The sequence below is a fragment of the Leclercia sp. UBA7405 genome (genome assembly GCF_037152215.1).
GTDB lineage: Bacteria > Pseudomonadota > Gammaproteobacteria > Enterobacterales > Enterobacteriaceae > Enterobacter > Enterobacter pneumoniae.
The window spans coordinates 1,993,323-2,048,989 of sequence record NZ_JBBCMR010000001.1; the positions used below are offsets into that span (position 1 = coordinate 1,993,323).

Sequence of the window (55,667 nt, forward strand, 5' to 3'; positions counted from 1 at the left end):
CTCGTCATAGAGCATCCCGGGCTGAATCATCAGCTCGCGGTCATCGCTGCTGGAATCAGACTCGAAGCTCTGTCCGTCGCCTTTTTTGATATACATGCCGAGTGCAGCAGCAATTCTTGCTGCAGTCAGCTCAGAGTCCTCGTACTCTTTCAGCGCGCTCAGCCGCATCAGGACACCTGACAAAAGAGATGTCCCACGGGTCTGGTGCAGGCGTCGGGTGAATTTGAGATGAAGCATGTTCTCTGCATCTATCTCTTTGGTATCGAACTGACGCCCGGACACCGGCAGGCTTTTATAGACCTGATATTTTTTAGGCCGTCCCCAGCTATCGACAAAAACACCCTGATTGAGCTGGGTGGCGGCATCGCTGTTCATTGGCACGAAGTCCGGCTCCAGCGCTTCCAGCCAGAACGGTACGCCAGCAACGGGCTGAAGACCATTTCCGGTACCACGAACCAGCTGAGCAAATACCTCACCGTCCCGGAGCCACGTTCGCAGCATCAACCGCTCCAGCATGGGGCGGGTAAACTGGGTTGTAACATCGGGTCTTACGGACCATTCGCCCCACTTTCTGCGGATATCAGTGGCCAGTTTTTTAGCGATCTTCCCGTTACTCAGCATCGGATGCGGTTCAACTATGATGCCCTTCGCACCCACCACCCTTTCTTCCAGCTTGTCGAAAACGCCGATCACCAGATCATGGTTGTTGTCCAGCCAGCGCGCCTGCTGCCTCAGTGAAACCGCCCCCATCTGGCTGAGCTGATCGGCAGAGCGATTTTCTTTCTGGGCTTTGTGGGTACGCGTTTGCTTAACCGCCTCATACGCCTTAATTACCGCACGGGCACGCAGGCGTGAGGCTTTCCAGCCTGGCGAAAAGACGCCAATCGCATCATCTAAAAAACTCATCCAAACCTCGCCAGCCTGTAGCCGGGTCGCCCGCGGCGTTTATTATTGAGCGTTGCCAGTCGGCGCTCCCATTCCTGACGGCCTTTTCTGATTTCCGACAGGTTTTCGAGCGTCATCTGCTGCCCGTTGAAAGTGATTGATTTACCCTCCAGAACAGACAGCTCGGCTGCGGCGTAGCGGTCGATCATGTTTTGAATATCTGCTGGATTCACACCCAACCTCCTGACGAAGACCACGGATTAGCCTGCTCGGTTACGGGCTTCTCGCGTTTTGGTTTTGATTTTGATTTCGGCGCAGGCGACGGGGATGGCACTTCGCCAGTTTCCGTCTGCGTGTCCTCGATCCACGTTTCCCGCCGTGCCCACTCAGGAGCTGACGGCCATTTGATTTTTTCGTAACCACTAAGGATGGCGAGCGCGTCGGCATAAACGAGCAGGTCGAATGCTTCGTTTGCGCCCCGCCCGGGCTTACTCCACTTCCCTTCATTCGAACGTTCCTCATACGTCAGTTCGTCATAGAACCAGCTGCCCAGCCAGGCGGGAAAATGCACATAACCAGGGCCAGGTGAATCCCGCCACAGCGCATTATTCACCCGGTCTTTGAGGGCATCAGTCTGGAGAAGATAAAGAGGCACATCACCCGTCGCCTGTGCGCGACGCGTTGATCTGCCCGTATTATCAGGAAATGTTCGCTGGATAAGTTTGCTACGCCTGACGCTGTCACCCTTGAAGAGATAGATACGCTTACCCAGCCCCTCGCGGCGACATCTTCGCCAGAACTTGTAGGCATTATCCGTCACGCCGTCCTCGCCCCCGGAGTCCACAGCCATCGACATAAGCCGCATGCCCTTTGACGGGTCAGACGCGAGCGGCCACGTTTTATCAAAGACATCGGTGAGTAAAAGATCCCAGTCCTCAGGGTAGCTTGCCGGATCCACCTGAATGCTCTCCCCGTTGCCGTCGCAGCGCAGCGAATACCGGATGTTGTAACGGTCAACTATCCAGCGCTCCCCCATACTTCCATAACCCGTGACCTGCACAACAAAGCGCCTGTTGCGCCCGGCCTGTACGTCAACGGTCGCGGTGAGAAATTGCACGCCATCCGGTACCGAACGTTTAGGGACATCTTCGGCACGCTGCTCGAGCAATTCACTTTTGCGCTGCTCCATGCTGGCCCGAGGCAAATAGGGCCTGCCGAAATCGGTGTTGATAACCGTCTTCAGGGTTTCTTCACTGCGGGTGGATTCATATTCCTGCTCGGCGGTCAGGAATTTATAGATAAGCTGCGACCAGGTCTGGTAAGCCGCTGCCGGACCTTCCATCCAGAAGGAGGCAATACGGGAACGTCGGCCATCACCGCTTACCTGCCCTTTACTGTCGATACTCTGCCCGTCGCGGAGCCACACACATTTCATGTTGAGCGCACGCTTCATATCCGGTGTGATCCTGCCCTTACAGGCCGGGCACTGTAGAATCGCCGCTTCGCTGGCAAGCACAGGATCGCTGCTGTCGCGATACCCGGTCATATTGTCCATTTCCGGCTGGAAATATTCGCCGCAATGCGGACACGGCCAGTACAGACGGCGACGGTCGCCACGGTTATAGAGCGATAATATTCCGGTAGTTGGAGGGGCTTCATGGGGCGTGGAACGCCGCCATTTTGTGTCTCTGATATCCCGCCCGGGCGAGCTCTCAACCAGCGTCATCCCAGAGGACATGAATGTCGTGGTACGCTTCGACGCCAGTGAAAAAGCGTCGCCTTCTCCGTCGATATCTTCCGGAAAGCGGTCGTAATCCGTCAGCGCCACACTTTTATAGTCAGAGGACGACATGATGTTGACGGATGGCCAGCCCAGTTTCAGATAATAACCGGCGCGGAAAGTACGATCGTAAACGTTATTATCGTTACGCCTTGGGCTCAACCGGGTTTTCACTTCAGGGCTACAGCGAAAAGTTCGGTCCAGACGCTTTTTCGAATGTTCACGCGCCTTTTCCTCTGAAACCTGAATAACGAGCATATCTGCCGGGTCGCAAACGACGTTATAAACAATCCAGCCATCAATAAGCCCGATGGTTTTACCCGTTCGCGCGGGGCCAACAAAGACCACGGCATCATATTGGCGTGATGCCAGGCAGTTCATCGGCTCAATAACATAGGGCGCCAGATCGGGGTCCCACGGTACAGAGTTCCCCGCTCCCATTGGCACACGCATATATGCGCTGACCGCATCGGCCACATCCATGCGACGCGGCGCGCGAAGGATGCCGGAAACATCCCGGCGAATACCGCATGCCGATGCACGCTTTGCCATCACTCCTCCTCGGTATCGGCCTCCTCTTGTTCTGCGTCCTGGACTTTCTGAGCCATCTGATCACGTAAGTCGTCAATCACACTTTGGACCCGCGACACCGCCGCTGGTGGCAGCGCGCAGTCGCGCTCAAGAATGTCAGGTAGGGTCTCAAGCACCATGACGACTGCTTTAGCCATCAGTGAAAATTCTCGCGCCACTTCATCAGCGGGTATCAACTGCCCGGTATCCTGTTCGAACTTAAGGCGTTCATTCTCTGCCTTCCAGTGCGCCAGCCTGTCGGACGGTTGCATGTCTTCAAGGCTGGAAGAAACTGTTGGGATCATCAGTTCGGTCAAAATGTCGGTGATGAGGTAAAGCTTGAGTTTGCTATTACTGCCCGCTGCAGGTTCGATATTTTTAAGCCTGGCGGCTACTGTTTGGCGATGCACATCAGTGATGGCAGCAAGCTGGTTGATATTGAGTTTAAGAGAAGCTATTTCCTGGTCCATGATGGTGAACACTTTTTAAACAAATCGACATCTTTAAAAAATGGTCCTCAGATAAAACAAAGACCTACCTGCATGATGATGATGCCCCTGGATCCGAAAAACTAGCCGTTTCCCGCGAGCGCGCCGCCCCGTGGTAGGCCACCCCGCCGGGAGGACCCATCAAAAGCTAATGAAAGTCATTTTCATTTGATGCGGGGTGTGGTCCACGCGAGATGAAAGCCATAACAGCCCTTCGAACAATCCCAGCTTTCTATCCCCATAAGGGGATAGGGGATGGGCTGGATTCTTCACGGAGTTATAGATGCGCTCACAAGTCATTCCTGCTCCGTAGATTTCTTCAGCTCGTCAAGCATGGTATTTAGCTTCTTCTGCAAGGCTTCCAAGCACGCCGTCGAGCACTGCCGCTGCAGGTTTTGAACCATCATCAATAACAACCACCAGCGCACCGGCTGGCAGGTGCTTCATGTGCTGTTCAAGCGCTCGCTTCAGAGCTTCAGTACGCTGGTGGGTTGAGATAGCAATGCCAATCCGTGATGAAATGACGCTGGCGGGGACGTATGGGACACCATCAATAATGACCTGCATACAACCTCCTATCAGCGGCCACGCAGATTCCAGATTAGACCGCCAGGCTGACATTCTTCCTGAATGGCTTTTCGAACATCCAGCCTGTCGATTGCCTGTTCTATGGCAGAGGTATCAATCTCAACGCGAAGCATCATCGAAGAGCAATATTGCTGCTTTCCAAATCGCGTATTGACCAGATGTTCAACGGCAAATTTCTGCCCTTCAGGGGTCAGGAAGGTGAAGTGTTTTTCTTTCTGGTATTCCGTAGCTGTATGCCTTGTTTCTGCAAAGCCCAGTTCGCGAAGTTCGGCAGTACCGGATTTAGATGGCAGATCACCAGACACAAGAGCACCACGATAAAAAAGCGCGTAAAGCACATCAGAAGCAGCACCAGAGAGCGTAATGATTTTGTTACTCATTGAATGTTTCCTTTTAGGCGTGAGCCTGTCGCACGGCAAAGCCGCCGAAAGTTAACGGTTTGCCCAGGCTCACAACTGAAAGACTTTCTTTGATGTGCGCGTGCGATGCGCATAAAAAAAGCCACCAGCAGATGCCAGTGGCTTGGGCGTGGTAATCAGGAATGGATTCGAACCATTGAGCCAGAAGATATTGGTCGTCTGCACCACCCTCCAGCTTATAGCAGCGTCACGCTTCGTCCGGATCGGTATTACCCGACATCTCGCGCACCTGATTAATGTGTTTCGACATTATCACAGGCACTAAGTGAATGCCTGCTGTAATGCCTATCTCTTATTGAGGATATTTGGTTGATTATCCGCTGAATGGGATAAAGCAATTATGATGAGACTGCCCATGTTGATGGCAATAAAAAAGCCACCAGCGAAAGCAAGTGGCTTATCAAGTTTAACGAGAGGTGTCGTTATTGGCGTGGCGGACCAGCAAACAAACTATTTACTCAAAGTATGAATCGCATCCTTAAGGTTCGAATCGATTTGATCCTTTGCTGAATTCACGCTGGTTTCAAACCATCTAATTCCATCGATACCAAACTCATGTCCGGGGCAAATGTCATTTAGCATGCTCATTTTAACCTGCAGAGTATCTTTTCCATTCAATCCTTTGAGCATGCCATGCGCAAGGACAGGCGTAAGCTGCATTTCTTCCAGACTTAATCCGTATGAATTCATTACATGATCAGAGAGAGCGGTCATTAGTCTGGGTGAGCTGACGCCTCGCTCCATAATCGCCGCAACGATGATGCTTGTGCAAACTATATGCAGCGTAGTCTCATCAAAGCGCTCTCCAGCCGTTAATTTACGGAAGGAGGCCCTCATGGCAGCCATCAAGTCTGTGACATGATTTTTAACTTTAACTGCAGCGGGACCACGTTTCAAAATTCCAATCACCGTTTTGCCTCATTAGCCGTTGAACTTGGCAACAGCTTATCAGGGATATCATCCGAGGATATTCTTTTCCTGTAAATGAGGAAGCGAACTGATTGCTTAACGTCAGCGCTTTTGGCCTTTAGCTTTGACCTCTTCTACTGACTTTTTAACGATGCCACATACTTCTTCAGCACCATCTGGACAGTAATGGTTGTACTTTCCGCCCTTACTCATTTCCCGGCGTACGTCATTCACAACCCCATCCAGGCTCAGACCTGAGTCCTCATTAAGAGACAGGACTACCAGTAACGCCTGCTTAAGGTATTCCTCTTTATCGCTTTGCATAATTCAGCCTCGCTCATAGTTGTAAGCCTTAAACGTAGACTAAAAACCCCAGCCATTTACTCCTAATGCAAACCTGCAGCTAGAGGCATTATCAATGTCCACCGGTAGATGAGCGTTGTAATGGCAATAATAAACCGCCCGTAGGCGGCGATTACTGTTCAAAGAGTTGAGTTCTTAGTTCTGAATATTGTGTTTGCTTCTTCACACTTTGATTGTAACTGCACTAGCCTTTCAGCTATGTCACTGCTTGGGCAGTTCGTTACTATGCAATACCCCTCAACCCACGCCTTATCAACACTTTTTGTGAACAGGCTTTCGAATATCTTTACCCAGTCACTGCTTGGTACACGCTCCAGCTCAAAGAACTTTAATGCACCACTCCCACGTTTTGTTCTGTGCTCATCAAATCCCAGGATTTTCATTCTTCATCTCATCGTTGTTTACTGGGAAAATTTTTAGCACTTATCTGAGGTTTTTTCTAATTACCAAAACTTATAGGCATCACTGTTTTCCCATTATCAAGCCCACCAGCAGATGAGCTTTGTAATGACTTAACCCAGCTTAGCGCGTACCAATGCGTCTTTGGCCTCTAGCAGTTTGCGCAGGCCTGCTGCCTTTTCTGCGCCGTCCGGCAAGGTTTCATCCATCAGCGTCGCAAGATCGCCAATAGGCTTACTCACTTCTTGCAGGTGTGCCGGAAGATGCTGGTACGCAAAATACTTCATGATCGGAGATGACATTCTTAACCCTCAGTTAGTAAAAATCCCCGTGTTAAGCGAGGCCGTGAGAATTTGCTACGTTTAAAGTCCAGAGGAGAGACTGTGTCTGAACCTCAGGGATGAGGCTCTATTTCAGGCACTGCGTACGGACATATTCCTGCAGACCTGTCAGTTGCTTGGTTGCGGTTTCGATTCGCTGTCTGAGGGTGAAATAATCCCGTTCAGCGGAGTCAGTAAGTCTGGCGCTGGTTGCATCATCCATGCCGGAGGTTCCGGTGGAGTTAATCTTGCAGGTTGCGTTGAGTTGCAGCCGCTTACGCCCAGCAATGACATCGCTATGCAAACGCTCAATGGTTTCTTTCGCATCTACGAGTTCCTGTGTGTATTTGGCATCCAGCGCGGCCACATCACGCTGGCGCACCTTCATGTCATCAATGGTGTCATTAGCCTGACTCAGCTTGTCAGTCGCTTTGTCGCGCTGGTCTTTATAGGTGATGGCGTTGTCGCGATAGTGATTAACAGCCCATACCAATGAACCCAGCAGCACTATGACCACAATCGGCAGCCATAACTTCCTGATAACGGCGCCGATCATGCCTTTGGCTCCGCTATAAAACCACCAGCCTCTTTGAATTTCTTCAGGAGGTTTTCAACCTTGTGCTCATGCTGGCCATAACCTGCGCCGGGCAACGACGCCCAGATGTTGCTGCAGCGGTCAATGGCCTGACGGATATAGCCTTCGTCGATGAGCTGCAGGGCGCGGCGTTCTTTAATCTGCTGCAATGCCACCGCGTCCTGGCTGGCCGGGGAGAAATCCCTGAGGCCAAGCTGCGACCGATAAGCATCCCAGTAGCGAGAAAGCAGCTGGTAGCGGCCGGCAGCAGTAGATTTCAATCGGGGGTTAAGGGTGATCAGTTTGCGAGGGTGATCTGCGTAGCTCGTAAAGAGTGAGCCGCCCACAATCACGTCATAGCCATGGTTCTTTGTTGGCTGACCTGGCTTATCGGTTCCCTCTGACCATGCGAGCATGTCCAGGAAGGCTTTACGCTGTGCGTTGAGAGCTTGCATGATTTACTCCGAGATAACGACCTTAGCCAGATTCCCACGCGCCAGCCATACCGCCATGCAGATGACGGAGTTCAGCAGCAGATCGCCGAGATTAACCTGTACGTAATGGCCGAAAAGAATGCTGAAGGCGTTGAATCCGGCGGCAAGGATGATCAGGTAGGCCAGCACCGCGACACTCAGGCGATAACGCTTCCCCTCTTTCCGGAAAAACATCAGCCTGACCATGATTAACAGGCAAACTATGGCGTTTGCATTCATCAGAAGAAGTTGCCATGTCATTTATCTTCCTCCCCCAGCCCTGGCATCTTCCCGCTTTTGGACTTGCGAAGAATGCGCAGCAGGACTGCCACGGAAATGGAAGCGGTAACGATGGCGCCGACAGCTGGGGATACCTCGATGCTGGCCGGTGGCTTCATCAGGCTTAATGGCGTGTTTATGATTCCGGCCATGATTTTTGCCATGGGCACGGAGAAGAACACGCCACTGATAAATGATATCAGCGCAAAGATAGCCTGCTTCCAGAGTTGATGGGGGTCTGAGGTCAGAACGTATAACGCGGTTCCGGCAAGCGATCCGAGCATCACTGCAGGAGTCGCCTCCGGAAACAGCGTGGCAAAGGTTACACCGACAGAAGACGATGTAAGACCAACGCCTACGATAGTTGAGGTCTCAGGCATAATTATTCCGTGTGTATAGGATCAGGCCCTCGGGCTGCATTTAACAACGAAGCCATCTGATGTTGATTCCCAGGACCTGAAAATGAAAAAGGCCGCCTAAAGGCAGCCTTAAAATACGTGTATATATTTAACATGGCGGAGCAATGGGACCTTGAAGAATCTCAGCTTCGCCGTCATCGCAAATATCATAACCTTGAGTCAGTTGCCATATACCCCTGATAATCCGTCCTGTTCGGAGATCTTCCGTTTCGCCATCTGCGTAAAAGGCTACCTGAACCCTGCCATTGTGTTTTATCCAGTAAAAACCTTCTTTCATACCTTACCCTCCCTCACTAACGATAGAGTGTAGCCATTCTGTTTACGGGCTTGTGTGAGGGATACTTAATTATGAATAAAGCGATGCACTGATCCGCGCTCAGTAATGATCAGCCCACAGAGACAGTCACACCGACCGTTCCCTATGGCTCACCCCTGAAAGGCTCTGTGGTTGAATTGCGCCGAGCGTGGCGCGGAGAATTGCAGGCATAAAAAAAACCGCTCGGTGGCGGGTTTCTTAACTCTGAACATACAATGCCCATCGTTAACGTCAAATTTACACAAAAACGGCAACTTTGCAAGTAACGTGACGCTAAATAGTGATATTTATATCGTATTATGCGCTCTTGTTACTTTCTTCAGTTCAGCATCAGCATTGCTTTCTTCCTGAAAACATTTCGTCACCAGGCTTTCATAGAACGGTTTCCAGCTGTAGCGCCAGGTGCGATCTGGAAGGCTATCCAGCTCAGCCAGAACGCCGCGATACGCCACCGATGATTTCGGCCTGCTGTACCCTCTTCCCTCACACCGTTTGCACTCCTTATAAACGGGTACGCCCTGGAAATCAGTTTCTTTACGGTCGAGGGTTTTTCCCGTTCCTCCACACTGGCAGCGCTTACTCAGTTGGCCCGTGCCGTTGCAGTTGCCGCACAGCTGGTGGTCCACATCCTTAACCTGACGGGTGACCTCAAAGTCAGATGGAGACTGGCCCAGATCCTTAGCAAACTGAGGCAGGCGCATCGTGTAATGGCTTTTGGTAATCACGCTGATTTTGGTGATGATGCTTTTGCCCTGGCATTTTGGACAATCGACACTGTCAGCAGCTGATGAGGCGTAGTCTTTGAAGGCGAACCGGGCGAGAATCCGCATGCACAGCGGGAATTTTTTACCAGCAGCTTTACGTACCGCCATAGGAGCATGCGCTTTAGCGTATTCCGATAACCAGGATATCGCGGCCTCCTTATCTTGTGGACTTATTCCTGCCTTTCCCAGATACATGGCAAGGCCAATGCCGGCGTCTGCCTGAGTCATGCCCAATGCCGCCATGATATCGGTTACAGTTAACTGATCGCCAGCTGTTGCGCGGACGCTGTCCGAAATGTGCATTCCTTTAGGTGCAAAAAACTTTAATACGCTGTCGAGATTCATCGTATTCTCCAATCCGTCTACGCCAGAACGCCGAGCGCATATGCCCGGTCCAGCAAATTAATAATCAGTACCGGTTGCGCGCCATACTTGCGCTCAAATTCAGTTGGGTCGTTATGCAGTTCGGTGTGATGGATACGGCAGAGCGGGATCACAAAAATGTCGTGCGCTTTCGTTGCCATACCACCCTGCCCCCAGCCGATTAAGTGATGGGGGTCATCAGCCTGCTGACCACAACAGGCGCAAGGTTGGGTTTTAACCCAAGCAAGATAATTACTGTTCTCCCAGCGGATGCGCTTGGGGCGCTTCATGAAGGTCAACGGCGATTCAGGTTCAACAACTGTGACAACTACGGGTTGAGGAATAGGCATTTCAGCCACTTTGTCAGCGATAATGCTGGTGGCCGACACGCTCGGGACGATGTCACTTTCCCGATTACTCATCTTCTCCTGAGGTAATCGAAGGACCTTACGTGCGACGGACTCTGGCAGCTCTCCGAAAACGCCCTTAATGACAGCCCACCAGCACAACTCAGACAGGGAGATCTGGCGTGTCTTGTCCAGCAGAAGCGTGTAGCGGATAGTGTCCAGAATCCAGTCGATGAGGTTTTGACGAGCCAGCTCTGCCAGCGCTTCTGTATACTGCCCTCTCAATAAGTTGTCACAGTAGCCGCACAACCGCAGCGCGCTTGGTTCCTGTCGCAGGATGGTCATTTCGTGATAGTGATAATCGCTATGTTCGTTCTGGCAATGCCCAGAGCTACTCCTGAGTAACCAGTTCTCAAGACTTGGCAGCCCACCAGCTGCGTAAATCACTTTCTCCGAATGGAAGAATTGGATCAGATCCTGCTCGAAAGCCAACGGCTGCAGAGCATCGGGAACCCGGCCAGCTGGGTAGCTTTTCATGCTTTCAGGCTGGCGCTCCACCAGAACCCTGCCACCGCTGAAAAGGCTCATTAGTTCACTGCCCGGCTTAAGCAGAACCACACCAAGTTCCCGGGCAATAACTGGCTTTAATAACCCTCGCATCAGTTAATCTCCCGAATAATGATTTGCCCTACTTCTCCCCAAAGTTTCGTTACGCGTGAATCCCAGATATGGGCATCATCCTCGAATAGAGCATCCAGCAACGCCTTTTCCAGATTGTCCTTATCGGGCTTGCTCTGGTGAGGCTTACCGTTCATTTCAGCGCGTTTCTTCTTGCTCCAGCTCTTGGGCATGGGGAGGATGAACGTAACGTGGGAGTTTGCCTCAGGCAGCTTAACTCCAAGCAAACGGACGTGATCGCAGAATGCCCGGTACCGAAGCACTTCTGGTCGTTTCTTCCACTTGTCTGCGCGGGTCATGCGTGGCTTGCCCATCGGCACTACGTTATAGATTTTCATGAGTGACCCCACGCACGGGAACGCATGCTTTGTACTGTTTTTGGGTTGGACTTTTGCTGGGGCAGCTCTGCGCTTACGGTCCAGTATCGCGGATCCCTGTCGAGGGTTTTCTCTACGCGAACGCCTTTTTCGCGATAGCGCTTAACCAGCTCCTCTGCTTCGTCTGTAGTCAGATTGGTGTGGGTGAACCAGCTCTTTTTCATGCCTGCCCCCGTAAAGCTGCAGACAATAAAAAATCGCTGTCCCCGGATGGGGTCAGTGGTAAGGTTTTATTGATTGGTTTTTGCGCCATGGTATCTCTCCAGTGGCGCAGCAGGTATAGGTTGTTCAGGCCTATGAGGGGAGTGTATCAGAGTTTAGAGAAACGCGAATACCCGCCTTCTCCAGCATCTGTGTAAAGAGTGTTGGTGTGCCTACTATCTCATCTCGCTGGAGCGGCATGAAGGATACTTCATCGCCACGCCTGTACATCAGCGCTCGCTCACATTCTGGAAATGATTGCAGTCGTGCAACGATAACCCCATCGTGACACCTAATAACCGCATATCCCTTTTTTGGTAATTCTTCTTTTTGTTTCACCAGTCCCCCCTTCAGCCTGGAAAAGTCATTGAATGCTGTATTAATAAAACCAGTCGTCAGCGCTTTCCCAGGTCTGCTGGAGGATTTCTTCAACTTTCGTTTTAACGTCTTTCTCACCACCAGAAACACTCAACCCATCCATACCTGCGCGCCGAATAGTCACCGAGCAATCTTCAAACTCATTCTGTAATCGTTTAGATAGTTCTGTTTGAAGCGCCGGGAGCGCGCCATCTGGAAGTTTTTTAGTCCGATCAATGGTTAAATCAACTTTCATTTTTCCCTCCTCGCTGAAAAACTGTATATTTATACAGTTACTTTATAAACCTCTCATTTCTGGTTTGCAATAATTTCGGGGCATCAAATGCGGTTTGTATTGATGAAGATAAGGACGCATCGACCATGTTTTGTTAGAAACCCCAGGAGATCCTTGCACACAACGTACGCCTCGCTCCATGTTTGGTTACTTATCGATCAGGCTGTTTCGGAAGCATTGTCTTCTCGAGTGGTCAAGGCCAAGAAGTTACATAAAATTTAACCTTAAGTTGCTTTATTGTTAAGGCAACATGATCGTCTTTCTTTGTAAGTTCCATGGCATATATCCTAAAAATTATTGGCATGATTGCTGAACAGCAACAGCAGTGTTTAACTGTGCAGAATGTTTGTTATATGCGCTTACATAAAGCAAAAAATTTAAACATGAACAGCAAAAAAGTGGCACAGAGAAAATTGCTCAAACATCACAATAAATCTTTAAAAAATCCAGACTATTATTCAGATCTAGCAGGCGCTGACTTGCGTTTTATGGACCTCCGGAGGCTAAATTTGAAAAATATCAACTTATCCGGAAGTGACCTTTCTTTCAGTGATCTACGTGGGGTTAATTTCTCATTTGCCAATCTTAACGGGGCTAATATGAGTCACTGCAATACAGAGGGGGCTATCTTCGATCATGCGGTTTGCGCTGGCGTTGACTTCTCTGGAAGTAATATCAAAGCCGCAAGTTTTACTGGTGCATTGATGGATAATGATTACGTGCCGGAGGCTACGTTGACCGCTACACCTCTTATCACTGTTTACATGCCGACATGGAATCGTGAAGCGCTGACAATACGGGCTATAAATTCTGTAATTAGGCAAGATTATATTCATTGGGAACTTATCATTATTGATGATTTTTCCTCTTCTTTTGAGAAGCTGCAGGCATTTGTTGCTGAAATTAAAGATCCACGTATAACCTATATTCGTAACGAATTTAATTCGGGTGCCTGCGCTGTCCGAAATCAGGCCATAAAAATGGCCAAAGGCTATTTGATTACAGGCTTGGATGATGATGACGAATGGCTACCTACCCGTCTTTCGTCGTTTGTTGCCTATCAGTACAAGCTTGAGACTCACGCATTTTTGTATGCAAATGATTACCTATGTGAAAGCAATAGTTATCAAAATTTAAGCGAATTGAAAGATTATCCTAAACCCGCATACAAAAAGAGCCTGTTTGATAAAAGAAATATAATTGGCAATCAGATCCTGACATTAACCGACAGACTGCGTAAAACATTGTTTGATGAGAATTTAAGCGCAGCGCAGGATTATGATGCTTTTTATCGATTGGCTGAAACATATGGCGACCCATTCAAACTGGATGACATTACTCAAGTGCTTTATGTAAATCATGGAGAAGCTCGAATTACATGCTCAGGGAGAAAGTTCGCAGGTTATCTGGATTTCTATCGAAAGCATAAATCTAAATTAGATGCTTCCAGTAGAAAATATCAACTCTTTACCCTGTACTATATCCGTAATAAAAGCATGAGTTCGCGAACGCTGATGAAATTGATGACACTTCGCAATATTAAAAGATATCTGATGATGTATTCCAGTTTTAGAAACAGAAAGTTCTAACTGCCTGATAAAAAATATCGTTTCCTCCACCGTTTCAAACGGACAAAGCGCTAAAATGTAGCCGCGACTTCGCGGCTACATTTTAGTCAATTATGTCGCATTCTTAATGATGCGCATTTCTGGCATGTTGTCCTTACCCGTGCTTCAGCAAACGGCCCTAGTACTGAATTGCCACACCGGGCAACTTGCTTATCCTTCGCATACTTCATACCACGATAGTCTCGGTCGATGATCTACCACTCCGGGAAACCTCGGGCGTGGCACAGCTCTGCAGCATGCGCATACTGATATCCACAATACGGTACTCCACGCTCATTATGATCCCATGACTTTTGCCATCCAATTATTAAAACCGAATTTAGCTTTTAGAACCTTTAAAGCAGGTTTCCTGGTATTGGCTTTGGCTGTTTGGTATCGATCAAGCTTTCGACCTGCAGCGAGTCCGTCGCTTTTCCGATTCCTATCGCATAGGTTTTTCCATTGTATTCATGCAACACAACATCAAAAACACGGGCCGCATTAGCGGACTGTACCGTCACTTCAGTCACCAAAAACTTTTTATTCGGATAATCATACATTTTTACTTCGCCAGTCAGTCCATTTCCGATTAGTAAAATATCTACTTCCATACGAACCTCACAATCAATTTCAGATTTTTGTTAAAACTACCACAGCCTAATAGCTACAGTGATGAACTAGTAGAACACTTCACCAAATAATTTTTTCAAGTGGGGATTCATTCTAAGATACTCATCCCACGTTAACCCCAAAGCGGCCGCTATTTGACGATAATAAATTTCTTGTTGACTAGACTGAATCTTAATGAAATTAGCCATAAACCCTCCTTTGTGAAAGAGAGCACATTTTCCCTCTTCCGCTCTAAGTGTCTATTTGGGGTTTGTCATTCAAGAGACAAAGGCAACCTTATTCAACACATCCTTCTCGCAACATGTAAGACTGGCTTACAGGTTCGGCACCCTGAAGCATGGCGGCGCGGTAAGCATCCAGCGCAGCGCCAGTGTGGTGCAGTCCAGCCGATCGCCCAAGCGAGTGAACATCTTCGCCATATCGATGATCGGCGTGTCGCTGCTCATCGCCTTCGCAAACTAATGACCAACCGCCACCAGCTGTTTGTTGTTCAGTGAATCGTTCATACCCGCGCCCTCCCGAAAATTTTGTGTACCTGATAGCCCAGCCAGTTCTGGCGACAGACCTCTGTAATACTTGGCTGTTGGCGCTCCACCAGCACCACCTGCAATGGCTTGATGCGCTTCTCTCCACCCGGCAGCATGACGAATACGGGGTGCCGTGGTTGGCCAATGTTCTTAACTGCTCCTGCTGATACAAGATGCTCAAGCATGCGACAGGCCTTTTTGCTGTCGCAGTCGAGCAATCGGCAAACCTGACGCGGTGTAATCTCACCACCGGACTGGATAGCGCGAATGATTGTCCAAAGCTTATTGCTGGCCATATTCATGCTCTCCTCGCCATGCGCAGGCATTCATTGCGGGCTTTGGCTATACGTGCCACTTCAACTGAGCTGCAGGCGATGCTGAACATGTCGGTATAAACACCAGCTGCACGGCGCCATAAACCCTTATCAGCCAGCGCCTTCGCTTTCTGTTCAGCTGCCATGATTCTCGCCGGATCACTTTTCAGGATCATGCAGGGCAAGATAACGTCTGGAATGTCTGCATCGGGCGCAGCCGTGTAGACGAACTGCACGCTGTTTCGGGTGCGGATGATTACACCCTCATCACTCAGCTCCCGCAGCAATTTGCCAGCGGTGGCGCCAGCCATGTCCAGTGCATCGGATACGTCGCCTACGGCGCAGTTCGGTCGATAGCGTACAAAAACCGCCACCTGTTCTTTTTGGGTTAACTGTTTGGTCATTGGTCAATACTCGATTTAGTTGCTGAAACCAGCCGCTTTGCGGCGTTTGTACTCTTCCATCAGCAGCTGTGCCGGAGTTGGTCCTGCCGGGTGCTGCGGTGCTGCCAGTTGGCGACGGATCGGAGGAACCGATAGACCGTTGCTAACGTGTTTGGTCCACTTCGTGAGAAGTTTTTCTGCCAGTTTCTTCAATTCCCCCTCTGTCATCTGGCGTTCAACGCCTGTTCTGCGCATCTCGATGCAGATGTGATACAGCACCGGCTGCGGCCAAGGATATTTATCGCTGCCCGAATATCGATATGATTCGTTTCGCCAGCGCCGGTAATCCGACATCACTTGCTCCGAGGTAAGCCCAAACGGATTGGCACCACTCTCTGAAACCAGAGAGACAAACTCAGCGAGATCCGGGGGCCAGGTATTACCAACTGCGCAACGTTCCATGCACTGCTGGCATACAAGGCTGATTTGACTCTCAGTCATCGAACCTATCTGAGCAATCCAGAGGTCCGTAGGTTCTGCCCCATTCTTCTGCGTCCATCGGTTGGAGAAGATTTCCCCCATCACCTGCCACAACCGCCATGCCGTCTCCGTTGCCATCAAGCCCGTTCGCACGCCGCCATTTTGCGTGTGCTGACTGAATTTGCTGAACAGCTCGGGATGCTGTTGGTTCTGATTGAACTGCCGCATTTTGCTTTCCTCCGGTCTGTGGTTTTTGGTTCGTTCTCACGCGCTGTACATGCCTGGAAAATTTCTGCTCCCACTGCACCTGAGTGAATACCTTCCCCTCAGACATCCAGTACGACGTGAACTCTGCGAGCTCGGTAACGAGATAGTCAGGCTCAGGCAAAGCGATCCCCCACATAGCCGCGCGCTGTCGAAAATCTCTGGACGGCAACCAGGAGCCAGACATTGTGAATTTACCGATCGGTTCATTCATGCCTTCCAGGTAACGCGGGGCGGTTGGGTCAGCTGGTGGAACTACCCCACCCGGGCTTTCTGTATGGCCAGCGCTAAAAGAGGGGTTTATTCCTTTCCCTTCCGTATCCGTATCCGTATCCGTCGGTGAGGGCTCAGTGACCTCTCCATGAGTACTCACTGAGTCTTCACTGAGGCCTCGGTGATTAGTGTTTGAATTACCCCCGACATCCTTGCCCGATTCAGTGAATTCACGGGGGAGCGGTATTTTTGTGGCCGACGGGCGATTGATTTTCTGATGCTTAAGAAATCCTTTTATTTGGAGGTAATTAACTCCACTCACTGAATACTCACTGAGCAGTCCATGAGTTATCAATTCAAGTAGCAGTGGCTCACAATCGATCATGTCAGCCGGAAAGATTTGCATCTTGAGGCGTTTCGGAGACCGCTCAAGGCACCCCATATCATTTGCGAAGTTAAATAACCCGATAAACAATAAGCGCGCTGGAATTGAGCATTCCACCACCTTCTCATCTGTCCAGAATTCAGGTTTAACTGTTCTGATGCGGGCCATCAAAAACCTCTTTTTAACCAGCATCGCTGGTGGTCATTGTTCAAAACTCGATTAAAAAAATTGCGGCGCTACGGCGCTAATACTCGCCAATAGTGGTCCCGCCGCGTCAGCAGGTAACATGTTGAATAAAGCGATTGCCGCTTCACGAATTTCCTTCTCAAGTTTCTGCAACGGTGCTCCAAGCAGCTTCGCCTGGTGTGCCTCACTGCATTCCTTGATTGCATTCGCCACCAGCTCGGCTTCCGTTCTGGCATTACTGAGGCCATGTTTTCTGGCGATCTCTACAGGCATAGCTGCGACAATTGCGTCCGACAGCTGCATAACGTAAGCAGTGTATTTATCCGAGCGTCCCTCATTCTTCAGATAGCGGAATAGGTTCTGCTTATTGACCGCTATACCGCGGCCCCCTTCCTTAGCCCACTGTTCGGCCACCAGCTGCGCGATCTTTTCCTGAGCCTGGCCGGGTAAAGAGGATTTCCACTCCCGCACTGCCTCCAGTAAGGAACGATGCCTTGAGCTGTCTCGCCGACGCGCCATAAACTGATTTTGAGTTTTCAGCGGTGCGGCGAAATGCTGGTTATGATGTTGATGTGTGATTGATTGCATGATTAAGCCTCCTTTTGAGGTAAACCATCTGTCGGATTGGGATAAAGATCCGGACGTAGCTCATGGGGTATTACTTTCCAGTCCAGAGCCCTACAAGCGTTTAAAACCTCGGTACTAGCTACCTGAGTACGAAACCAAACAGAAACGGTTTGTGAATTTTTACCTAAGCGGCGCGCTAGTTCAGACTGGCTTCCACAAAGAGAAATAATTTTCATTTGAATGTTTTTGTTCATCGGGCCTCCTAAATTCCGTACCACATACTTGATAATTTACTTATCAATGTCAAGAAATTTAACTGGCCACATTTGAAAAGAAACTTTGTATGCTGGTTTACTGGTTAGATTGGGAACTGAAAATGAACTTCGAAGAACGTTTGCAAAGAGCTCTTGATGAGGCGGGAATCTCTCAATCGGAACTGGGGCGCCGTATCGGCGTTAACTCGCAAACCGTTAGCCACTGGTGTAATGCAGGTATTTTTCCGCGTAAAGAGAAGCTTGTGCTTTTGCCGGAAGCGCTTGGAAAGCCGCTGTATTGGTTTTTTATGACCGATGAAGAAGAAGAACACATAGCCTCTGTAATGCAGAGTAAAACAATTCTTACTTCGCAACAGTCAGCGCTTTTGGAAGTCTTTGATCAATTGCCAGAAGCTGAGCAAGAAAGATTTATATCACTAGCAAAAACCAGACTAGAAGAGCTTGATGCTTTCATGGCCGAATTTTTACGCAAACGAAAAATCGATCCTCAGTCCTAAAACTCCAGCCCCCAACTATTAAAGGCCGCTTATAGCGGCTTTTTTTGCATCTAAAGCGCACCCACTCTGATAACAATAACATATGCTGGTATGTTATTTATCAAATACACCTTGACCTCTGGTATATTTATTTGTAGCCTGATTTTAGAAAATCAGTCATCAAGGCAGGACGCCCACGAAGTAGTTGCCGGCGGCATACGAATCACCGGATGAGATGGCATTAGCACTTGCGCAGCAGGATTTACCGTTCCGCTAGCCTGGCGATAAAGGCAAACAGGAGATAACCATGATCGACTTCGCACGCAACCCAGTAGGCCTTCAGGCTGTTCGCCTCAGTCTGGTGGGGATATTAGTTCGCAAGCTCTGCTACTTCCTCGCTCAGAAAGGCAATCCAGAGTTAAACGCATGACCTCATTGTTCACGTTAATCGTTAGTGTCTGCGCCCTCACCGGGGAATGCTCAGACATCATGCTCGGTATTTATCAGAGCGAGAAAGTATGTGAAGCAGCTGCCGCAGAGCAGCATGTGAAAGGAGACTGTTACCCATACAAAGCGGCTGACGACCAACAGCCTGCGTTTCATTTTTAATCGAGTTTTGACCAATGGCCGCAGGCCTTGAAGGAAACCAATATGGAATTCGGTATGAAGCGGGTTATGGCATCTGTCCAGGCCATTGCAGTTTTGGACACCATCTATAACGGCGCTCCGGTAACAATCGCAGCAGTAAGTAAAGAATCAAAGCTCTCGATTTCCTACCTTGAGCAAATATTTAAACAGCTGCGCCGCGGGAAACTTGTCATCTCGCACAGAGGGCCGGGCGGCGGCTATGTGCCACGCGATGGTGAGATTTCAGTATCAGAGGTGATCCGGGCTGTCAGTAAAGCACCTGAGAACACCGCCTTCGATCCCGTGCTGGATGCGCTCGACTTGGTGCTGGTCTCCCAGCTCAAGAAAAAATAGCAGCGCCCAAAAAGCACAAAACCCGCGCAAGGCGGGTTAAGTACCCGGTCAGCCGACCAAAGCTTTCCGGAATCGAGTTTTGACCAATGACCACTACCCAAGGCGGCAATCATTAGCTGCGGGTATCTTACAACCAAATTTAAGGACCCGATATGGAATTCTTTCATTTAATCAAGGCAACGCAAAAATCAGGCAAGAAAGATGTCGTAATCTGGTTCACTGCTAAAAGTGCAGCGCGCGCCAACCTGCAGCTGGATGTCGCGCTTGAAGACGCCGAAATTGAAACCGGCCGCGGTAAAGATTACGCCAAACCGATCCGCACTGACCTGCCAGTGTGTAACGACTTGCCTAAAGAAGGCGCGATTGACTACACCTGGTGCGAACGCTACGAGCTGCAGGACGACGGACGCACCTGGCTTCCAAAGGCTGCTGGTACCGTTGAAGCCACCATTCCTGACGATGTGAACATCGCTGCTGACGTTACGACTGGAAAAGAGACCGTATCGTTAGAAAACCGTACTCCAGCCGTCCGCTTTGCCGTGCACCTGACCAGCAGCAAATATCAAACACATATAACTAAAGAGCAGCAGTTGGATGCCAGCGAAATGTCGCTGGATGAAGGCAACACATATCTCCAGACCCTGCTTCAGGCCAAAAGCGAAACGCCTGAAGTTGATGAACTCAGCCTGCACGCTGAATGGAAACTGGTTCAGGCGGTTAAAGATATTTTCGCTCAGGGCGAAGAACATAAAGCTGATGTTATCGCAGCTTTCATGTCCGACTGGGCGAAAGCAGAAACTGGCGATCGTAACCAGCTGGTAGAGGACTGGTTGAACGGCAAATTCCCAATGATTAAAGCAAGTTTTGAAACCGATGCAGCTGACGGCACCGGGCAAGTCGAGCAAGGTCTGGTGATTGACGAGCATGACGACGAAGACACCCATTATCCCGTTGTGCAGATGCCCTTTCGCAAACAGTTGCTCGCCCAGTTCACAGCTGACGAACTGCGTCACCACGTAACCCGTGAAGAATTCGCAGCGCTTGGCGTGCTTGAAATGGATACTGATAACAGCTACGTCCAGAACTTGCTGCTAGCCGCTGAGAGCTGCCCGGAAGTGAAGGGGTACGACACCAAGGATCTTTGGCGTTTCACCGACGCCATTCGCAAGGTATTCAGTCAGGATAAGCGTCACGAGTTGGCTCTGGTACTCCGTTTCACCAGAATATGGGCTGCAACTGATTACATCAACCGCGGTATCCTGGCGCGCGAATGGGCTGCCGGCAACCGTATCAGTAATGTGCAGCGCACTGACTCAGGCACCAATGCAGACGGCGGTTTTATCACCGACCGCGGTGAAGGTGCCCATCACACGCTGGATACTCTGGATCTGGAAATCGCCTGTGCCCTACTTCCTATGGACTTTAACCATCGTGAAATCCCTGGCAGCATTCACCGCCGCGCCAAAGAGATTGTCGCCAGCAAAGAGCAGCCCTGGAAGTCCTGGAGCACCATCCTTCGCAATCAACCTGGCATTCTGTCGGTAAACCGTGCAGCCATCTTCAACCTGGTACGCATCGCACCGGAGAACATCCACCTGACGCCTGTTGCTCACTTGGAGTTCATTAACCAGACGATGACGGCTGAATTCAATGCTGCAACTGAGTTGGTGACTGTGCCTGCGCCAGCTGCTGAGCAACACGTATTGCAAAAATGGGTAGAAGCAGGTGAGCAAAAACTCGCTGATGAAGATGAAGCAGAAACGCAGAACCTTCCTAAGTGGGCAGGCTCCACCGCCAGCCAACCGCAGGTCGCCAACCTCGGCGGCGGCATGTTCTCCATTGATGGTCTGATGGGTGGAAATACTGAACCGGTCATCAATAACACCTCAAACGAAGTCGAAAAAACGGAAACAGTAACGGAGACCACCAGCAATGTGCAGATGGAAGAGGCTCAGTCAGAGAAAGTCGAAGTTACTAATGCGGTATCAACAGGCGAAAGCGTTAATGCAATTGCTACGCAAACAGATGCAGTAGCGGAAACCTTGTTCACACACCTGATGGTGGATCTCGAAACTATGGGTAATAAACCTGGCGCGCCGATCGTTTCAGTCGGGGCAGTATTCTTTGATCCGTCCAGCGGGACAACTGGCGCCGAGCATTATCAGGTGATTGACCTCGAATCGTCGATGTCATTCGGGGCCAAGCCAGACGCCAGTACCATCCTCTGGTGGCTGAAGCAATCGCCGGAAGCCCGATCTGCAATCGTGGTGGATGATACGGTTGGGCTGGTAGAAGCGCTCGAGCAGCTTCTCGACTTCATTGCTGAAAACGCAGCCAACGGCTCTAAGAATGTGCAGCTTTGGGGGAATGGTAGTTCGTTTGATTGTTCCCTCCTGGAAGCAGCATTTGAATTGGCTGACACCCCCTTCCCTATCCCGCACTGGAATTACCGCGACGTGCGAACCGTCGTTGAGCTGGGAAAAGCTGTCGGACTGAATTGCCGCTACGACATCCCCTTCGAAGGTGATCCGCATCATGCCCTGGCGGATGCCCGGCATCAGGCGAAATATGTTTCTGCCATCTGGCAGCACCTGACCGCAAACTGATTTTTCATTTACAGAAATTCAATGTCCAGCCAGTTATTGTTTACTGGCTGGCTATCTGAGGTGATAGCCATGCACGAACTTACACTGTCACCAGCGGAAATTGCAGAGATTACGGGCTATCGGCGTTACACAGAGCAGCAGCGCCAGCTGCGTTGCCACGGCATCCCATTCACTACGGATGGTAGAAACAGGCCAATTGTTCTGCGTCGAAATCTGGCACCAAATACGACTGAATTACCAAAGGTTGACGAACATGTTGCAACAGAACCTGACTACGACGCCATTTATGGGAAGACCACGAAAGGATCCAAAGGACGCTCAATTGCCTCCGCGGGTTACCAAAAATAAATACAGTTACGTCTGGAAGCCAAAAGGAACGAAGCTAAGCATTACGCTGGGAAAGATCCGTAACACTAGCATGTCAAAGCTCTGGCAGCGCTATGAAGAAGAAAAGGCGAAACGTCATGACGTTATGACTTTTTCCAAACTCTGGAATATGTTTTTGGAAAGCCCATCCTTTACCGAGCTAGCCCCCAGGACTCAGAAGGATTACAGGCAGCACCAGAAGCAATTGCTGGCGGTGTTCGGCAAGATGAGGGCCGATGATATCAAGATTGAACAGGTCCGCATCTTTATGGATCGTCGAGGCCTGGGTAGTAAGACCCAGGCGAACCAAGAAGTCGCCAGTATGTCTCGAGTTTTTGGCTGGGGATATGAGCGTGGCTATGTGAAAGGTAACCCATGCAAAGGCATCAGAAAATTCACGCTCAAAGCGCGGGAGGTTTACATCACAGATGAAGAATATCAGGCCATTTATGAGGAAGCTGCGCCAGCACTACGCGCCGGAATGGAAATATCTTATCTGTGCGCAGCTCGCGTTTCAGATGTTAGGGCATTGAAATGGTCACAGATAAGCGACAAGGGAATATTTATTCAGCAAGGCAAAACGGGAATAAAGCAGATCAAGGCGTGGAACGAACGGTTGAAAAATGCTGTAGAAATAGGCAGGAGTCTTGGCGGTAAAGAAACGGTGATCTGCAGCAGTAAAAAAACAAAATATTCGAAGAGTGGCTTCAACGATCTTTGGGAAGAGGCGCGTGCAGCAGCAGGTGAAAAGCTCGGCCGGCAACTGAATTGCACGTTTCACGATATCAAGGCAAAAGGCATTTCTGACTATGAAGGATCATCTAAAGAGAAGCAGCTTTTCTCGGGCCACAAAACCGAAAGCCAAGTGTTAGTCTACGACAGAAAAGTTAAGATATCTCCGACCTTGGACAGGCCTGTTTTAGATAATTCAGATGGGGACTAAGGCGGGGAATATACCAAGAGAGTATACCAATATCATACCAAGTGTGACCGGGCTCGTTGAAAGCGGAGCGGGTAAGTGCTTGAATAGTGGCGGAGAGAGGGGGATTTGAACCCCCGGTAGAGTTGCCCCTACTCCGGTTTTCGAGACCGGTCCGTTCAGCCGCTCCGGCATCTCTCCGTTTTGATGGTTGCCATGATGCCAGGTAATTTGGCATTTTAACAGTCCATAACCGTTCAATTTTGTTCAAGTGACGAGTTTGCGAGCAAAGCGATGATTAAGTGGCCCTGGAAATCTAATGAATCCGCGCGTAACACGGCATTCCCCTGGGAAGAAGCGCTGGCGATCCCGGTGTTGGCCTGGCTTCCGGACGAGGATAAACATCAACTCGCTCAGCTGGCAGAACGTTTTTTACAGCAAAAACGCCTGGTTGCGCTGCAAGGTTTTGAGCTTGATGAACAGAAGAGTGCGCGTATCGCCCTGCTCTTCTGCCTACCCGTGCTTAAACTCGGTATTGAGTGGCTGGATGGTTTCCACGAAGTGCTAATCTACCCCGCCCCCTTCGTCGTCGATGACGAGTGGGAAGATGACATCGGGCTGGTGCACAATCAACGCATGGTGCAATCTGGCCAGAGCTGGCAACAGGGGCCCATTATCCTGAACTGGCTCGATATTCAGGACTCCTTCGACGCCTCCGGATTTAACCTTATCGTGCATGAGGTGGCGCATAAGCTCGACACCCGCAATGGCGATCGCGCGAGCGGTGTGCCCTTTATCCCGCTGCGGGAAGTCGCAGGCTGGGAGCACGATCTCCATGCCGCCATGAACAATATTCAGGATGAGATCGATCTGGTGGGAGAGAGTGCAGCAAGCATAGATGCTTACGCCGCAACCGATCCGGCGGAGTGTTTCGCCGTGCTGTCCGAATACTTCTTCAGCGCCCCTGAACTGTTCGCCCCTCGCTTCCCGTCGCTCTGGCAACGGTTCTGCCATTTTTATCAGCAAGATCCCCTCCAGGGAATTCGTAATAACGAAGCGCGTGATGGCGATACAGGCGTTCAGGTACATTAAATCAGCGGTTTGTGGCTTAATTAATCAGTTGATTCAGTGCGTTAAATTTAGTGTTGACACAAAATAGCGAGGCCATTAACATGCGCCTCGTTCACACGATTCCTCTGTAGTTCAGTCGGTAGAACGGCGGACTGTTAATCCGTATGTCACTGGTTCGAGTCCAGTCAGAGGAGCCAAATTTGAAAAGCCTGCTTTTAAGCAGGCTTTTTGCTTTTCTGCGTCCGGGGCGCATTTTTACTATTTTCCACCGCTATCTAGGGCGTCACGGTTGAGCACCTCACCGCAGAGGCGCATTTCTGGCGGCTCTGCAGGGGTGATAACGCCAATTCGTACTGGCAACGCATCCGCTTGCTGGCACGCTTTTTTCAGCTGTTGCCACGCCTCTGCCTCCGACTCCATGTCACTTATCAGGGTATCAAACGCCCCTTCAACGACTTCAATCTTGACAGGCTGATCGTCATGACGTTCGGTGGGTTCGCGCTCTCCGTCCCCGGTAAGGGTGTTCTCCAGCTCGCTGAGCCTGCTGGTTAAGACCGCCAGGTTGTTTTCCGCCGCGTTCGGTGAATAGAAAAATAACCCGCTAATAAATAACGCTTCCATCACCTCGAAGAAGGCAAAGGTCGTGTCGCCGTAAACGTAGAGGCCTTGTTCGCTGCGCCGCACTCCCGAGATCTGTTCATTGAGCAGATCCTCTTTCTGCGAAACCGTGAGCGTCTGCTTGTTGTAGAGAATAACCGGCAAGTTTTTAATTTCGTGGATATTCTCACTCAGACTCCAGCGCTCCTTCTCGCCCTGGATAAAACCGGACGCATCGCAGACGGTTTCAATATCAAATTCATCGGTGGAGAAGCGCTCGCGATTAAAATAGTCGCTCACGTCCTCGCTCTCCTCCATGCCTTCCCGCACCCAGCAGCGATAGACTGAACTTCGGCGATCAATGCCAATCCACTCCAGATCCACGGTGCCAGGGCTGGAAGGTTTTCTTGCCTCGTCAATCCATGCGCCGACATCTCTGTCGAGATAGGCGCCAAGCAGGTCTTTCCAGGGCTCAATCGCCACGAAGATATTGGCAAGGGTTGTTCCTGCTTCAATGATGACGGGATGGCGAAAAAATCTGAGGAGGAACCAGGGATCGGTAGCGGCAGTGGTGTTCTGTATTGCCAGCAAGGGCAACGCTGTTGTCTCATCGTAATGTGAGCGGAAACGCAGTACCGAATCGGTACAAAAAATTAATTCACCGTCCATCTTGTCTCTGGCTCCTGATGTTGTATTGCAGCCCTGCAAACCAAACCACTCATCAAAACTGTCCGTCGTTTCGATCGCCCATACGGGATCTCCTGAACATAGAACACAAGCTGTATAGGTGTAAAGCTACAGGAGGGAGTGTGCCTGGCTGACAGATAAAAAGGTATCTACCTTTACAGGATGTGCGAGTGAGGCTTCGCCATAAGCCTCCAGGGGATGAAACCTACACTTTTGCGTGCGACCATTGTCGCAACGCGCGCCAGTGCGGGCATAAAAAAACCTGCGCAAGGCAGGCTTTTTTCGCAGGTGCGCGGGTTCTAAATCTGATAATCAAGCGCCACCTCTTCCGGCTCCATGGCCTGGCGCTTAATTTCATCCACCGACAGGCCGGCGTTACAGAGTTCAATGAAACGCCAGACGTAGTTACGCTGCAGTTGGCCGCGCTTCAGACCAAGCCAGACCGTATTGGCATCGAAAAGGTGGCGTGTATCTAGGCGCACCAGATTACCCGGCTCGCTCTCAGTGCCGGACTGCTCGGCCACCAGCCCGATTCCCAGGCCCAGCTCGACGTAGGTGCGAATCACGTCGGAGTCCTGGGCGCTGAGCACAATGTCTGGCGTTAACCCTTTACGATGAAAGGCTTCATCGATGCGCGAACGCCCGGTAATACCCTGCCGATAGGTAATCAACGGCCATTTATTGATCTCTTCCAGCGTAAGTGGGTTTATCTGCGTCAGGGGGTGATCGGTCGGCAGCAGGAGCGTGTGATGCCAGCGGAACCAGGGAAAAGCCACCAGTTGCGGATCATTGCTTAAGCGCTCGCTGGCGATACCGATATCCGCCCCGCCATTTTGCAGCAGAACGTCTATCTCCTGGGGTGTCCCCTGGATCAGCTCCAGGCGCACCTGCGGAAACAGCTCGCGGAAAGCCTTAATCACCGGCGGCAGACTGTAACGTGCCTGGGTATGGGTGGTGGCGATAGTCAGCACCCCGGAGGCATCGTTGGTAAAGAGGTCGGCCAGACGGCGAACGTTACTGGCTTCGTTGAGAATACGCTCTGCGATGGACAGCAGCGCTTTTCCCGGTTCGGTCATCCCCAGCAGACGCTTACCGCGGCGGATGAAAATCTCGATACCCAGCTCCTCTTCCAGCTCACGGATATGACGACTGACGCCGGACTGAGAGGTATAAAGCATATTGGCGACCTCGGTCAGGTTGTAATCCCGACGGGCCGCCTCGCGAATAATTTTAAGTTGCTGGAAGTTCACTGTTCGCTCCGGGGCATCTGACATGGCTCTATTGTTAGAGCCTGCCTACCACGAGAACAAATAATAAAAACCCGCATCTTATGCTTTTATGGAATATTAGCTCACCAGCTGCAGTTCTCGATTCTCCAGCGATGGACGACTCACCAACGACATCAGGATCTCTTTAACCGCCTGAGCCTGAGGTGACAACGAACCGCGGGCAGAGACATTAAGCGAGAGCGGCAAACTCATCGAAGGCGTAGTAATACGGGCCATCCAGCCGTTCGCTGCACTGCAGAGAGAACGCGCGGCAGATTCAGGCAGAACCGTCACGCCCATACCGCTGGCGATCGCCGCAGTCAGGGTCGAGATAGAGTCGATTTCACCGATGATTTTCGCCGTCAGGCGGCGCAGGGAAAAGGCCTCATCGACACGCAGGCGTACGGCGCTGTAATCACGGGGCAGGAAGAGGTTCATCTCTGCGACGGCCGTGAGATCCACGCTCTGCCCTGGGCAATCGCGCGTTCCTACCAGGAAAAGATCTTCTTTTAGCAACGGCTGGCTAGTGATGCCTGCCACCGGCGAACGATCGTAGAGCACGGCCATATCCAGCTGGCCGCTCAGTAATTTATCGTTCAGGACGGAGCCGCTGTTCTCATGCAGATAAACCAGTACTTCTGGCAGTTCGGCGCGAACTGCCTGCAGCAGCGGCATGGTCACAGAGGAGGCCGCCGTTCCGGGCGCCAGGCCAATTGAAACCTGTCCGGTTAGCGTCTGCCCGACGTTGCATACCGCCAGCTGTGCCTGTTCGCACTGACGCAAAATAGTCCGTGCATGGGTATAAAGGATCTTTCCGGCTTCCGTTGGCGTGACGCCGCGCTTGGTACGGATTAACAGCTGCTGATCCATTTCGCCTTCCAGAGTAGCAACCTGTTGGCTCAACGCGGGCTGCGCAATATGCAGCACTTCTGCGGCCTGAGTCAGGCTACCGATGTCGACGATTTTTACGAAGTATTTCAGTCGTCTTAAGTTCATTTTGCCCCCTGTACGAAATGCGTTGCCGGTTCCGGCGCGAATTGTTGTAAGGGGTTTTGCAAGATGCTTGCCAGATTTGGAGATGAGGTCGGATATGATCGCTAAACGCCTGAAAATAAGAGATTCCAATTGTTAATCGTAAAAAGAGAAGCGTAACAGTGGTTTCTGATCTGCCCCATTAGGGGTATGAGTGCACCAAATCTGTGCAATCCGTTGGCAAAATCAGCACTTTGTTGATTTTGTCAGCAAACGATACACAAGGCGGTTTTCCCCCTTTGACAAGCGCATCGGACGCCGCTAATATTCGCCCCGTTCACACGATTCCTCTGTAGTTCAGTCGGTAGAACGGCGGACTGTTAATCCGTATGTCACTGGTTCGAGTCCAGTCAGAGGAGCCAAATTTTAAGAAACCGCTCAGGGAAACCTGAGCGGTTTTTTTACGTTTGCCCTTAAGGGTTCGGGCAGAGTGCGCATGGCCTTCTGCCCTGGCCCGACTAAGACAACGCGTCCTGATTTACTGGTATTCAAACGCGGCCACAATGACCGACGAGACATCGCCAGGCATCACCGAACCCGCTTTTGACAGCACGCGTGCCTGCAGTTTAAACGTCGTACTGCCCTCGCTGACGGCACCAATCAGTGAGCTGTTATTGCTCAATATGGTGTCGGTCGTCTGCTGCGATAACTCGACAGCGGTGTTGGCTGCCGCATTAGCGGCACTGTTTGCCCACAGGGTGCTGTCGCCAGAATCAGGTGTGCCAGTAAAGGTCACCTTCACGTTGGTGGTACTTGCCGGACAGCCCGCCACGGGGAGATCGAAGGTTTTTAACGTGGTACCTGCGCCCGCTGTTGCCAGGCTGGACGCCTGAATAGCTTGTCCTAAGTCCACATTCAGCGCATTTGACCCCCCATTAATTGTTGTACACGGTGAAGCAATCACTTTTCCTGTTACGTTAATATTAACGTTATCTGCCGCATAGATATTTCCCGCAAACAGCATGGCCGAAACGGAACCCGCCACATAACATAAATATTTTTTCATTTTTAGCCTGCCTTGGCATCGGTATTTAGAGATTACATTGGATTATTGATATGTCAGCGTGAGCGTAGCTGAACTATTGGCTTCGCCGACGGATACATGGTTTTTTGTTTGATAATAACGCGCAGTAATAGGAAATGTTTCGCTCCCGCCGCTGGAGTGTTTTAATGCAAGTGTGCTGTTAATAATAAGTGGTTTCCCATCATATAATAACTGTACTCCAACGCCTTGCGCTGTATTTGCCCCCCCTTGATTATTCAGTGCCAGTACGCTGGCATCACTTACATCTGGATTTTGCGTGCCATTTAATGTCACGTTGATATTTGCATTTCTGTCGCAATTCAGCCCGAGATTTTGGGTGCTGGTTTTCGCTGCAATAAAACCGACCGTTGTACCGAATTCTGAATTCAGTACATTCCCGACAGGAAATGTTAACTGGGGCGTCGTGACAGAACAGGCGACCTGTGCAACATAGCCCCCCATCAGATTAATTGTCACCGGCGTGATACCGGAAACGGTCCAGGTGCCTAACTGTGCTACCGTAAATGATCCCGGTTGGATATCCCCTGTTTTATATAACCGATATCTTACCCACGGCATATTCACCGTGGCATCGCCCGTTTGGTCTGTTGACGCCGGGTTGTCTAATTTTCCCCAGCCCAAATCAACCTCTATGGCGACGCCTGGAATATTGGTGGCATAGGCGTGAGCAATAGAAGTGGGTATCCCGCCAAGATAGGTCATCTTGTAATAGTTGGTATTGTCGCCGGTACAACTCAGTAATGTCGCCCCCTCACCGGAAGAGCTGGAGTATATCACCGACCCCACCGGCGTATCCCGCTGCACAATAACCCCGCTGGGTGTGAACCCAAGAGTTTGTGGCTCCATGCCGCTGGCAAAATTACAGGTTGCGCAGGCCGGCTCGCTGATGCCAAAGATTATCACCAGCATAAAAAATCTGAGGGCGTTATTTAACCCAATTTTATTTGCAATGTTCATTGCTTAGCACCACTCCTGATTCTGCATCCTGCTGATGAAGGGTAAAGTTCACCCGGCACTGCTCATTCTTTTCCTTGCCCCATTGCGCCTGGAGATCACCGTTATCGGGTAGCCCGGTTAAATAGACTTGCCCGGCGTCTCCCACGATGAATCCTGCCCCGTTTTGCTCGCCTCTCAGGGTAACCGTCGTGCCAAAAGGCACGGGGCGGCCATCGGTTCGGGTCAGCGTCATCAGGACGCGATTACCGACGCTGGCGATATATTGCGCGCGCACGATGGCGCCTCGCGTGGGGATCACGGTCTGCGTGGTTAACTGCAGATCAACGTCATCGGATAAGGTCGCCGGATCCAGGGAAAGGGTATTTTTACGATAGGGGGAGATGTTGCTGACTACGGTATAGCCGCGATAGTCGGTCTTCACGCCGGACTGACCGGTCACGCCGACGCCGGATGCGCCTGGCGCTTTAACCAGCGCCAGCGTTTCGCCGAAAGGCTGTGCCAGGGTAATGCCGTCGGCATGCGCCAGAATGCCGCCGTTCAGGCCATAGTTCATCCGCTGGCGGGTTTCGTCATAGCTATAACCGCCGATGACTTCGCCATAGGTCCCGTGGTAATCGGCGCTGACATTACCCGAATGCCCTGCACCGTCATTCCCGTAGCCTTGCTGCAGGCTCCAGCTCAGCGCATCCCCCTGCATGGCTGTGCCACTCAACCCCAGCGAATGGGTGGTCTCCCCCTGTTTACTGGTATTCAGGCCGTAATTGGCCCAGGAGTGGCTCAGGAACCGGTCGAGCGGAATACTGACATTCACCGCAAAAATCTGGTCTTTCTGGTAGGTTTTCCCTTCGTTGCCGCCCCCGGCGCTGGCGTTGTTGCTGTAGGTGTAATTGATCCCCCAGGATATACCCTGCCAGGCGTTGTTATAGCTCAGGCTGTACGAGCTCATGGTCTTGCTGGCGTTCCAGTAATCCTCCCGGATTGCGCTGCCACTGAGAGAGCCATAAGCGGGTCCCAGCGTCTGGCTTAGCGTCAGCTCGGCCCGGCTGCGGCGACGATCCTGCAGGGTATTATCGTCACTCCAGGAGTCCAGCACCTCCTGCATACCGTAATAACCTGCCGTGGAGTAGCGATAGCTGGTGGCAGAGAAGGTGGTTCCGCTATCGGTAAAATTCTTACTGAAGCGTATGCGCCAGGCTTGTCCTTTCGACGAGCTCGCCCCTTTCGGGCTTGACCAGGCCTGGGTCACATCGACAGATAGCGCACCCATTCCCCCCATGTTTTTACCCACGCCCAGAGCGTAAGCCTGGTACGGAGTGGATTGCTGCACGCCGCCGTACAAGGTAAATCCCTGAGGCAGACCATAAATAGCAGTGCCAAGAAGGAGGTTTTTTTTATCTACGTTGCTGTCGCTGGGGCGATAGTGACCGCCCGTCAGGCTGTACTTCAGCCGCCCTTCCCGCTGCAACACCGGAACCGACGCAAAAGGCACAACAAAATCCTGCTCGCTCCCGTCAGACTCTTTTACGGCGACATTGAGATCGCCCGCGCCACCGGTTGGGTACATGTCGGTAATTTCAAACGCGCCCGGCGCAACATAGGTCTGATAAATAACGTAGCCATTCTGTCGCACAATGACTTGCGCATTGGTACGCGCAATACCGCGCACCACCGGCGCATAACCTTTCAGACTATCGGGCAGCATATCGTCGTCGGAAGCCAGCTGGCCGCCGCGAAAGGGCAGGCTATCAAAGACGTCGGAAGGCGAGGTGCTGTCACCGAGGGTCATCTGGCTTTTTAAGAGCACGATGTTGCGCTGGGCATAGGTATAGGCCGAATCCCACCGCGCCTTACCGTCAGAATCACGGTTCCAGGTGGTGTAATTGCGCAGGCGCCACGGCCCGATATTGATCCCCGGACGCAGGTTGGCGTACTGGCTGTTGCTGTTACCAGAGGTACGGTTTCTGCTCCAGCTGTTGTCGCCGCTGAGACTGTAATTCAGTAAAAGGGCATTAATCCCCTCATCCCACATCTCCGGCGCAACATAGCCCCGGGCCTGCGAGGTTAATGCCGCCTGAGGAAGGGTTAACAACAGCTTTTGTGAACCGAAGATAAAATCAGCCGACGCCTCGGGGATCGCGGCTAAATTAACGCATTCGTGACCGTCATCGAGCCGGGGGTAAAGCCCGGTTTTTACGCCATAGCTTTGCAGCAACCCTTCCGACAGGCAGGGCTGCAGGCTGTGATCCCCTTGCGCATTCTCTACGCGGTCAAATTCAATCTCGCGGGTATCTACCGTTTGATCGTTGAGTACGACCTCCACGCGATATTTACCTGGCGCCTGAGCACCAGCCTCAAATTGTGAAAGATCGACCCCTTTCATTGAAGGGTTGTCCACTTCCAGTAATGCCGGATTAAAATACTCTTCCGCGCTAGCATTCTGCATGACCGCGGGGAGCGCCAGTGCAATCAGACAGGCGAGACGGGCCCGGGGAAACCAGGGATACATTTTCTTCTGCATAACGCGTAATACCTGTTCCCTGGTTTTATATCCGTTAAATAGCGGCGCGATGAATGGCACCCACGCCACCATAGTCATTAATCAATTTGAACGTCACCGGCCCGGTGTTAACGCCCGCGGGTAAGGCAAAAGCGGCCGATGCCCCAGGCGCAACGTAGGTGGGCTCGGGGACATTTTTCCCTGCAACCGTAATCTGGTTAAAATTCATATAATAATGAGAGGGGTTGCTGACAAGAATTTGTCCGCCGGCGATTCGCCACACCAGGTCATTGGCGAAGTTTTCCGCCCCTTTATCTCGCAGTCCTACCGGGCGATATATTAATTTGATGCGTGTTTTTATCGCGATCTGCAATGAGTTGGCTTTTTTTTCAGCCGCCGGAATTGCTTTAATGTTAAGCCAGTACATCGACTCTTTATTATCCGGCAGATTTCCCGCCCGCACGATGCGCATCACGTTCTCTTGCCCGCGATCCAGTCGATAAAGCGGTGGCGTAATAATAAAAGGCACCTTCCCGGCGCTTTTATCCGGATTATCTAGCCAGGACTGAATTAAATAGGGCACGTTGTCCGGGTTGGAAACGCTCAGTGCTGCCTCTTTTTTCCCGCCGTCATAAATGACGCGAGTGCCGCCGATATTTACCCCAGCGTTAACCGACGTGATATATAACAGCAGCAACAAAGTTAATAATGCCTTCTGAAGACCTTTCATTAAAAATCCGTTATTTCATGTGGCTGATAACGCTATTGACATCTGCCGTACCCGGCTTATTTATTACTAACATCTATTATTTAATGCTTCGTCATAGGCAACAATCGAGGCGCGGTGTAATTTTATTCGCGTAACATCTTGCTCCTGATGGCGTGCCCGTTCAGGCTTTGGCATGGCCCGGCGGGGCGGTTTTCATCTCCGGACGATTTAATCGTTTTCTCCTGTGCGCAGTCGCGGTAGTCTCATAAGCGTTGCCAATGTTTCGGCGACGGCTATGTGAGTAATCTTTAATCGATACCTATAAAAAGAAATAAGTGACAGACAGGATAACTATGGATTCCACCCTCACCTCCCCTTGCCCCGACCCGGAGGCACCTTCGCTCAATCGCGCCCGCCGGGCAGCCCTCGGCAGCTTCGCTGGTGCCGTCGTCGACTGGTATGATTTTCTGTTATATGGCATCACCGCGGCGCTGGTCTTTAACAGTGAATTCTTTCCGCAGATAGGCCCGGCGATGGGAACGCTCGCCGCCTTTGCTACCTTTGGCGTTGGGTTCCTTTTTCGTCCGCTGGGCGGGATTATCTTCGGCCACTTCGGCGATAAGCTGGGCCGCAAGCGGATGCTAATGCTTACCGTCTGGATGATGGGGATTGCCACGGCGCTGATTGGCTTACTGCCCTCTTTTGCCACGATTGGCTGGTGGGCTCCGGTTCTGCTGGTCACCCTGCGCGCCATTCAGGGCTTTGCCGTAGGCGGCGAATGGGGGGGTGCTGCACTGCTCTCCGTCGAGAGCGCACCTGCGAAAAAGAAAGCGTTCTACAGCAGCGGCGTACAGGTGGGTTACGGGGTGGGTCTCCTGCTCTCGACCGGTCTGGTTTCCCTGATAAGTGCCCTCACCACCAATGAGCAGTTTCTGAGCTGGGGCTGGCGCATTCCGTTTCTCTTCAGCATCGTGCTGGTGATTGCCGCACTGTGGGTGCGTAACGGGATGGAAGAGTCCGCCGAATTTGAACAGCAGCAAACCACACCAGTTGCAAAAGAGCGCTTACCGGTGATGGAGGCCCTGACCCGCCATCCGGGCGCATTCCTGAAAATTATCGGCCTTCGTCTGTGTGAGCTGTTGACGATGTATATCGTCACGGCGTTCGCACTGAACTACTCCACGCAAAATCTGGGGCTGCCGCGCGAGCTATTTCTCAATATCGGCCTGCTGGTGGGTGGGCTGAGCTGCCTGACCATCCCCTGCTTCGCGTGGCTTGCGGATCGCTATGGTCGTCGTCGGGTCTATATCACCGGCGCGCTTATCGGCAGCCTCAGCGCCTTTCCGTTCTTTATGGCTCTGGAAGCGCAGTCCATCTTCTGGATTGTGGTTTTCTCTGTGCTACTGGCGAACGTGGCCCATGACATGGTGGTATGCGTGCAGCAGCCGATGTTCACCGGCATGTTCGGGGCCCGCTATCGTTATAGCGGCGCAGGGGTCGGTTATCAGGTCGCCAGCGTAGTCGGCGGCGGCTTCACCCCCTTTATCGCCGCCGCACTGGTGACCTTCTCCGGTGGCGACTGGCACAGCGTGGCTATCTATCTGCTGGCGGGCTGCCTGATTTCAGCCCTCACCGCCCTGCTGATGAAATCTCGCGCCCACGCATAATCTCTACAGCGAAGGCGTTTTGCCTTCGCTGCTTCGCGTTGCCTGACTTTTGTTTCATAAGACGGTGTCATACTATCGGGTATGTCGTACACCTGTGGAACAAGGAGAAAGAGATGAATAATAAGGGCTCCGGCCTGACCCCGGCTCAGGCACTGGAAAAACTGAACGCGCTGTACGAGCAGTCAGTAAGCGATTTACGTAGTGCCATCAGTGACTATATTGAAGACGGTACGCTTCCTGATGTGGAAGCCAGAGCCAACGGCCTGTTTGTCTATCCATCGCTTTCCGTCACCTGGGATGGCAGCGTGACCAACTCCCCCAAAACCCGCGCCTATGGCCGGTTTACGCACGCGGGCTGCTACTCCACAACCGTGACCCGTCCGATGCTGTTTCGCCCCTATCTGGAAGAGCAGTTAACGCTGCTGTATCGGGATTATGACGCCCATATCACCGTAGAGCCTTCGCGCCACGAGATCCCCTATCCCTACGTGATAGATGGCTCCGCCCTGACGCTGGATCGCTCCATGAGCGCCGGGCTGACGCGCCATTTCCCGACCACCGAGCTGTCGCAAATTGGTGATGAGACCGCTGACGGGATCTACCATCCGGCGGAGTATTCCCCCCTTTCGCACTTTGATGCGCGCCGGGTGGATTTCTCGCTGGCGCGTTTGCGCCATTACACCGGCACCCCGGCAGAACATTTCCAGCCGTTTGTGCTGTTCACCAACTACACCCGCTATGTGGATGAGTTTGTGCGCTGGGGATGCAGCCAGATCCTCGATCCGGATAGCCCGTATATTGCCCTCTCCTGCGCAGGCGGGATCTGGATAACCGCCGAGACCGAGGCGCCAGAACAGGCCATTTCTGATCTGGCGTGGAAAAAACACCAGATGCCGGCCTGGCACCTGATCACCGCCGACGGCCAGGGCATCACCCTGATTAACATCGGGGTAGGACCGTCAAATGCCAAAACCATCTGCGATCATCTTGCTGTGCTGCGCCCGGATGTCTGGCTGATGATTGGTCACTGCGGCGGCCTGCGTGAAAGCCAGCTGATTGGCGATTACGTGCTGGCGCATGCTTATCTGCGTGATGACCACGTGCTGGATGCCGTCCTGCCTCCGGACATCCCCATTCCAAGCATTGCCGAAGTACAACGGGCGCTCTACGACGCCACGAAAGAGGTGAGCGGTATGCCGGGTGAGGAGGTTAAACAGCGCCTGCGTACCGGTACGGTGGTTACTACCGATGACCGCAACTGGGAATTGCGTTACTCCGCCTCAGCGCTGCGCTTCAACCTGAGCCGCGCGGTGGCCATTGATATGGAAAGCGCCACTATCGCCGCCCAGGGTTACCGTTTCCGCGTCCCTTACGGCACCTTGCTGTGCGTATCCGACAAGCCGTTGCACGGCGAAATTAAGCTGCCCGGGCAGGCGAACCGCTTCTACGAGGGGGCGATCTCCGAGCATTTACAGATTGGCATTCGGGCCATTGACCGGCTGCGGGCCGAAGGCGATAAGCTGCACTCGCGCAAACTGCGAACCTTTAACGAGCCGCCGTTTCGCTAATCATAAAAAAGGAGCGATATGCAAACCCCATCCCCTCTATCCGCGCTGCGCGAATGGCTTCGTGCGCAGAACCTTGACGGCATGATCGTGCCGCGGGCCGATGCCTTTCAAAGCGAATACTGCGCGCCGCACGATGACCAGTTGGCCTGGTTGACCGGCTTTGACGGCTCGGCGGGCCATGCGTTGATCCTCCAGGATCGCGCACTGATGTTCGTCGATGGCCGCTATCAGGTTCAGGTCCGTGAGCAGGTTGATTTAAACGCCTTCGAGATCCTGCATCTGCACAATGATCCGCTGGCCCCCTGGCTGTGGGAGAATCTTCGCCCCGGTGCTTGTATCGCGTTTGAAGCTATGTTGATGACCCCGGCGCAATACGACGCTCTGCGTGCCAGCCAGTGTACGCTGGTGCCGCTGAATGACTCCCCCTTTGACGACATCTGGCACGATCGCCCCCCGGCTCCGGTTGGGGCCATCCGCGAAATGCCGCATGAGTACAACGGGGAGAACAGCGCCGACAAACGCCAGCGCATTGCCGCCCTGCTTGATGCTCACAATGCGGATTACCTGGCGATTACCCAGCCGGACAACATCGCCTGGCTGCTGAATGTGCGTGGCAGTGATATTCCAACCAGCCCGGTACCCAACTCGTTTGCCCTGCTGGGACGCGATGGTAGCGTCGAGTGGTTTGTTAACGCTGACAAGACCCGCTCGCTCTCGTCTGCGCTACTGGCGAGCCTTACCCTCTCTGCAGAAGGTGATTTCCTCTCCCGGAGCCAGCATCTTTCGGCGGGCAAGCGCGTGATGATGGATGCCGATACCGCCCCCGTAGCCCTGCGTTTTGCGGTAGAAAAAGCGGGTGAGATCGTCTGGAATGCCGATCCCATCACCCTGATGAAGGCACTAAAAAACCCGGTGGAGCTGGCGGGCTATCGTCAGTCTCACCAGTATGACGGCGCGGCATGGGTTAATTTCCTCGCCTGGCTGGCACGCGAAGTGCCCCGGCGTGAGGCGGCAGGCAATCCGCTCACCGAGCTGGAAGCGCAAGAACAGCAGTTGGCTTTCCGCGCGCAACAGCCCGGCTTTATCGAACCCAGTTTTGCCACCATTTCAGCCTCCGCCAGTAATGCGGCAATGTGCCACTACCACTCAAGCGAAAGCACCAACAAGGCCATCACCCACCGCGACTTTTATCTGAACGACTCGGGCGGCCAGTATCATAATGGCACCACCGATGCCACGCGCACCCTGGCCTACGGCCCGCTGAGCGCTCAGTGTCGTCTGCACTATACGGCCGTGCTCAAAGGTTTTCTGTCGATGATTAGCCTGCAGTTCCCGTCCGGCACCCAGGGACACCAGATTGACGCCTTTGCCCGCAGATCTCTGTGGGAGCTGGGTCTCGATTTCGATCACGGCACCGGCCACGGCGTGGGGCATCAATTGCTAATTCATGAAAATCCACACCGCATCGCGAAAAAGGTCAATCCATGGCCGCTGGTGGCGGGAAATATTATGACCATCGAACCGGGTTACTATCTGGCCGATGCGTATGGCATTCGTATTGAAAACCAGGTGGAAGTGGTAGAGAGCCTGCCGGGCTTTTGCAAATTCGCCTCGCTGACGCTTATCCCGATCGATTTGAGTCAGGTGGAACTGCACCTGCTGAGCGAGCAGGAAAAACAGTGGCTGGACGACTACCACCAGCAGGTGCGGGAGGTACTCATGCCGCTGGTAGAGAGTGAGGCGCAGCAGTGGCTACTTGCCGCAACCGCCCCGATTCAGCGCCAGAAGGGGTAAATTCCCGGACGCAGAAAAGCAAAAAGCCTGCTTAAAAGCAGGCTTTTTAAATTTGGCTCCTCTGACTGGACTCGAACCAGTGACATACGGATTAACAGTCCGCCGTTCTACCGACTGAACTACAGAGGAATCGTGTGAACGGGGCGCATATTATCGATGCCACCCGGCGATGTCAAAGGCAGAATGCACATTTTGAATCGATTGCCGAATTATTCTCCAGTTTGCGCATCTATAAGTCGTTTTTTTGGCGCTTCCCGGACCGGACGCGGGTATTTCCACAGCCAGCGCCCACTCACCATTCGCCAGTAGAAGAACGCGCCGCGTACCGCCCAGTCAAGGAACATCCCCAGCCAGACGCCGACCACACCCCATCCCAGCATGATACCCAGCGTGTACCCGGCTACGACACGACAGCCCCACATACCGAGCATGGAGACCCACATCGCAAAACGTGCATCACGTGCCCCCTTCAGACCGGCAGGTAACACCCAGGAGGCAGCCCAGATCGGCATAAAGGCGGCGTTAAGCCAGATCAGGATCACTACCACATCTTTTACATCCTGCTCATGGGTATAGAAGGAGGCCATCAGACTGGCAAACGGCGCGGTAACCCAGGCGATGGCGGTTAATCCAATGGTCGAGAGCCAGAAAACATGGCGGAGCTGCCGCTCGGCCTGGCCAATCTGCCCTTTGCCCAGGCGCTTACCGGTGATGATGGTGGATGCCGAGCCGAGGGCGTTCCCCGGCAGGTTAATCAGCGCCGCAATGGAAAAGGCAATAAAGTTGCCAGCGATGACGTCGGTGCCCATCCCGGCAACAAACATCTGCGTCAGTAATTTTCCGCTGTTGAACAATACGGATTCAATGCTGGCCGGCACGCCAATGCCCATCACCTCCCAGATAATGGCGAAGTTAAGCGGCCGAAAGTAGCTCTTCAGGCTGATGCGAAGCGAGGGAGTGAACCCCACCGCCAGCACAGCAATAATAGCAATCGCGCCAATATAGCGAGAGATGGTTAGCCCCAGCCCGGCGCCGATAAAGCCCAGTCCATCCCAGGAGAAAATACCGTAGATCAGCACGCTGCTGATCATGATGTTCAGTATGTTCATCCCGCCGTTAATCATCAGCGGAATTTTCGTATTTCCTGCCCCACGCAAGGCTCCGCTGCCAATCAGGGCGATGGCGGCCGCGGGATAGCTCAGCACGGTCATTTCCAGATACGAGAGCGCCAGGGCCTTAACCTCGTTTGTCGCCTCCCCCGCCACGATGTTGATGATCTCTTCACCGTAATAGTGGATCACCGCCGCCAGCACTATCGAGAACAAGGTCATGATCACCAGCGACTGGCGGGCAGCAGCGCGCGCGCGTCGCGGATCGCGCTTTCCGAGGCTGAACGCCACCACCACTGTGGTACCCAGATCAATAGCCGCAAAGAAGGAGATGATGACCATGTTAAAGCTATCTGCCAGGCCCACGCCCGCCATCGCCTCCTTGCCCAGCCAGCTGACAAGGAAGGTGCTCAGCACGCCCATCAGCAATACACAGGTATTTTCCAGAAAGATAGGCACAGCAAGGGGGGTGATTTCACGCCAGAACAGAACCCGATAACTTTTACGTTTGGTATACCAGGGCGTACGCATGACGCGCTGGCGTAAAGCGGAAGTGACGTTCAAAATGGACCTTAGCGAGAAAGTTGAAACTCCATTTCAAATGATGAGGGAGAATAGACGATCCTGCAAAGTCTTTTGCAGAAAAAAGTGTGGGTTAATGCGTCAATCTGCTGAATGAATCGTCAGTTAAACAAAATGCGTTAAGATCAGGTTTGACAAAACTTTTTTCGCCGCTAAGATAACGCTCCACAACGATTCCTCTGTAGTTCAGTCGGTAGAACGGCGGACTGTTAATCCGTATGTCACTGGTTCGAGTCCAGTCAGAGGAGCCACATTTAAGAAGCCTGCTTTCGAGCAGGCTTTTTGCTTTTCTGTAACCAGACGCCGTTGTATGAAGCGCAAAGTATGAGGCGCAAAAAAAAGCCCCCCGAACGAATCGGAGGGCCTGGATAGCTGGCGGAGGTTACTCGCTTTTGGCTTCCACGTGTTTCATTTCGCCCATCACTTTTAGCTTTTTCGAGATCTCACGGCGCTCTTTGGAGATCTCAGCGTTTTTGATGATGTAATCATCTACGCGGTCTTCGTAGTCGCTCTTCATGCTGGCGATGATGCCCTGGATAGCTTCAACGCTCATACCCGGTTTGATGTAATCGCTCAGGTTGTCCAGCAGCAGTACGCGCTTCTGGTTGTCACGGATCTTTTTCTCAACGTCCTGAATTTCACGCTGCAGTTTGTTCTTGCGGCGGAACAGGCGGACGAATTCCAGAACATCCTGGAACGAAGGCTTGGTAGTTTCCATTTTTACACCCCTGATAATGTGAGATTCGGATTCGTTTAAACAACCGCTATGGCAGTAACCTTACTGACAGCGATTGCGGATGACAATAATTTTTGCTTTGGTCTTATCATAACCGTAAATGGTGCTGAATCGAAGCAGCAGACATCACTCAACGTAATGGCTGCGCTTTATTTGCGCAGCGCCCGGCAGATTAAGTGCGAAAGCAGTTCTAGCTGACGCGCCAGCTCCATACTCAACCATACATAGCCATGAATAGGCGTTTCCGCCACGTTTTGACTCTGATGCTCATTAATCAATTCACGCAGTTCGGCAACGATCTCATTCAGCTTTTCGGTATTGGCCAGAATCGGCTGCGGATTGCCTTCATACAGGGCGTGGGCAATAGTGAGCAGCGTTTGCTGGGTCATCTGCTGCGTCTCTTTGAGGGTATGGGCGTTGAGCATCACAAAGTGGCTCTCTCGCGATGCCCAGTGCGCATTGATTTGAAGCTCCAGCATACAGACCAGATTGCGACTGACGGTCTGGATCCCCTCAAAAATAGACTTCTGGATGTGCGTCTCTTTACTGGCGGGGGTAATAAGACCTCGCATTTTCACTACGTCATTCAGGATGGTATGCAGGCGCTTTTCCAGGCGCGGGCGCTCAACAAGATTAGGGGAAAAACCAGCCTGATAAACGCGGTTAAAGGCCGTCACATAGTTAGCCATCTGAATGCGCCAGTGCAGAAATGCCCGCTGCGGCCAGATACCCGTGAAGAGCATTGCCAGCAGTGAACCCAGTATCACATCGCCGCTTCGCCACAGTGCCGTATTCATATCCCCCGTTGGCGCACCGACAACCACCGCCAGGGTGATGCCAATCAGCAGTGCCTGGTAAGGTTTTTTACCCAGCGCCAGCCAGCCGCAAAGGAACATCGCCGCCGCACACCAGAGCAACATCAAGGGCAGTGAATAGAGCTCCAGCTTCAGGGCAATCAGGCCCAGCGCCGAGCCTAAGATAGTGCCGCCGATACGTTCAAATGCCCTGGGTACCACATTACCCCAGAAAGAGATTGGCCCCATAATTACCACCAGGGTGATGAGCGGCCACGTCCCTTCCGGCACATGCAGTAGGCGCACAAGCAGGAAAGTGAGGATAAACGCCAGCGCGATACGGCATCCATGCACCACGCGGTAATGACGATAGAGACGAATTTCAGACGAGGTTAATGGTTTATCGGGGCGCACACCCGCTCTCCAGCCATTGAATAAAGTCTGATTGTAACTGGTTTTCTGCCGTAGAGGGGTCTGCGGCAGAAAAACCCTTTAGATTCTATGCCTAAAGGTTACTAACCCGCTTTGTGCTGTACCGGAATATACATTTCGATATCCCAGTAGCCGTCGGCATTACCGTCGTTCAGGTAACGTTCGAAGCAGGGTTTTGGCGCGATCTGGTAGCGGTTGTCCTCCAGCAAGCTGGCGAACAGATGATTCCAGGGCGTCGCGAAATCGTGATTTTCGACACGGGCAGTGGCAGAGGCGTATTCGCCTTCGGCGACCTCGGTCAGGATCACCCCTTCGCTATTGGCAGGCAGCGTAAAATCGTCGGCGACGCGGACGACGGTGTCGCAGCGCAGTTTTTCCGCAGGCACTTCATCAGGGTTATCGTAATAGACCGCCAGCCATTCCTGTGAGGGAATGTCATGACCGTCGACCCACATAACAAGCTGTTCGAACCCCTGTTTTACCGTCTGCTCCCACGGTCCGACCAGGTGAAAACCCGCGATTTTACGTTTAGGTTGATGCGAAATGTTATAGTCCATGCTGCCTCCTTTATCACTGTATATTCATACACTATAAAGCAGTAAAAAGCGGTGTGACAAACGTGAAGTGTTTATTATGCGAGCAGACTCGCAGAGTCGCCAGTCTGCTCGCGGGCAGGTTATATTTTGTGGTGAATATAGTCGCTCAGTCGCGAGAACATCCCCCCCTTCCCGACAGGCTCAAGGGTGACCAGCGGCCAGTGCGCCACCACTTTGTCGCGATCGTATAAAGCGATTTCGCCAACGTGCTGATGCGCAGCAATCGGCGCTTCAAGCTCTTTTTTATCCAGGACATAGCGCGCTTTAATATTGGCCACTTCCGCCTTCGGCAGCGCCAGCCAGAAGTCCTGATCGGTACCCAGCGCAATCTTCTCTTTATCGCCGTACCAAATGCGCTCGGTTCCGACCTGCTTGCCGCTGCGCAGGATCTGCACAGTATCAAAGTTCTGCTGGCCCCAGTGCAGCAATTTTCGCGCCTGATCTTCGCGCGCTTTTGGGCTTTCGGCGCCCATCACAACGGCAATAAGACGTCGCTGCCCATCCACCGCAGAGGCGATCAGGTTAAAGCCGGCACCGGAGGTGTGGCCGGTTTTAAGACCATCAACATCAAGGTTTTTATCCCATAACAGACCGTTACGGTTTTGCTGGGTAATACCGTTCCAGGTGAGGCTCTTCTCGCTGTACATGTGATAAAACGCCGGCTCACCATGAATAATCGCGCGGGAGAGTACTGCCAGGTCGTAAGCCGAACTGTGCTGCCCCGGCGCATCCAGGCCATGCACGGTTTCGAAATGGGTGTCGCGCAGATTCAGTTTCTGCACATAGTCGTTCATCATGTTCACAAACTGCGGCTGCCCGCCTGCCACATGATCGGCCAGCGCCACGCAGGCGTCGTTTCCAGAATCGACAATCAAACCGCGGCTTAAATCCCGTACGGTAATGCGATCGCCGGGTTTGATAAACATCAGTGAGGAACCGTCGAAAACGGGATTCCCTTTGGCCCAGGCATCGCGCCCCACGGTGACCACATCGTCGGCAGAAATACGGTGACTATCAATCGCACGGTCAACAACATAGCCGGTCATCAGCTTGGTGAGGCTGGCCGGGTTACGTTGCTGATGTTCGTTGCCCGCCGTTAAAACTTGCCCGGTCGTATAATCCATCAACACCCATGATCCTGCCTGTATAGCAGGCGGTTGCGGCGCATAATCAATCGGGTCGGCAGCCAGCGCGGATGAAATACTTACAGCGAGCAAAGAAACTGCAATAAACAGACGGCGTTTCAACGGTATATCCTCAGGTCATTTAAAATCGTTGACCTTTTTACGGAAGTTCTGATGTCGATACCTGGATAAATTGCAATGAAATGTGACAGAGCGCAGATTTTTTTGCGAGGCAGGCCCGCAATTTTTATTTTTTCGACCGCTTTTTCTTCGGCGTGCCTGAGCGGATGGTTTACTATAGAGGGTGACTTACAAACAGGATGGTATTACTGGTGTCTGACTCCGCCGCGCTGATGACGATCTATTTTTAAGCGCTTAACTGCTTATAGTTGATATCAGTGATATTTGCGATTAAGCGGTGCCTATCAGACCTTGCTACATTGCATCATAGCCAGTCGCCGGATCACCAAACTTTCGTCATTTATACAGGACGCTAGTACTTGACAGACAATTCCGGCGGTACAGCATTATCCTCTTGATCAGTAAATTTTCGTTGCGTATCTCAAGAAACTCACATGATATAATAGATAAAACCTATGAAAACATGGCCTTCGCACTCTACTTCACTATCAAAATAATAGTAAAATTCCTCTTATGCGATCGATGCCTCAAAAATAGGTTGTGTTACTTTAATGTGACCGCAAGCTAGATAGTCAATGATAGTCTTGTACAGACTGCAATAGCCATTCAAATATTAATGTTATAATCATTCTGTAGGTGCGTCAGATGGTACTCAGCAGAGCTGATTTGGACTACAGAATGCGTAACTAACAAAAACAGAAAAATATTTCCGATTTTAACAATTTATGTTGTCGATTAAACACGAATAAGATGTTACCATAATCAAAAATCTATAACATTAGACTTTCTGAAGGCTATATTAATGAGCAAAAATACTTCAATACAGATTTGCAGGGGTATTGCTGCTGTAGTCGTTGTTTTTCATCACTTATTTTTTATGCAGGCCGAAAAACTGTTCACAAATGAACCATTCATGAAAATGATAAATTTTCATCTTATCGGAGACTTTGCCGTCTACGTTTTTTTTGCAATAAGTGGATATGTGATGATGCTATCCATATCGGAAAGACCTAAGAAACCGATAATATTTCTTGCCGATAGGGTAAAAAGAATTTATCCAACCTATATGTTCTGGACATTAATCTCATTAATAATTGTTTCTTCTTCAGATTATTTTGGAGTTGAAATTATCAGAATGAATTATATCCCCGGTTCACTAAGTGAATTGGTAAGAATACTATTTTTAATTCCTAGCTCCGATTCGCATAGATATGCCACAACGCTATCCACAGCGTGGAGTCTTGTTTATGAAATGTATTATTATTTTATCTTCACGATAATCTTCATATTTATTAAAGCGAAAAAAACCCCATTTATTTTATTCGCCTTTTTATTTTTCTCAAGCTTGATAATCACATCTTCATTAAATCCAGTTAGAACATCGTGGATAAATGGTTCTTATATCTTAGGTGACAGTGCATCGCTCTGTTTTGGCTTTGGGGCTATTTGTTATAGTCTAAAAGAAAAAATATCCTCCATTACTTCGAACTCAACGATGATCATTGTAGCATTGTTATCAGTATTTTCGCTTTTACTGATGAAAAATCAAGATAGTACAAAAGCGTTAGTTATTATTTTAGCATGCTTGACATTTATATCATTTGCGAACATCAAATTCAATGAAGGTCCAATTACTAAAGCTTTTACATTCTTAGGTGATGCTTCTTATAGTATCTACCTGACGCATATTCTCTTCAGCCTGGCATCCTGGAGGGCGGCGATGATTGATAAAGACTTATTTGTGAGTTTTATGTTCTCACTTTTTTCCATTATATTTGGTATCTTTTCATATCTGACTATTGAAAAAGGTTTCATCTCATTAATGAGAAAAAACAAAAAAGTCAATAGATTATTAACCCAACCCAAATGAAAAATCTCACGTTAATTAATTATGTGCACTAAGTTTTTGATCGTTTGTGTAAATGCGACAGCGACTCTAATTCTATTGGGGGCGATATCATTGATGTTGTTTACATGATGCTCGAACCATTGATTCTATCAATGAAAGAATGGTTACAACTACTCTGAGTGAATTTATTAGCACAATTATTCTTTAATACAGCTTGGCACCCAATAGATTCTTTTATGGAACTCGCCGTGGCTGTGCATAACGTATCGTATCTTTTATACAGAATCTCCCGTAGCGAAACTGTACCCATTTACTACATTTCTGTTTATACCTGTCGAAAAATATGTTGATACGTAATAAAAGGCTGCTATATTCATCATTTATAAATTCGCATGACTTCTTACCGCTTAAAAGGATTAGTGTATGAATATTATCAGGTTTACTAAAGAAAAACTCATCCCTGCTATATATGTTTACATGATGAAAAAAAAGAATAACATTACTATTGGTAATAATGTTAAGTTCAGAGGATTGCCTGACCTATCTATTAGTAAGGGCTCCAGCTTAAAAATAGGTGACGGTACATTCTTGAATTCCTCAAATAAATACTATCATGTTAATATGTTCTCTCCAGTTAAGATTTTTGCAGAAAGAGAGGGCACACTCATATCGATAGGAAAACATACCAGAATACATGGTGCTTGTTTACACGCCTACAAACATATATCTATCGGTAACAGATGTCTGATTGCAGCAAATGTACAAATCATTGATTGTAATGGTCATGAAACCTCATTTGACAACGTTTCAAATAGAATAAACACTACTAGTGATGGTATACCAGTGGTAATTGAAGATGATGTATGGGTTGGGACTGGAGCTATCATTTTACCAGGGGTAACCATTGGAAAAGGTTCAATTATAGCCGCTGGCAGTGTGGTGGTTAAAAGCATACCCCCAATGTGTGTTGCAGGTGGAAACCCTGCAAAAGTTATAAAAATGGCGGGTTAATCCCGCCTCTACACATAAATGATGGGTGGCGTCAACGACTCTTCAGTGCAGATTGGTTCGTTAATACTTTATACAGACAAAAGCTGATTTATAAAAGCCGTAATAGCTTATTCAATAAACATGTGCAATTGTTAGAGGACCGCAAATCACTTTATCCTATCATGCAGTGCCTTTACGGAACGGTCCACACATTAATGTAAGGATCGTATTTTACTTTCGAGGCCATTACAATCTCAAAAAGCCAGCCCCTACAATATCAGCATCAGGTCAACCGTATGTTTATTGAAAGTCGGTCTTTTCTCTTTAAACCAGAGCTTAGTCACTTTGCCATAGGAAAAATCACTATCACAGAAAGCGGTTCAAAATCCGATGTCTATTGGCTATATAATCATAGTTACGCAACTTCTATATTATTGCACCGCTGCTGCCACTTATAACTGTTTTTAGTTGGCTGAAAACTTAACAGGCCCGGCGCATATTATCTCTCTCATATTCAATTAGTAGGAAATTCCAGCACCTAATAATGATCGTCGCTGCCAGATGGTTTAGAAAAATATCCTGCAGGTACGGCTCAACTGTTGACATTGAATATTTATATATTCTCTCTGAGGATAATTTCGACAAATTTGAAGAATCAGTGTAAAAGCCATTGAGCGATCATCAGCAAATTGAGGATTTTCCTTTAAAACAGGTATGTAGTTCTTCGCAGCGAAATAAAGACCTTCCTATTCAGTAGTATCCGGCGAAGCTTCTCAGGTGCATTGGATAGGTATCAGCCAACACGAATTCGCTGAGGTTTCTCTTTCATCGTTACCATTACTGAGAATTGAGACCATTAACTAAAAATGCGGACACTAAGCCTTCCAACATCGTCACTTCTTGTGGACTCGATTATGGTTTACCATTACTGGAATGCTGATTATTTTGCGATGTCTATAGATAGTATTTGGTACGCTCGAACGAGTGATTTAGTACTCTTCTGTTACGCACAATCACATGGACATCAAGGCATTTTTAAACGTTCGTGGACAAACTCAGGTGTAGAAAGGGTTGTTTTTCGAGTGGTAACAGGCAGTTAATAAACGAATTTGGATAATGTGAAACAATGGCAGATACCGATAAACAACCTACCTTCCTTTTCCACGATTACGAAACCTTTGGCACCAGCCCGTCGCTGGACCGCCCTGCCCAGTTTGCAGCTATCCGAACCGATGCCGACTTCAACATTATCGGCGAGCCGGAAGTGTTCTGGTGCAAACCGGCAGACGACTATCTGCCTCAACCCGGCGCAGTGATGGTGACAGGCATTACGCCGCAGGAAGCTCGCGCTAAAGGGGTTACCGAAGCGGAGTTTGCCCGCCGTATTCACGATCTGTTTACTGTACCCAATACCTGCGTGGTGGGTTATAACAACGTGCGCTTCGATGACGAAGTGACGCGCAATATCTTCTACCGCAACTTCTACGATCCTTACGCCTGGAGCTGGCAAAACCGCAACTCCCGCTGGGACCTGCTGGATGTGATGCGCGCATGCTATGCCCTGCGTCCGCAGGGAATAAACTGGCCTGAAAACGATGAAGGGCTGCCCAGTTTTCGACTTGAGCATCTGACCCGCGCTAACGGTATCGAACACAGTAATGCCCACGATGCGATGGCGGATGTTTACGCCACCATTGCCATAGCAAAGCTGGTGAAAGCTCACCAGCCGAAGCTGTTCGATTATCTGCTAAGCCACCGCAGTAAGCAGAAACTGACTACCCTCATCGACGTCCCGCAAATGAAACCCCTGGTCCATGTCTCGGGGATGTTTGGCGCCTGGCGGGGTAATACCAGCTGGGTAGCCCCTCTGGCCTGGCACCCGGAAAACCGTAACGCGGTGATTATGGTAGACCTGGCGGGGGACATCTCTCCCCTGCTGGATCTGGATAGCGATACCCTGCGCGAGCGGCTTTATACGCCTAAAGATGAACTGGGCGACGAGTCTGCCGTGCCGGTGAAGCTACTGCACGTAAATAAATGCCCGGTACTGGCGCAGGCGAATACCCTGCGTCCAGAAGATGCTGACCGGCTGGGTATCGACCGTCAGCGCTGTCTGGATAATCTGAAGGTGCTTCGCGAGAATCCCCAGGTGCGTGAGAAAGTGGTGGCAATTTTCGCCGAAGCCGAACCTTTTACGCCATCAGATAACGTGGATGCCCAGCTTTATAACGGCTTCTTCAGCGATGCGGACCGTGCGGCAATGAACATCGTACTGCAAACCGAACCACGCAATCTGCCCGCGCTGGATTTGACCTTTGCCGATGCGCGTATAGAGAAGCTTATCTTTAACTACCGTGCCCGTAACTTTCCCGGCACGCTGGATGAAGACGAGCAGGCGCGCTGGCTGCAGCATCGTCGCCACGTCTTTACGCCTGAGTTCTTGCAGGCTTACGCCCAGGAGCTGGAGATGCTCTACGGTCAGTATGAAGGGAATAACGAGAAGCTTGGGCTACTGAAGGCGCTTTATCAATACGCCCAGGAGATCGTCTAATTACGCCCTCCCGTGGTCGGGAGGGCGTTTGGGTCAGGCCTTCTGAACGGTGATGCTCCACGCGGCATCACCCACCTGCTGATAATCTGTGATTGCGTGGCCCTCTTCTGCCGCCCACTGTGGGATGGCTTCTGTCGCCTGCGTGCAGTCGAATTCGATAATCAATTCATCACCGCTGGCCATCTCAGCCAGCGCGGCTTTTGCTTCAATCAGTGGAAACGGGCAAACCTGCGTCACCACATCCAGTTTTTTAATCGCCATAACAGCTCCTGTTATTCATCAGGCCGTCGCAGCCGCAAGTTTCGCTTTGCGTTGCGGACGGACATATAAAAACCATGACGCAGTCCATACGCCAAGAATCATAAAGGCCAGACCAATCCAGCCCTGCCAGGTCATCATTGCCGTCATGACCAGGCCATTGCCGATAGAGCAACCACCGGCCATACTGGCGCCTACTCCCATCAGAATGCCACCCAGGCCGCTGCGTAGCGTGGTTTGCGCATCTGCGGCGCGTACACGAAACTCGCGGCTGGCTTTCGCGGCAATAAAGGAACCCAGGAAAATCCCCAGCACCAGGAAGACGCCCCAGTTCAGGAACTTGCTCTGCCCGGCGACCAGGAACTGCAGAATATTGGCTGTCGGGGAAGTCACCCCTAAACCGAACATACGCCCTGTCGCCTCGCTCAGTGGCCATGCCAGCAGCGCGATCAAACCAATGAGAATGGCGGTGACAAAGGGATGCCAGCGCTTTTCAAACAGCAAGTGAGCAAGACCGGTACGGCGCGGCGGCAATGACGCGACCTTAAGCTTAGGTTTACGCAGCTCTTTGCTTACAGCCCAGAGCGTGACCACCAGTAACAGCGCAATCAACGGCCAGACAGAGAAACCAAAGGTCTCGGCAATAGAGTTGTGCCCGGTACTGTAAGTTTTTAGCACCTGATTGAGGCCATCCGCATGGGGTGAACGCATTACCGCGCTCAGCAGCATATAGGTGAAGAGCGCAATCCAGCTGCCGATCAACCCTTCGCCAGCGCGATACCAGGTTCCGGTGGCACAGCCGCCTGCATAGACGATACCCAGGCCAAAGATATAGCCCCCCACCACGGTACCAAGCCACGGAAAGGTGCCGGCATCATACTGCACCAGCCCCATCTGAATGAGCGCAAATACGCCCAGGCTCTGAATGGAGATAGCAATTAAGAGGGCATAAAACATGCGGTTGTTTTTCGCAATGTACATGTCGCGAAAACCGCCGGTGAGACAGAACCGCCCACGCTGCATAACAAAACCCAGCAGCGCGCCGCAGAACAGTCCGCTAAAGATCATAGAAAGCATAATTATTAATAAGCCAGCAAAACATCAGGAGGCAAATTATTAATGACTCGCCGGGCAGGGACAAATAACCAAATGTTCCTGGTTAGAACCTTTAGTTATTTCAGATATAAAAAAACCGGAGGCGATGTCTCCGGTTTTTATTATTCAACGCTATCGATTATGCAACGTCTTCGTACTGCGGTACCGGGTTACGGAAGCTTTTGGTCACGCAAGCCAGATAAACCAGACCGATACCACCCCAGATCAGACCCAGAACCATGGAGCTCTCTTCCAGGTTAACCCAGAGTGCACCCACAGTCAGGGCACCACAAACTGGCAGAATCAGGTAGTTAAAGTGGTCTTTCAACGTCTTGTTACGCTTCTCACGGATCCAGAACTGCGAGATAACCGAGAGGTTAACGAAGGTAAAGGCCACCAGCGCACCGAAGTTGATCAGCGCGGTTGCGGTTACCAGGTCAAAGTTGATGGCCAGCAGTGCGATCGCACCGACCAGCAGCACGTTCCATGCCGGGGTACGCCATTTCGGATGAACATAACCGAAGAAGCGCGTCGGGAACACACCATCGCGGCCCATCACGTACATCAGACGAGAAACCCCTGCGTGTGCAGCCATACCGGATGCCAGAACGGTCACGCTGGAGAAGATCAGCACGCCCCACTGGAAGGTTTTACCCGCAACGTACAGCATGATTTCTGGCTGTGACGCGTCCGGATCTTTAAAGCGAGAGATATCCGGGAAGTACAGCTGCAGGAAGTAGGAAGCACCGATAAAGATCAGGCCGCCAATCAACGCCGTCAGGAAGATGGCACGCGGAATCACGCGCTCTGCGTCTTTGGTCTCTTCAGACAACGAGGAGATACCATCGAAGCCGAGGAACGAGAAGCAGAGAATGGTCGCGCCGGTAATCATCGGCACAACGTGCGCCCCTTCAGACCAGAACGGACGGGTGCTGGTGAGCGTACCTGCCCCTTCACCGTGGGAAACGCCATAAATGATCAGACCCACGATAACCGCCACAATACCCATCTGCAGAATAACGATCAGGGTATTGAAGTTAGCCACGGTTTTGATGCTGCGCAGGTTAGAGATGGTCATAAAGGCCACCAGCGCCACAACGAAAATCCACGACGGTATAGAAGGTACCAGCGCTTCGAAGTAAATTTTAGCCAGCAGAATGTTGATCATCGGCATGAACAGGTAGTCCAGCAGAGATGACCAGCCCACCATAAAGCCAACAGCCGGGCTAATGGATTTCTGAGCATAGGTGTATGCAGAGCCTGCAGAGGGGAAACGGCGAACCAGTTTACCGTAGCTCAGCGCTGTAAAGAGAATCGCGACCAGCGCAAAGGCGTACGCCGTTGCAACGTGACCGTCAGTAAGGCCTGATACGATACCGAATGTATCGAACAGCGTCATTGGCTGCATGTAGGCAAGGCCCATCATAACAACCGGAATCAACGTAAGGGTTTTACGTAATTCCACGCGAGAGGTGTTTGGAGTTGCGTTATGCGACATAGTTAATCTCCTTTACGGTGATAACCGCCACGTAAGCGAAAAATTGCCCCATTTCGTTTATTCCTCAGCGACAACAACTGTCGGATTTTAGTAAATATCTATCCGGTACGAAGCCCGGCCTCTTGGTTTTAGTTTCGTTTCGTACATGCAAAAAAAAATAACCGACGCCTTTTATATCGTCGATTATTCATTTGTTTGCAGCGGCGGCATTTTGCCCCATCTGCTGGCAGTAATGCAATAGATTGCGAAGGCATGCAAAACTTTATTTGATCTAACTGGCTGATTTTTCGACGCCAGCTGCTGCATAAACTGCAGCAATAGCACTATTTGCTAAAATCTCTTGCCGCCACCATGCACTGGCAAGCCCCGCAGTTTGCTCATTCCAGCCTATCCATACCGACTCATCACTGGTCTGTGCTAAAACCTGCTTTTCTATTAGCGCTCCGCTTTCTATAAAGCGCTGGGCTAAATAGCGAGGCAGATAACCGCAACCGAGGCCGTTTATTTGCAGTTCGAGTTTAGTTTTAAAGTCAAAGACGGTGATGGCCTCTTGATCGTCGAGCAGTTGAGACGAAACCGCACAGCCAGGCAAACTATTATCTCCCACCACGATAGCGCGGTAATTTTTAATAACGCGTCGGTTAATAGGTTCGGCTTCCTGAGCAAGGGGGTGATGCGGCGCTACTACGAAGACCTGCTCCAGTTTACCAAGACAGGCAAAGCCAAAGGCACTGAGTTGGGGAGGCTCATGGAGTGCACCGACGATAATGTCCGCCCGGCCCTGAATTAGCGCCTCCCAGGACCCGGCCAGCACGCCGTTGATAAATTTCAGCCGGGTGACGCTATGGCGCGCATAAAAAGCCTCGATCAGCGGAGCCAGTAACGAAAACGGAAAGGTATCATCCACGCCAATGACCAGTTCATTTTCCCATCCCTGGTGCAGTTTAATGGCCTGTTTTTCCAGCTCACGCACGGCGTGCAGTACATCCCGCCCTTTCTCCAGCAGCATTTGTCCGGTACGGGTAAAGCGGGCGCGGTGCCCGGTACGATCGAGGATCTGGATATTGAGATCGCTTTCCAGCTTGTGCACGGTATAGCTGAGCGCCGAGGGCGTTTTAAACAGTTTTGCCGACGCAGCGGCAAAACTGCCCTCTTTTTCCAGCGCATCGAGGATGATAAGAACATCCAGCAGTGGTTTCATGCTTCCCCCTTGTGGCGCAATTGCCTCCGCGGGCTGCATCACTCCATCGGCATAACCAGCGGATCGGGAAATTGATACTCAAATCCCAGTTCGTGACAGATACGGTTACCATCAATCACTTTGCCTTTTCTTACGCCCTGCGCATCGTGGAAATGCGGAGGTTCCAGACCAAGCTGACGCGCCATAACCGGGTAGAAGGTGCTACGAGCGGGATGAGAGGGCGCACATATATTATAGATGTGTCCGCCTTTTGGAGCCTGCAAAAGCAGGGTAATTGCCGCGATGACATCTTCAAGATGCACAAGATTAACGCCATGTTGCCCGTCCGGCGCCGTTTTCCCCGCAAAGAAACGACCCGGGTGACGCCCCGGCCCGACCAGGCCGGCAAGACGCAGGATATCAACCTGTGTACCCGGTAAATTGTGCAGCCAGTCCTCCAGGTCTTTTAATACCCGTCCGCTCGCGGTGACCGGCGCGCGCGGACTGTCCTCTTTGACCGTTCCTTCGGTATCGCCATAGACCGAGGTTGAACTGGTAAAGATAATGCGCGGTATGTGATGGGCCAGGGCGCTGTCGACAATCTCCTGCATCGCCTGCAGGTAGAACCCGTCTCCCGGTCCGGTTCGGCGGGCGGGCAGCGTAATGACCAGCGCGTCGACATTCATCAGCGTATCCAGATCGTCGGCATCGCAGATAAGTTCTGGATCCAGGCGCAATTCGACCCCTTCGATACCGCACATCCGCGCGGCTTCCACGCCGTCTGCGGTGGTTTTGCTGCCCGTCACCTGCCAGCCTCTTGCCGTTAATGACATCGCCAGCGGCATCCCTAACCACCCTAAACCGACAATTGCGACCTTTTTCATCCGTCTTCTCCTGACATTTACGCGTCTCTGTTAAGGCTACGCCAGCCGTCCGGAACTGACAATTCATAGCTACAATATGAAATGAATTAATGATTAAAAAAAGCCCTTGCTTTCCGTGACACAAGTGGTTTAGGTTAAAAGACATCACATGAATAAGCATTCATCGAGAATTTTATGACACGCGTTCCATTTAAACACCACCATCATCACCATCATCCTGACTAGTCTTTCAGGCGATGTGTGCTGGAAGACATTCAGATCTTCCAGTGGTGCATGAACGCAAGAAAAGCCCCCGGAAGATCTTCTTCCGGGGGCTTTTTTTTGGATCGTATTCAGACAGGTTAAAACAGGATCACGAGGAACCAACAATGTTAGATAATTCACGTTTACGCATAGCTATTCAGAAATCAGGCCGTTTGAGCGACGATTCACGCGAACTTCTGGCGCGCTGCGGCATTAAGATTAACCTGCACACACAGCGCCTGATCGCGCTGGCAGAGAATATGCCGATTGATATTCTGCGCGTACGTGATGACGATATTCCAGGCCTGGTGATGGATGGCGTGGTGGATCTGGGCATTATTGGCGAGAACGTGCTGGAAGAAGAGCTACTGACCCGCCGTGCGCAGGGTGAGGATCCGCGTTACTTTACGCTACGTCGTCTGGACTTCGGCGGTTGCCGCCTGTCGCTGGCAACCCCGGCTGACGAAGCCTGGGACGGCCCGGCCTCCCTCAACGGTAAGCGCATCGCCACCTCTTATCCGCACCTGCTGAAGCGTTACCTCGACCAGAAAGGGGTGCAATTTAAATCCTGTCTGTTGAATGGTTCAGTTGAGGTCGCGCCGCGCGCCGGACTGGCCGATGCCATCTGTGACCTGGTTTCCACCGGTGCGACCCTCGAGGCGAATGGCCTGCGTGAAGTGGAAGTCATGTTCCGTTCAAAAGCCTGTCTCATTCAGCGCGATGGCGAGATGCCTGATGCCAAACAGCAGCTGATTGACCGCCTGCTGACCCGTATCCAGGGCGTTATCCAGGCGCGTGAATCCAAATACATCATGATGCACGCCCCGACCGAGCGTCTGGACGAAGTGATTGCCCTGCTGCCGGGTGCCGAGCGCCCAACCATTCTTCCGCTGGCAGGCGATCAGCAGCGCGTAGCAATGCACATGGTGAGCAGCGAAACCCTCTTCTGGGAAACCATGGAAAAACTGAAATCGCTGGGTGCCAGCTCTATCCTGGTACTGCCTATTGAGAAGATGATGGAGTAATGGCCATGAGCTTTAACACAATCATCGACTGGAATAGCTATAGTGCCGCGCAGCAAGGGGAATTACTGATGCGCCCGGCGATCTCCGCCTCCGACAGCATTACCCGTACCGTTGCGGAGATTCTCGAAAACGTCAAAAAACGTGGCGATGACGCACTGCGTGAATACGGTGCTAAGTTCGATAAAACCGAGGTGGGTGCCCTGAAGGTCAGTGCGGAAGAGATTGATGCCGCCAGCGCGCGCCTGAGCGATGAACTAAAGCAGGCGATGGCCGTTGCTGTAAAGAATATCGACACCTTCCACACGGCGCAGAAACTGCAAAACGTCGATATCGAAACCCTGCCAG

The 55,667-nt window shown here is 51.2% G+C and carries 61 protein-coding genes, 5 tRNA genes, 4 pseudogenes and 1 other annotated feature (2 of these 71 cut by a window edge); of the genes and pseudogenes, 21 read left to right on the top strand and 49 right to left on the bottom strand.

Features of this window, described 5'->3' with window-relative positions; all coding sequences use genetic code 11:
- The 21 genes and pseudogenes from WFN75_RS09790 to WFN75_RS09890 all read right to left on the bottom strand — a co-directional run.
- Window positions 1-906, bottom strand: the 5' portion of a protein-coding gene (locus WFN75_RS09790) for a phage portal protein (RefSeq protein ID WP_336996097.1). The gene continues 594 nt to the left of window position 1, outside the view; 906 of the gene's 1,500 nt are visible here — the first part of the coding sequence; it begins with the start codon at window positions 904-906; its stop codon lies beyond the left edge, outside the window.
- A complete protein-coding gene (locus WFN75_RS09795) occupies window positions 903-1,118 on the bottom strand; it encodes a hypothetical protein (RefSeq protein ID WP_001704123.1) in 216 nt (71 codons plus the stop codon). The genes WFN75_RS09790 and WFN75_RS09795 overlap by 4 nt, the downstream gene beginning before the upstream one ends.
- A complete protein-coding gene (locus tag WFN75_RS09800; protein ID WP_336996098.1) occupies window positions 1,115-3,217 on the bottom strand; it encodes a phage terminase large subunit family protein in 2,103 nt (700 codons plus the stop codon). The genes WFN75_RS09795 and WFN75_RS09800 overlap by 4 nt, the downstream gene beginning before the upstream one ends.
- Entirely contained in the window at window positions 3,217-3,705 is a 489-nt protein-coding gene (locus tag WFN75_RS09805; RefSeq protein WP_286933689.1) for a DUF1441 family protein, read from the bottom strand. The genes WFN75_RS09800 and WFN75_RS09805 overlap by 1 nt, the downstream gene beginning before the upstream one ends.
- A 390-nt stretch (window positions 3,706-4,095) precedes the next feature.
- Window positions 4,096-4,290: pseudogene (locus WFN75_RS09810) on the bottom strand (glycosyltransferase family 2 protein); the annotation flags it as partial.
- An 11-nt stretch (window positions 4,291-4,301) separates the two neighbouring features.
- Window positions 4,302-4,691: a hypothetical protein gene (locus WFN75_RS09815; protein ID WP_286933690.1), complete on the bottom strand. Its 390-nt coding sequence runs from the start codon at window positions 4,689-4,691 to the stop codon at window positions 4,302-4,304.
- 489 nt (window positions 4,692-5,180) lie between these two features.
- Window positions 5,181-5,639: a hypothetical protein gene (locus WFN75_RS09820; RefSeq protein WP_286933691.1), complete on the bottom strand. Its 459-nt coding sequence runs from the start codon at window positions 5,637-5,639 to the stop codon at window positions 5,181-5,183.
- Window positions 5,640-5,741: 102 nt separating this feature from the next.
- On the bottom strand, window positions 5,742-5,963 hold the full coding sequence (locus WFN75_RS09825) for a hypothetical protein (protein ID WP_207293398.1): 222 nt from the start codon (window positions 5,961-5,963) through the stop codon (window positions 5,742-5,744).
- A 158-nt stretch (window positions 5,964-6,121) separates the two neighbouring features.
- Entirely contained in the window at window positions 6,122-6,385 is a 264-nt protein-coding gene (locus WFN75_RS09830) for a hypothetical protein (RefSeq protein ID WP_286933692.1), read from the bottom strand.
- A 129-nt stretch (window positions 6,386-6,514) separates the two neighbouring features.
- Window positions 6,515-6,703, bottom strand: coding sequence for a hypothetical protein (locus WFN75_RS09835; protein WP_212477840.1), 189 nt, complete (start codon window positions 6,701-6,703; stop codon window positions 6,515-6,517).
- Between the two features lie 106 nt (window positions 6,704-6,809).
- Entirely contained in the window at window positions 6,810-7,277 is a 468-nt protein-coding gene (locus WFN75_RS09840) for a lysis protein (RefSeq protein WP_212477839.1), read from the bottom strand.
- Window positions 7,274-7,750 (bottom strand): glycoside hydrolase family 24 protein, encoded by a 477-nt coding sequence (locus WFN75_RS09845; protein WP_286933693.1) that lies wholly within the window; start codon window positions 7,748-7,750, stop codon window positions 7,274-7,276. Before WFN75_RS09845 ends, WFN75_RS09840 begins: the two co-directional genes overlap by 4 nt.
- A 3-nt stretch (window positions 7,751-7,753) precedes the next feature.
- The gene (locus WFN75_RS09850; protein ID WP_286933694.1) at window positions 7,754-8,029 is read right to left on the bottom strand and encodes a phage holin family protein; all 276 of its coding nucleotides are present in this window, start codon (window positions 8,027-8,029) and stop codon (window positions 7,754-7,756) included.
- Window positions 8,026-8,427 carry a putative holin gene (locus tag WFN75_RS09855; protein WP_212477837.1) on the bottom strand — a complete coding sequence of 134 codons (402 nt, stop codon included), beginning with the start codon at window positions 8,425-8,427 and terminating at the stop codon, window positions 8,026-8,028. Before WFN75_RS09855 ends, WFN75_RS09850 begins: the two co-directional genes overlap by 4 nt.
- Window positions 8,428-8,554: 127 nt before the next feature.
- The gene (locus tag WFN75_RS09860) at window positions 8,555-8,743 is read right to left on the bottom strand and encodes a hypothetical protein (protein WP_286933696.1); all 189 of its coding nucleotides are present in this window, start codon (window positions 8,741-8,743) and stop codon (window positions 8,555-8,557) included.
- Window positions 8,744-9,069: 326 nt separating this feature from the next.
- On the bottom strand, window positions 9,070-9,891 hold the full coding sequence (locus tag WFN75_RS09865; RefSeq protein ID WP_286933697.1) for an antitermination protein: 822 nt from the start codon (window positions 9,889-9,891) through the stop codon (window positions 9,070-9,072).
- A 17-nt stretch (window positions 9,892-9,908) separates the two neighbouring features.
- Window positions 9,909-10,916, bottom strand: a complete 1,008-nt coding sequence (locus WFN75_RS09870) for a DUF968 domain-containing protein (RefSeq protein WP_286933698.1) — start codon at window positions 10,914-10,916, stop codon at window positions 9,909-9,911.
- Entirely contained in the window at window positions 10,916-11,272 is a 357-nt protein-coding gene (locus WFN75_RS09875) for a RusA family crossover junction endodeoxyribonuclease (protein ID WP_207291859.1), read from the bottom strand. The genes WFN75_RS09870 and WFN75_RS09875 overlap by 1 nt, the downstream gene beginning before the upstream one ends.
- A complete protein-coding gene (locus WFN75_RS09880) occupies window positions 11,269-11,475 on the bottom strand; it encodes a hypothetical protein (RefSeq protein ID WP_286933700.1) in 207 nt (68 codons plus the stop codon). Before WFN75_RS09880 ends, WFN75_RS09875 begins: the two co-directional genes overlap by 4 nt.
- 130 nt (window positions 11,476-11,605) lie before the next feature.
- Window positions 11,606-11,851 (bottom strand): hypothetical protein, encoded by a 246-nt coding sequence (locus WFN75_RS09885; RefSeq protein ID WP_207291861.1) that lies wholly within the window; start codon window positions 11,849-11,851, stop codon window positions 11,606-11,608.
- A 40-nt stretch (window positions 11,852-11,891) separates the two neighbouring features.
- Window positions 11,892-12,125, bottom strand: a complete 234-nt coding sequence (locus tag WFN75_RS09890; protein WP_207291862.1) for a DinI-like family protein — start codon at window positions 12,123-12,125, stop codon at window positions 11,892-11,894.
- Window positions 12,126-12,547: 422 nt separating this feature from the next.
- Here WFN75_RS09890 and WFN75_RS09895 point away from each other — a divergent pair.
- Both WFN75_RS09895 and wcaA read left to right on the top strand, forming a co-directional pair.
- A pseudogene (locus WFN75_RS09895) lies at window positions 12,548-12,859 on the top strand (pentapeptide repeat-containing protein); the annotation flags it as partial.
- Between the two features lie 9 nt (window positions 12,860-12,868).
- Window positions 12,869-13,753, top strand: a complete 885-nt coding sequence (gene wcaA / locus WFN75_RS09900; RefSeq protein ID WP_286933988.1) for a colanic acid biosynthesis glycosyltransferase WcaA — start codon at window positions 12,869-12,871, stop codon at window positions 13,751-13,753.
- Between the two features lie 90 nt (window positions 13,754-13,843).
- On the opposite strand, the pseudogene WFN75_RS09905 reads toward wcaA, so the two are convergent.
- The 8 genes and pseudogenes from WFN75_RS09905 to WFN75_RS09940 form a co-directional block, all read right to left on the bottom strand.
- Window positions 13,844-14,072: pseudogene (locus WFN75_RS09905) on the bottom strand (DNA cytosine methyltransferase); the annotation flags it as partial.
- Window positions 14,073-14,127: 55 nt separating this feature from the next.
- Window positions 14,128-14,382, bottom strand: a complete 255-nt coding sequence (locus WFN75_RS09910) for a hypothetical protein (protein ID WP_207291864.1) — start codon at window positions 14,380-14,382, stop codon at window positions 14,128-14,130.
- Window positions 14,383-14,903: 521 nt separating this feature from the next.
- Window positions 14,904-15,230, bottom strand: a complete 327-nt coding sequence (locus WFN75_RS09915) for a hypothetical protein (protein WP_286933703.1) — start codon at window positions 15,228-15,230, stop codon at window positions 14,904-14,906.
- Window positions 15,227-15,646: a hypothetical protein gene (locus WFN75_RS09920; RefSeq protein ID WP_336996099.1), complete on the bottom strand. Its 420-nt coding sequence runs from the start codon at window positions 15,644-15,646 to the stop codon at window positions 15,227-15,229. Before WFN75_RS09920 ends, WFN75_RS09915 begins: the two co-directional genes overlap by 4 nt.
- Window positions 15,647-15,661: 15 nt before the next feature.
- Window positions 15,662-16,207: a replication protein P gene (locus WFN75_RS09925; protein ID WP_336996251.1), complete on the bottom strand. Its 546-nt coding sequence runs from the start codon at window positions 16,205-16,207 to the stop codon at window positions 15,662-15,664.
- Window positions 16,119-17,159 carry a DnaT-like ssDNA-binding domain-containing protein gene (locus tag WFN75_RS09930; RefSeq protein ID WP_336996100.1) on the bottom strand — a complete coding sequence of 347 codons (1,041 nt, stop codon included), beginning with the start codon at window positions 17,157-17,159 and terminating at the stop codon, window positions 16,119-16,121. Before WFN75_RS09930 ends, WFN75_RS09925 begins: the two co-directional genes overlap by 89 nt.
- A 27-nt stretch (window positions 17,160-17,186) precedes the next feature.
- Window positions 17,187-17,741, bottom strand: coding sequence for a toxin YdaT family protein (locus tag WFN75_RS09935; protein WP_336996101.1), 555 nt, complete (start codon window positions 17,739-17,741; stop codon window positions 17,187-17,189).
- A 2-nt stretch (window positions 17,742-17,743) separates the two neighbouring features.
- A complete protein-coding gene (locus WFN75_RS09940; RefSeq protein WP_336996102.1) occupies window positions 17,744-17,974 on the bottom strand; it encodes a transcriptional regulator in 231 nt (76 codons plus the stop codon).
- Between the two features lie 89 nt (window positions 17,975-18,063).
- On the opposite strand from WFN75_RS09940, the gene WFN75_RS09945 reads away from it, so the two are divergent.
- From WFN75_RS09945 to WFN75_RS09970, 6 genes are all read left to right on the top strand, one after another.
- Window positions 18,064-18,492: a helix-turn-helix domain-containing protein gene (locus tag WFN75_RS09945; RefSeq protein ID WP_336996103.1), complete on the top strand. Its 429-nt coding sequence runs from the start codon at window positions 18,064-18,066 to the stop codon at window positions 18,490-18,492.
- A 405-nt stretch (window positions 18,493-18,897) separates the two neighbouring features.
- Entirely contained in the window at window positions 18,898-19,080 is a 183-nt protein-coding gene (locus tag WFN75_RS09950) for a DUF1482 family protein (protein WP_336996104.1), read from the top strand.
- 42 nt (window positions 19,081-19,122) lie between these two features.
- Window positions 19,123-19,452 (top strand): Rrf2 family transcriptional regulator, encoded by a 330-nt coding sequence (locus WFN75_RS09955; protein WP_336996105.1) that lies wholly within the window; start codon window positions 19,123-19,125, stop codon window positions 19,450-19,452.
- Between the two features lie 152 nt (window positions 19,453-19,604).
- Window positions 19,605-22,058, top strand: a complete 2,454-nt coding sequence (locus tag WFN75_RS09960) for an exonuclease (RefSeq protein WP_336996106.1) — start codon at window positions 19,605-19,607, stop codon at window positions 22,056-22,058.
- Between the two features lie 21 nt (window positions 22,059-22,079).
- Window positions 22,080-22,406: a DUF4224 domain-containing protein gene (locus tag WFN75_RS09965; protein WP_286933714.1), complete on the top strand. Its 327-nt coding sequence runs from the start codon at window positions 22,080-22,082 to the stop codon at window positions 22,404-22,406.
- The gene (locus WFN75_RS09970) at window positions 22,345-23,367 is read left to right on the top strand and encodes a tyrosine-type recombinase/integrase (protein ID WP_336996252.1); all 1,023 of its coding nucleotides are present in this window, start codon (window positions 22,345-22,347) and stop codon (window positions 23,365-23,367) included. Before WFN75_RS09965 ends, WFN75_RS09970 begins: the two co-directional genes overlap by 62 nt.
- An 87-nt stretch (window positions 23,368-23,454) precedes the next feature.
- Here WFN75_RS09970 and WFN75_RS09975 read toward each other — a convergent pair.
- Window positions 23,455-23,544: transfer RNA gene (locus tag WFN75_RS09975), tRNA-Ser, on the bottom strand.
- A 93-nt stretch (window positions 23,545-23,637) separates the two neighbouring features.
- Between WFN75_RS09975 and mtfA the strand changes: the two genes are divergently transcribed.
- Both mtfA and WFN75_RS09985 read left to right on the top strand, forming a co-directional pair.
- Window positions 23,638-24,435 (top strand): DgsA anti-repressor MtfA, encoded by a 798-nt coding sequence (gene mtfA / locus WFN75_RS09980; protein ID WP_207292012.1) that lies wholly within the window; start codon window positions 23,638-23,640, stop codon window positions 24,433-24,435.
- Between the two features lie 100 nt (window positions 24,436-24,535).
- Window positions 24,536-24,611: transfer RNA gene (locus WFN75_RS09985), tRNA-Asn, on the top strand.
- 61 nt (window positions 24,612-24,672) lie between these two features.
- Here WFN75_RS09985 and WFN75_RS09990 read toward each other — a convergent pair.
- The 3 genes from WFN75_RS09990 to nac form a co-directional block, all read right to left on the bottom strand.
- Window positions 24,673-25,680 carry a hypothetical protein gene (locus WFN75_RS09990; RefSeq protein WP_263616145.1) on the bottom strand — a complete coding sequence of 336 codons (1,008 nt, stop codon included), beginning with the start codon at window positions 25,678-25,680 and terminating at the stop codon, window positions 24,673-24,675.
- A 317-nt stretch (window positions 25,681-25,997) separates the two neighbouring features.
- Entirely contained in the window at window positions 25,998-26,948 is a 951-nt protein-coding gene (gene cbl, locus WFN75_RS09995) for an HTH-type transcriptional regulator Cbl (RefSeq protein WP_263616146.1), read from the bottom strand.
- A gap of 96 nt (window positions 26,949-27,044) precedes the next feature.
- Window positions 27,045-27,962 carry a nitrogen assimilation transcriptional regulator NAC gene (gene nac / locus WFN75_RS10000; RefSeq protein WP_040074943.1) on the bottom strand — a complete coding sequence of 306 codons (918 nt, stop codon included), beginning with the start codon at window positions 27,960-27,962 and terminating at the stop codon, window positions 27,045-27,047.
- 322 nt (window positions 27,963-28,284) lie between these two features.
- On the opposite strand from nac, the gene WFN75_RS10005 reads away from it, so the two are divergent.
- Window positions 28,285-28,360 (top strand) — tRNA-Asn (locus WFN75_RS10005).
- A 116-nt stretch (window positions 28,361-28,476) separates the two neighbouring features.
- On the opposite strand, the gene WFN75_RS10010 is transcribed toward WFN75_RS10005, so the two are convergent.
- Genes WFN75_RS10010 through WFN75_RS10025 form a run of 4 tightly spaced genes read right to left on the bottom strand, consistent with a single transcriptional unit; the run spans window position 28,477 to window position 33,227 of the window.
- Complete coding sequence (locus WFN75_RS10010) at window positions 28,477-29,004, bottom strand: fimbrial protein (RefSeq protein WP_046884834.1); 528 nt, start codon at window positions 29,002-29,004, stop codon at window positions 28,477-28,479.
- Window positions 29,005-29,046: 42 nt separating this feature from the next.
- Window positions 29,047-30,000 (bottom strand): fimbrial protein, encoded by a 954-nt coding sequence (locus tag WFN75_RS10015; protein ID WP_263616147.1) that lies wholly within the window; start codon window positions 29,998-30,000, stop codon window positions 29,047-29,049.
- Entirely contained in the window at window positions 29,984-32,518 is a 2,535-nt protein-coding gene (locus WFN75_RS10020; RefSeq protein WP_336996107.1) for a fimbria/pilus outer membrane usher protein, read from the bottom strand. The genes WFN75_RS10015 and WFN75_RS10020 overlap by 17 nt, the downstream gene beginning before the upstream one ends.
- A 34-nt stretch (window positions 32,519-32,552) precedes the next feature.
- Window positions 32,553-33,227 carry a fimbrial biogenesis chaperone gene (locus WFN75_RS10025; protein ID WP_207292017.1) on the bottom strand — a complete coding sequence of 225 codons (675 nt, stop codon included), beginning with the start codon at window positions 33,225-33,227 and terminating at the stop codon, window positions 32,553-32,555.
- 332 nt (window positions 33,228-33,559) lie between these two features.
- Between WFN75_RS10025 and shiA the strand changes: the two genes are divergently transcribed.
- From shiA to WFN75_RS10040, 3 genes are all read left to right on the top strand, one after another.
- Window positions 33,560-34,873 (top strand): shikimate transporter, encoded by a 1,314-nt coding sequence (gene shiA / locus WFN75_RS10030; protein ID WP_336996108.1) that lies wholly within the window; start codon window positions 33,560-33,562, stop codon window positions 34,871-34,873.
- 113 nt (window positions 34,874-34,986) lie between these two features.
- The gene (locus WFN75_RS10035) at window positions 34,987-36,441 is read left to right on the top strand and encodes an AMP nucleosidase (RefSeq protein WP_040074940.1); all 1,455 of its coding nucleotides are present in this window, start codon (window positions 34,987-34,989) and stop codon (window positions 36,439-36,441) included.
- A gap of 18 nt (window positions 36,442-36,459) precedes the next feature.
- Entirely contained in the window at window positions 36,460-38,235 is a 1,776-nt protein-coding gene (locus WFN75_RS10040; protein ID WP_336996109.1) for an aminopeptidase P family protein, read from the top strand.
- A gap of 53 nt (window positions 38,236-38,288) precedes the next feature.
- On the opposite strand, the gene WFN75_RS10045 is transcribed toward WFN75_RS10040, so the two are convergent.
- Window positions 38,289-38,364, bottom strand: a tRNA-Asn gene (locus tag WFN75_RS10045).
- A gap of 80 nt (window positions 38,365-38,444) precedes the next feature.
- A pseudogene (locus tag WFN75_RS10050) lies at window positions 38,445-39,940 on the bottom strand (EmmdR/YeeO family multidrug/toxin efflux MATE transporter).
- A gap of 161 nt (window positions 39,941-40,101) precedes the next feature.
- On the opposite strand from WFN75_RS10050, the gene WFN75_RS10055 reads away from it, so the two are divergent.
- Window positions 40,102-40,177, top strand: a tRNA-Asn gene (locus WFN75_RS10055).
- 131 nt (window positions 40,178-40,308) lie between these two features.
- On the opposite strand, the gene WFN75_RS10060 is transcribed toward WFN75_RS10055, so the two are convergent.
- From WFN75_RS10060 to dacD, 4 genes are all read right to left on the bottom strand, one after another.
- Window positions 40,309-40,644 carry a DUF496 family protein gene (locus tag WFN75_RS10060; protein ID WP_040074937.1) on the bottom strand — a complete coding sequence of 112 codons (336 nt, stop codon included), beginning with the start codon at window positions 40,642-40,644 and terminating at the stop codon, window positions 40,309-40,311.
- A gap of 167 nt (window positions 40,645-40,811) precedes the next feature.
- Entirely contained in the window at window positions 40,812-41,870 is a 1,059-nt protein-coding gene (locus WFN75_RS10065) for an FUSC family protein (protein ID WP_336996111.1), read from the bottom strand.
- A 101-nt stretch (window positions 41,871-41,971) separates the two neighbouring features.
- Window positions 41,972-42,445, bottom strand: a complete 474-nt coding sequence (gene sbmC / locus WFN75_RS10070; RefSeq protein WP_040074935.1) for a DNA gyrase inhibitor SbmC — start codon at window positions 42,443-42,445, stop codon at window positions 41,972-41,974.
- Between the two features lie 119 nt (window positions 42,446-42,564).
- Window positions 42,565-43,737 (bottom strand): serine-type D-Ala-D-Ala carboxypeptidase DacD, encoded by a 1,173-nt coding sequence (gene dacD, locus WFN75_RS10075; protein ID WP_263616172.1) that lies wholly within the window; start codon window positions 43,735-43,737, stop codon window positions 42,565-42,567.
- 814 nt (window positions 43,738-44,551) lie between these two features.
- Between dacD and WFN75_RS10080 the strand changes: the two genes are divergently transcribed.
- The 3 genes from WFN75_RS10080 to sbcB all read left to right on the top strand — a co-directional run bounded on the left by WFN75_RS10080 (window position 44,552) and on the right by sbcB (window position 49,139).
- On the top strand, window positions 44,552-45,619 hold the full coding sequence (locus WFN75_RS10080) for an acyltransferase family protein (protein WP_212477811.1): 1,068 nt from the start codon (window positions 44,552-44,554) through the stop codon (window positions 45,617-45,619).
- A 402-nt stretch (window positions 45,620-46,021) separates the two neighbouring features.
- Window positions 46,022-46,609, top strand: coding sequence for an acyltransferase (locus tag WFN75_RS10085; RefSeq protein WP_212477810.1), 588 nt, complete (start codon window positions 46,022-46,024; stop codon window positions 46,607-46,609).
- A 1,105-nt stretch (window positions 46,610-47,714) separates the two neighbouring features.
- Window positions 47,715-49,139, top strand: a complete 1,425-nt coding sequence (sbcB, locus tag WFN75_RS10090; protein WP_263616153.1) for an exodeoxyribonuclease I — start codon at window positions 47,715-47,717, stop codon at window positions 49,137-49,139.
- A gap of 33 nt (window positions 49,140-49,172) precedes the next feature.
- Here sbcB and tsuB read toward each other — a convergent pair whose 3' ends face one another.
- The 6 genes from tsuB to WFN75_RS10115 form a co-directional block, all read right to left on the bottom strand.
- Window positions 49,173-49,400 (bottom strand): thiosulfate utilization sulfurtransferase TsuB/YeeD, encoded by a 228-nt coding sequence (gene tsuB / locus WFN75_RS10095; protein WP_040074933.1) that lies wholly within the window; start codon window positions 49,398-49,400, stop codon window positions 49,173-49,175.
- An 18-nt stretch (window positions 49,401-49,418) separates the two neighbouring features.
- Window positions 49,419-50,474: a thiosulfate utilization transporter TsuA/YeeE gene (tsuA, locus tag WFN75_RS10100; RefSeq protein WP_212477808.1), complete on the bottom strand. Its 1,056-nt coding sequence runs from the start codon at window positions 50,472-50,474 to the stop codon at window positions 49,419-49,421.
- Window positions 50,475-50,631: 157 nt separating this feature from the next.
- Entirely contained in the window at window positions 50,632-51,990 is a 1,359-nt protein-coding gene (locus tag WFN75_RS10105; RefSeq protein WP_046884827.1) for an APC family permease, read from the bottom strand.
- Entirely contained in the window at window positions 51,980-52,042 is a 63-nt protein-coding gene (yoeI, locus tag WFN75_RS22660; protein WP_100245854.1) for a membrane protein YoeI, read from the bottom strand. The genes WFN75_RS10105 and yoeI overlap by 11 nt, the downstream gene beginning before the upstream one ends.
- Before the next feature lie 219 nt (window positions 52,043-52,261).
- Window positions 52,262-53,191, bottom strand: a complete 930-nt coding sequence (locus tag WFN75_RS10110) for a LysR substrate-binding domain-containing protein (protein ID WP_040074930.1) — start codon at window positions 53,189-53,191, stop codon at window positions 52,262-52,264.
- Between the two features lie 38 nt (window positions 53,192-53,229).
- A complete protein-coding gene (locus WFN75_RS10115; protein ID WP_263616154.1) occupies window positions 53,230-54,054 on the bottom strand; it encodes an SDR family oxidoreductase in 825 nt (274 codons plus the stop codon).
- A gap of 174 nt (window positions 54,055-54,228) precedes the next feature.
- Between WFN75_RS10115 and hisL the strand changes: the two genes are divergently transcribed.
- From hisL to hisD, 3 genes are all read left to right on the top strand, one after another.
- A complete protein-coding gene (hisL, locus tag WFN75_RS10120) occupies window positions 54,229-54,279 on the top strand; it encodes a his operon leader peptide (protein ID WP_154298781.1) in 51 nt (16 codons plus the stop codon).
- Window positions 54,255-54,377: a sequence feature (His leader region), on the top strand. It overlaps the preceding gene by 25 nt.
- 45 nt (window positions 54,378-54,422) lie before the next feature.
- A complete protein-coding gene (hisG, locus tag WFN75_RS10125) occupies window positions 54,423-55,322 on the top strand; it encodes an ATP phosphoribosyltransferase (RefSeq protein ID WP_040074928.1) in 900 nt (299 codons plus the stop codon).
- A gap of 5 nt (window positions 55,323-55,327) precedes the next feature.
- Window positions 55,328-55,667, top strand: partial view of a histidinol dehydrogenase gene (hisD, locus tag WFN75_RS10130; RefSeq protein WP_263616155.1) — the 5' end (the start) only. 965 nt of this gene lie beyond the right edge of the window; only the first 340 of its 1,305 coding nucleotides appear in the window; the start codon lies at window positions 55,328-55,330; its stop codon lies beyond the right edge, outside the window.

Coding starts and splice junctions, on each gene's coding strand:
- WFN75_RS09800 (WP_336996098.1), bottom strand. CDS start 3,217: ATGGCAAAGCGTGCATCGGCATGCGGTATTCGCCGGGATGTTTCCGGC.
- WFN75_RS09805 (WP_286933689.1), bottom strand. CDS start 3,705: ATGGACCAGGAAATAGCTTCTCTTAAACTCAATATCAACCAGCTTGCT.
- WFN75_RS09815 (WP_286933690.1), bottom strand. CDS start 4,691: ATGAGTAACAAAATCATTACGCTCTCTGGTGCTGCTTCTGATGTGCTT.
- WFN75_RS09825 (WP_207293398.1), bottom strand. CDS start 5,963: ATGCAAAGCGATAAAGAGGAATACCTTAAGCAGGCGTTACTGGTAGTC.
- WFN75_RS09830 (WP_286933692.1), bottom strand. CDS start 6,385: ATGAAAATCCTGGGATTTGATGAGCACAGAACAAAACGTGGGAGTGGT.
- WFN75_RS09835 (WP_212477840.1), bottom strand. CDS start 6,703: ATGTCATCTCCGATCATGAAGTATTTTGCGTACCAGCATCTTCCGGCA.
- WFN75_RS09840 (WP_212477839.1), bottom strand. CDS start 7,277: ATGATCGGCGCCGTTATCAGGAAGTTATGGCTGCCGATTGTGGTCATA.
- WFN75_RS09845 (WP_286933693.1), bottom strand. CDS start 7,750: ATGCAAGCTCTCAACGCACAGCGTAAAGCCTTCCTGGACATGCTCGCA.
- WFN75_RS09850 (WP_286933694.1), bottom strand. CDS start 8,029: ATGACATGGCAACTTCTTCTGATGAATGCAAACGCCATAGTTTGCCTG.
- WFN75_RS09855 (WP_212477837.1), bottom strand. CDS start 8,427: ATGCCTGAGACCTCAACTATCGTAGGCGTTGGTCTTACATCGTCTTCT.
- WFN75_RS09860 (WP_286933696.1), bottom strand. CDS start 8,743: ATGAAAGAAGGTTTTTACTGGATAAAACACAATGGCAGGGTTCAGGTA.
- WFN75_RS09865 (WP_286933697.1), bottom strand. CDS start 9,891: ATGAATCTCGACAGCGTATTAAAGTTTTTTGCACCTAAAGGAATGCAC.
- WFN75_RS09870 (WP_286933698.1), bottom strand. CDS start 10,916: ATGCGAGGGTTATTAAAGCCAGTTATTGCCCGGGAACTTGGTGTGGTT.
- WFN75_RS09875 (WP_207291859.1), bottom strand. CDS start 11,272: ATGAAAATCTATAACGTAGTGCCGATGGGCAAGCCACGCATGACCCGC.
- WFN75_RS09880 (WP_286933700.1), bottom strand. CDS start 11,475: ATGAAAAAGAGCTGGTTCACCCACACCAATCTGACTACAGACGAAGCA.
- WFN75_RS09890 (WP_207291862.1), bottom strand. CDS start 12,125: ATGAAAGTTGATTTAACCATTGATCGGACTAAAAAACTTCCAGATGGC.
- wcaA (WP_286933988.1), top strand. CDS start 12,869: ATGGATAATGATTACGTGCCGGAGGCTACGTTGACCGCTACACCTCTT.
- WFN75_RS09910 (WP_207291864.1), bottom strand. CDS start 14,382: ATGGAAGTAGATATTTTACTAATCGGAAATGGACTGACTGGCGAAGTA.
- WFN75_RS09915 (WP_286933703.1), bottom strand. CDS start 15,230: ATGAATATGGCCAGCAATAAGCTTTGGACAATCATTCGCGCTATCCAG.
- WFN75_RS09920 (WP_336996099.1), bottom strand. CDS start 15,646: ATGACCAAACAGTTAACCCAAAAAGAACAGGTGGCGGTTTTTGTACGC.
- WFN75_RS09925 (WP_336996251.1), bottom strand. CDS start 16,207: ATGGGGGAAATCTTCTCCAACCGATGGACGCAGAAGAATGGGGCAGAA.
- WFN75_RS09930 (WP_336996100.1), bottom strand. CDS start 17,159: ATGCTGGTTAAAAAGAGGTTTTTGATGGCCCGCATCAGAACAGTTAAA.
- WFN75_RS09935 (WP_336996101.1), bottom strand. CDS start 17,741: ATGCAATCAATCACACATCAACATCATAACCAGCATTTCGCCGCACCG.
- WFN75_RS09940 (WP_336996102.1), bottom strand. CDS start 17,974: ATGAACAAAAACATTCAAATGAAAATTATTTCTCTTTGTGGAAGCCAG.
- WFN75_RS09945 (WP_336996103.1), top strand. CDS start 18,064: ATGCTGGTTTACTGGTTAGATTGGGAACTGAAAATGAACTTCGAAGAA.
- WFN75_RS09950 (WP_336996104.1), top strand. CDS start 18,898: ATGACCTCATTGTTCACGTTAATCGTTAGTGTCTGCGCCCTCACCGGG.
- WFN75_RS09955 (WP_336996105.1), top strand. CDS start 19,123: ATGGAATTCGGTATGAAGCGGGTTATGGCATCTGTCCAGGCCATTGCA.
- WFN75_RS09960 (WP_336996106.1), top strand. CDS start 19,605: ATGGAATTCTTTCATTTAATCAAGGCAACGCAAAAATCAGGCAAGAAA.
- WFN75_RS09965 (WP_286933714.1), top strand. CDS start 22,080: ATGTCCAGCCAGTTATTGTTTACTGGCTGGCTATCTGAGGTGATAGCC.
- WFN75_RS09970 (WP_336996252.1), top strand. CDS start 22,345: ATGGGAAGACCACGAAAGGATCCAAAGGACGCTCAATTGCCTCCGCGG.
- mtfA (WP_207292012.1), top strand. CDS start 23,638: ATGATTAAGTGGCCCTGGAAATCTAATGAATCCGCGCGTAACACGGCA.
- WFN75_RS09990 (WP_263616145.1), bottom strand. CDS start 25,680: ATGGACGGTGAATTAATTTTTTGTACCGATTCGGTACTGCGTTTCCGC.
- nac (WP_040074943.1), bottom strand. CDS start 27,962: ATGAACTTAAGACGACTGAAATACTTCGTAAAAATCGTCGACATCGGT.
- WFN75_RS10010 (WP_046884834.1), bottom strand. CDS start 29,004: ATGAAAAAATATTTATGTTATGTGGCGGGTTCCGTTTCGGCCATGCTG.
- WFN75_RS10015 (WP_263616147.1), bottom strand. CDS start 30,000: ATGAACATTGCAAATAAAATTGGGTTAAATAACGCCCTCAGATTTTTT.
- WFN75_RS10020 (WP_336996107.1), bottom strand. CDS start 32,518: ATGCAGAAGAAAATGTATCCCTGGTTTCCCCGGGCCCGTCTCGCCTGT.
- WFN75_RS10025 (WP_207292017.1), bottom strand. CDS start 33,227: ATGAAAGGTCTTCAGAAGGCATTATTAACTTTGTTGCTGCTGTTATAT.
- shiA (WP_336996108.1), top strand. CDS start 33,560: ATGGATTCCACCCTCACCTCCCCTTGCCCCGACCCGGAGGCACCTTCG.
- WFN75_RS10035 (WP_040074940.1), top strand. CDS start 34,987: ATGAATAATAAGGGCTCCGGCCTGACCCCGGCTCAGGCACTGGAAAAA.
- WFN75_RS10040 (WP_336996109.1), top strand. CDS start 36,460: ATGCAAACCCCATCCCCTCTATCCGCGCTGCGCGAATGGCTTCGTGCG.
- WFN75_RS10060 (WP_040074937.1), bottom strand. CDS start 40,644: ATGGAAACTACCAAGCCTTCGTTCCAGGATGTTCTGGAATTCGTCCGC.
- sbmC (WP_040074935.1), bottom strand. CDS start 42,445: ATGGACTATAACATTTCGCATCAACCTAAACGTAAAATCGCGGGTTTT.
- WFN75_RS10080 (WP_212477811.1), top strand. CDS start 44,552: ATGAGCAAAAATACTTCAATACAGATTTGCAGGGGTATTGCTGCTGTA.
- WFN75_RS10085 (WP_212477810.1), top strand. CDS start 46,022: ATGAATATTATCAGGTTTACTAAAGAAAAACTCATCCCTGCTATATAT.
- sbcB (WP_263616153.1), top strand. CDS start 47,715: ATGGCAGATACCGATAAACAACCTACCTTCCTTTTCCACGATTACGAA.
- tsuB (WP_040074933.1), bottom strand. CDS start 49,400: ATGGCGATTAAAAAACTGGATGTGGTGACGCAGGTTTGCCCGTTTCCA.
- tsuA (WP_212477808.1), bottom strand. CDS start 50,474: ATGCTTTCTATGATCTTTAGCGGACTGTTCTGCGGCGCGCTGCTGGGT.
- WFN75_RS10105 (WP_046884827.1), bottom strand. CDS start 51,990: ATGTCGCATAACGCAACTCCAAACACCTCTCGCGTGGAATTACGTAAA.
- WFN75_RS10110 (WP_040074930.1), bottom strand. CDS start 53,191: ATGAAACCACTGCTGGATGTTCTTATCATCCTCGATGCGCTGGAAAAA.
- WFN75_RS10115 (WP_263616154.1), bottom strand. CDS start 54,054: ATGAAAAAGGTCGCAATTGTCGGTTTAGGGTGGTTAGGGATGCCGCTG.
- hisG (WP_040074928.1), top strand. CDS start 54,423: ATGTTAGATAATTCACGTTTACGCATAGCTATTCAGAAATCAGGCCGT.